General features: G+C 55.4%; 54 protein-coding genes and 3 pseudogenes (2 of these 57 cut by a window edge). 30 read left to right on the top strand and 27 right to left on the bottom strand.

The window, feature by feature from the left end; translation table 11 throughout:
* The 4 genes from FJD38_RS15905 to FJD38_RS15920 all read right to left on the bottom strand — a co-directional run.
* Positions 1–1,113, bottom strand: partial view of a M20/M25/M40 family metallo-hydrolase gene (locus FJD38_RS15905; protein ID WP_146386214.1) — the 5' portion only. It extends 123 nt beyond the left edge of the window; the window shows 1,113 of its 1,236 coding nt (coding positions 1–1,113); its start codon is at positions 1,111–1,113; the stop codon falls past the left edge of the window.
* Positions 1,114–1,322: 209 nt separating this feature from the next.
* Entirely contained in the window at positions 1,323–1,619 is a 297-nt protein-coding gene (locus FJD38_RS15910; protein ID WP_233609123.1) for an RcnB family protein, read from the bottom strand.
* A gap of 127 nt (positions 1,620–1,746) precedes the next feature.
* Positions 1,747–2,778: a DNA topoisomerase IB gene (locus FJD38_RS15915; RefSeq protein ID WP_146386218.1), complete on the bottom strand. Its 1,032-nt coding sequence runs from the start codon at positions 2,776–2,778 to the stop codon at positions 1,747–1,749.
* A gap of 162 nt (positions 2,779–2,940) precedes the next feature.
* Positions 2,941–3,897 carry an AraC family transcriptional regulator gene (locus tag FJD38_RS15920; protein WP_146386219.1) on the bottom strand — a complete coding sequence of 319 codons (957 nt, stop codon included), beginning with the start codon at positions 3,895–3,897 and terminating at the stop codon, positions 2,941–2,943.
* Between the two features lie 190 nt (positions 3,898–4,087).
* Between FJD38_RS15920 and FJD38_RS15925 the strand changes: the two genes are divergently transcribed.
* Positions 4,088–5,422, top strand: a complete 1,335-nt coding sequence (locus tag FJD38_RS15925; RefSeq protein ID WP_146386221.1) for an amidohydrolase — start codon at positions 4,088–4,090, stop codon at positions 5,420–5,422.
* A gap of 245 nt (positions 5,423–5,667) precedes the next feature.
* On the opposite strand, the gene FJD38_RS15930 is transcribed toward FJD38_RS15925, so the two are convergent.
* From FJD38_RS15930 to FJD38_RS15945, 4 genes are all read right to left on the bottom strand, one after another.
* A complete protein-coding gene (locus FJD38_RS15930; RefSeq protein WP_146386223.1) occupies positions 5,668–7,446 on the bottom strand; it encodes a putative bifunctional diguanylate cyclase/phosphodiesterase in 1,779 nt (592 codons plus the stop codon).
* 190 nt (positions 7,447–7,636) lie between these two features.
* Positions 7,637–7,819, bottom strand: coding sequence for a hypothetical protein (locus FJD38_RS15935; protein ID WP_146386225.1), 183 nt, complete (start codon positions 7,817–7,819; stop codon positions 7,637–7,639).
* A gap of 102 nt (positions 7,820–7,921) precedes the next feature.
* The gene (umuC, locus tag FJD38_RS15940) at positions 7,922–9,196 is read right to left on the bottom strand and encodes a translesion error-prone DNA polymerase V subunit UmuC (protein ID WP_146386227.1); all 1,275 of its coding nucleotides are present in this window, start codon (positions 9,194–9,196) and stop codon (positions 7,922–7,924) included.
* Entirely contained in the window at positions 9,186–9,614 is a 429-nt protein-coding gene (locus FJD38_RS15945; protein ID WP_122782673.1) for a LexA family protein, read from the bottom strand. Before FJD38_RS15945 ends, umuC begins: the two co-directional genes overlap by 11 nt.
* Before the next feature lie 245 nt (positions 9,615–9,859).
* Between FJD38_RS15945 and FJD38_RS15950 the strand changes: the two genes are divergently transcribed.
* The 5 genes from FJD38_RS15950 (at position 9,860) to FJD38_RS15970 (ending at position 15,065) form a co-directional block, all read left to right on the top strand.
* On the top strand, positions 9,860–11,275 hold the full coding sequence (locus FJD38_RS15950; RefSeq protein ID WP_167654277.1) for a mannose-1-phosphate guanylyltransferase/mannose-6-phosphate isomerase: 1,416 nt from the start codon (positions 9,860–9,862) through the stop codon (positions 11,273–11,275).
* A gap of 284 nt (positions 11,276–11,559) precedes the next feature.
* On the top strand, positions 11,560–12,123 hold the full coding sequence (locus FJD38_RS15955) for a winged helix-turn-helix domain-containing protein (protein WP_158637865.1): 564 nt from the start codon (positions 11,560–11,562) through the stop codon (positions 12,121–12,123).
* A 77-nt stretch (positions 12,124–12,200) separates the two neighbouring features.
* On the top strand, positions 12,201–12,590 hold the full coding sequence (locus tag FJD38_RS15960; protein WP_146386229.1) for a winged helix-turn-helix domain-containing protein: 390 nt from the start codon (positions 12,201–12,203) through the stop codon (positions 12,588–12,590).
* Positions 12,591–12,687: 97 nt separating this feature from the next.
* On the top strand, positions 12,688–14,259 hold the full coding sequence (locus tag FJD38_RS15965; protein WP_146386231.1) for a gamma-glutamyltransferase family protein: 1,572 nt from the start codon (positions 12,688–12,690) through the stop codon (positions 14,257–14,259).
* Positions 14,260–14,372: 113 nt separating this feature from the next.
* Positions 14,373–15,065: a GntR family transcriptional regulator gene (locus tag FJD38_RS15970; protein WP_146386233.1), complete on the top strand. Its 693-nt coding sequence runs from the start codon at positions 14,373–14,375 to the stop codon at positions 15,063–15,065.
* On the opposite strand, the gene FJD38_RS15975 is transcribed toward FJD38_RS15970, so the two are convergent.
* From FJD38_RS15975 to FJD38_RS15990, 4 genes are read right to left on the bottom strand one after another with little or no spacing between them, the layout of a single operon-like run.
* The gene (locus FJD38_RS15975) at positions 15,062–16,297 is read right to left on the bottom strand and encodes an amidohydrolase family protein (protein WP_146386235.1); all 1,236 of its coding nucleotides are present in this window, start codon (positions 16,295–16,297) and stop codon (positions 15,062–15,064) included. The genes FJD38_RS15970 and FJD38_RS15975 overlap by 4 nt on opposite strands.
* Positions 16,294–18,786, bottom strand: a complete 2,493-nt coding sequence (locus tag FJD38_RS15980; RefSeq protein WP_146386237.1) for a branched-chain amino acid ABC transporter ATP-binding protein/permease — start codon at positions 18,784–18,786, stop codon at positions 16,294–16,296. Before FJD38_RS15980 ends, FJD38_RS15975 begins: the two co-directional genes overlap by 4 nt.
* Positions 18,783–19,652: a branched-chain amino acid ABC transporter permease gene (locus FJD38_RS15985; protein ID WP_146386239.1), complete on the bottom strand. Its 870-nt coding sequence runs from the start codon at positions 19,650–19,652 to the stop codon at positions 18,783–18,785. The genes FJD38_RS15980 and FJD38_RS15985 overlap by 4 nt, the downstream gene beginning before the upstream one ends.
* A 3-nt stretch (positions 19,653–19,655) precedes the next feature.
* Positions 19,656–20,849: an ABC transporter substrate-binding protein gene (locus FJD38_RS15990; protein ID WP_122782665.1), complete on the bottom strand. Its 1,194-nt coding sequence runs from the start codon at positions 20,847–20,849 to the stop codon at positions 19,656–19,658.
* 186 nt (positions 20,850–21,035) lie between these two features.
* On the opposite strand from FJD38_RS15990, the gene FJD38_RS15995 reads away from it, so the two are divergent.
* Both FJD38_RS15995 and FJD38_RS16000 read left to right on the top strand, forming a co-directional pair.
* Positions 21,036–21,434, top strand: a complete 399-nt coding sequence (locus FJD38_RS15995) for a nuclear transport factor 2 family protein (RefSeq protein ID WP_122782664.1) — start codon at positions 21,036–21,038, stop codon at positions 21,432–21,434.
* 265 nt (positions 21,435–21,699) lie between these two features.
* Positions 21,700–21,909: a hypothetical protein gene (locus FJD38_RS16000; RefSeq protein WP_122782758.1), complete on the top strand. Its 210-nt coding sequence runs from the start codon at positions 21,700–21,702 to the stop codon at positions 21,907–21,909.
* Positions 21,910–21,956: 47 nt separating this feature from the next.
* Here the strand turns inward: FJD38_RS16000 and FJD38_RS16005 are convergent, their stop codons facing one another.
* Positions 21,957–22,520, bottom strand: a complete 564-nt coding sequence (locus FJD38_RS16005) for an RrF2 family transcriptional regulator (protein WP_122782663.1) — start codon at positions 22,518–22,520, stop codon at positions 21,957–21,959.
* Positions 22,521–22,819: 299 nt separating this feature from the next.
* Between FJD38_RS16005 and FJD38_RS16010 the strand changes: the two genes are divergently transcribed.
* From FJD38_RS16010 to FJD38_RS16035, 5 genes are all read left to right on the top strand, one after another.
* A complete protein-coding gene (locus FJD38_RS16010) occupies positions 22,820–24,025 on the top strand; it encodes an NAD(P)/FAD-dependent oxidoreductase (protein WP_146386241.1) in 1,206 nt (401 codons plus the stop codon).
* 178 nt (positions 24,026–24,203) lie between these two features.
* A complete protein-coding gene (locus FJD38_RS16015) occupies positions 24,204–25,037 on the top strand; it encodes a hypothetical protein (protein WP_233609185.1) in 834 nt (277 codons plus the stop codon).
* 22 nt (positions 25,038–25,059) lie between these two features.
* Complete coding sequence (locus FJD38_RS16020; RefSeq protein ID WP_146386243.1) at positions 25,060–26,115, top strand: linear amide C-N hydrolase; 1,056 nt, start codon at positions 25,060–25,062, stop codon at positions 26,113–26,115.
* Positions 26,116–26,639: 524 nt separating this feature from the next.
* Positions 26,640–27,473, top strand: a complete 834-nt coding sequence (locus FJD38_RS16030) for an oxidoreductase (protein WP_146386245.1) — start codon at positions 26,640–26,642, stop codon at positions 27,471–27,473.
* Positions 27,474–27,496: 23 nt separating this feature from the next.
* Positions 27,497–28,435 carry an AraC family transcriptional regulator gene (locus tag FJD38_RS16035; RefSeq protein WP_146386247.1) on the top strand — a complete coding sequence of 313 codons (939 nt, stop codon included), beginning with the start codon at positions 27,497–27,499 and terminating at the stop codon, positions 28,433–28,435.
* A 76-nt stretch (positions 28,436–28,511) separates the two neighbouring features.
* On the opposite strand, the pseudogene FJD38_RS16040 reads toward FJD38_RS16035, so the two are convergent.
* Positions 28,512–28,673 (bottom strand): annotated as a pseudogene (locus tag FJD38_RS16040) (transposase domain-containing protein); the annotation flags it as partial.
* On the opposite strand from FJD38_RS16040, the gene FJD38_RS24790 reads away from it, so the two are divergent.
* Positions 28,615–28,911, top strand: coding sequence for a hypothetical protein (locus tag FJD38_RS24790; protein ID WP_244302744.1), 297 nt, complete (start codon positions 28,615–28,617; stop codon positions 28,909–28,911). The pseudogene FJD38_RS16040 and the gene FJD38_RS24790 sit on opposite strands and share 59 nt — an antisense overlap.
* A 238-nt stretch (positions 28,912–29,149) precedes the next feature.
* Here the strand turns inward: FJD38_RS24790 and FJD38_RS16050 are convergent, their stop codons facing one another.
* A complete protein-coding gene (locus FJD38_RS16050; protein WP_146386249.1) occupies positions 29,150–29,425 on the bottom strand; it encodes a hypothetical protein in 276 nt (91 codons plus the stop codon).
* A 1,484-nt stretch (positions 29,426–30,909) separates the two neighbouring features.
* Between FJD38_RS16050 and FJD38_RS16055 the strand changes: the two genes are divergently transcribed.
* A complete protein-coding gene (locus tag FJD38_RS16055) occupies positions 30,910–31,647 on the top strand; it encodes a hypothetical protein (RefSeq protein WP_208727523.1) in 738 nt (245 codons plus the stop codon).
* A gap of 144 nt (positions 31,648–31,791) precedes the next feature.
* Here FJD38_RS16055 and FJD38_RS16060 read toward each other — a convergent pair whose 3' ends face one another.
* The 5 genes from FJD38_RS16060 to FJD38_RS16080 all read right to left on the bottom strand — a co-directional run bounded on the left by FJD38_RS16060 (position 31,792) and on the right by FJD38_RS16080 (position 37,706).
* Entirely contained in the window at positions 31,792–32,562 is a 771-nt protein-coding gene (locus tag FJD38_RS16060; protein WP_122782656.1) for an IclR family transcriptional regulator, read from the bottom strand.
* Between the two features lie 83 nt (positions 32,563–32,645).
* Positions 32,646–34,094 (bottom strand): amidase, encoded by a 1,449-nt coding sequence (locus FJD38_RS16065; protein ID WP_280116030.1) that lies wholly within the window; start codon positions 34,092–34,094, stop codon positions 32,646–32,648.
* The gene (locus tag FJD38_RS16070) at positions 34,091–35,401 is read right to left on the bottom strand and encodes a citrate-proton symporter (RefSeq protein WP_146386251.1); all 1,311 of its coding nucleotides are present in this window, start codon (positions 35,399–35,401) and stop codon (positions 34,091–34,093) included. Before FJD38_RS16070 ends, FJD38_RS16065 begins: the two co-directional genes overlap by 4 nt.
* A gap of 79 nt (positions 35,402–35,480) precedes the next feature.
* Positions 35,481–36,656, bottom strand: a complete 1,176-nt coding sequence (locus FJD38_RS16075; RefSeq protein WP_122782654.1) for a M20 aminoacylase family protein — start codon at positions 36,654–36,656, stop codon at positions 35,481–35,483.
* 558 nt (positions 36,657–37,214) lie between these two features.
* A complete protein-coding gene (locus FJD38_RS16080) occupies positions 37,215–37,706 on the bottom strand; it encodes a GNAT family N-acetyltransferase (protein ID WP_146386253.1) in 492 nt (163 codons plus the stop codon).
* A gap of 551 nt (positions 37,707–38,257) precedes the next feature.
* Here FJD38_RS16080 and FJD38_RS16085 point away from each other — a divergent pair.
* Positions 38,258–38,884, top strand: coding sequence for a substrate-binding domain-containing protein (locus FJD38_RS16085; RefSeq protein ID WP_146386255.1), 627 nt, complete (start codon positions 38,258–38,260; stop codon positions 38,882–38,884).
* 170 nt (positions 38,885–39,054) lie between these two features.
* On the opposite strand, the gene FJD38_RS16090 is transcribed toward FJD38_RS16085, so the two are convergent.
* A complete protein-coding gene (locus FJD38_RS16090) occupies positions 39,055–39,609 on the bottom strand; it encodes a class-II aminoacyl-tRNA synthetase family protein (RefSeq protein WP_122782651.1) in 555 nt (184 codons plus the stop codon).
* Between the two features lie 725 nt (positions 39,610–40,334).
* On the opposite strand from FJD38_RS16090, the gene FJD38_RS16095 reads away from it, so the two are divergent.
* From FJD38_RS16095 to FJD38_RS16135, 9 genes are all read left to right on the top strand, one after another.
* A complete protein-coding gene (locus FJD38_RS16095) occupies positions 40,335–40,544 on the top strand; it encodes a DUF2790 domain-containing protein (protein WP_233609122.1) in 210 nt (69 codons plus the stop codon).
* Positions 40,545–41,168: 624 nt separating this feature from the next.
* Entirely contained in the window at positions 41,169–42,065 is an 897-nt protein-coding gene (dapF, locus tag FJD38_RS16100; protein WP_199750938.1) for a diaminopimelate epimerase, read from the top strand.
* Positions 42,066–42,093: 28 nt separating this feature from the next.
* Positions 42,094–42,846, top strand: a complete 753-nt coding sequence (locus tag FJD38_RS16105; RefSeq protein WP_158636752.1) for an amino acid ABC transporter ATP-binding protein — start codon at positions 42,094–42,096, stop codon at positions 42,844–42,846.
* Positions 42,847–42,950: 104 nt separating this feature from the next.
* Positions 42,951–43,748 carry a transporter substrate-binding domain-containing protein gene (locus tag FJD38_RS16110; RefSeq protein WP_146386257.1) on the top strand — a complete coding sequence of 266 codons (798 nt, stop codon included), beginning with the start codon at positions 42,951–42,953 and terminating at the stop codon, positions 43,746–43,748.
* A gap of 104 nt (positions 43,749–43,852) precedes the next feature.
* Positions 43,853–44,554 (top strand): amino acid ABC transporter permease, encoded by a 702-nt coding sequence (locus tag FJD38_RS16115; RefSeq protein ID WP_146386258.1) that lies wholly within the window; start codon positions 43,853–43,855, stop codon positions 44,552–44,554.
* A gap of 14 nt (positions 44,555–44,568) precedes the next feature.
* Positions 44,569–45,240, top strand: coding sequence for an amino acid ABC transporter permease (locus tag FJD38_RS16120; RefSeq protein ID WP_199750942.1), 672 nt, complete (start codon positions 44,569–44,571; stop codon positions 45,238–45,240).
* Positions 45,241–45,328: 88 nt separating this feature from the next.
* Positions 45,329–46,570 (top strand): diaminopimelate decarboxylase, encoded by a 1,242-nt coding sequence (gene lysA / locus FJD38_RS16125; RefSeq protein ID WP_146386260.1) that lies wholly within the window; start codon positions 45,329–45,331, stop codon positions 46,568–46,570.
* 178 nt (positions 46,571–46,748) lie between these two features.
* Positions 46,749–47,711 carry a LysR family transcriptional regulator gene (locus FJD38_RS16130; RefSeq protein ID WP_122782646.1) on the top strand — a complete coding sequence of 321 codons (963 nt, stop codon included), beginning with the start codon at positions 46,749–46,751 and terminating at the stop codon, positions 47,709–47,711.
* A gap of 378 nt (positions 47,712–48,089) precedes the next feature.
* Positions 48,090–48,812 (top strand): L,D-transpeptidase family protein, encoded by a 723-nt coding sequence (locus FJD38_RS16135; RefSeq protein WP_122782645.1) that lies wholly within the window; start codon positions 48,090–48,092, stop codon positions 48,810–48,812.
* A 259-nt stretch (positions 48,813–49,071) separates the two neighbouring features.
* Here the strand turns inward: FJD38_RS16135 and FJD38_RS16140 are convergent, their stop codons facing one another.
* The 3 genes from FJD38_RS16140 to FJD38_RS16150 all read right to left on the bottom strand — a co-directional run bounded on the left by FJD38_RS16140 (position 49,072) and on the right by FJD38_RS16150 (position 52,435).
* Positions 49,072–50,232 (bottom strand): MFS transporter, encoded by a 1,161-nt coding sequence (locus FJD38_RS16140; RefSeq protein ID WP_146386385.1) that lies wholly within the window; start codon positions 50,230–50,232, stop codon positions 49,072–49,074.
* Between the two features lie 185 nt (positions 50,233–50,417).
* Positions 50,418–51,278: an SDR family NAD(P)-dependent oxidoreductase gene (locus FJD38_RS16145; RefSeq protein WP_146386262.1), complete on the bottom strand. Its 861-nt coding sequence runs from the start codon at positions 51,276–51,278 to the stop codon at positions 50,418–50,420.
* Positions 51,275–52,435 (bottom strand): metallophosphoesterase, encoded by a 1,161-nt coding sequence (locus FJD38_RS16150; RefSeq protein WP_146386264.1) that lies wholly within the window; start codon positions 52,433–52,435, stop codon positions 51,275–51,277. Before FJD38_RS16150 ends, FJD38_RS16145 begins: the two co-directional genes overlap by 4 nt.
* Before the next feature lie 128 nt (positions 52,436–52,563).
* On the opposite strand from FJD38_RS16150, the gene FJD38_RS16155 reads away from it, so the two are divergent.
* From FJD38_RS16155 to FJD38_RS16160, 3 genes and pseudogenes are all read left to right on the top strand, one after another.
* Positions 52,564–53,484 carry a LysR family transcriptional regulator gene (locus FJD38_RS16155; protein ID WP_122782642.1) on the top strand — a complete coding sequence of 307 codons (921 nt, stop codon included), beginning with the start codon at positions 52,564–52,566 and terminating at the stop codon, positions 53,482–53,484.
* A gap of 57 nt (positions 53,485–53,541) precedes the next feature.
* Positions 53,542–53,676, top strand: a complete 135-nt coding sequence (locus FJD38_RS24990) for a hypothetical protein (RefSeq protein ID WP_280116031.1) — start codon at positions 53,542–53,544, stop codon at positions 53,674–53,676.
* A pseudogene (locus FJD38_RS16160) lies at positions 53,669–53,767 on the top strand (zinc-binding dehydrogenase); the annotation flags it as partial. The gene FJD38_RS24990 and the pseudogene FJD38_RS16160, both read left to right, overlap by 8 nt.
* Before the next feature lie 217 nt (positions 53,768–53,984).
* Here FJD38_RS16160 and FJD38_RS16165 read toward each other — a convergent pair.
* Together FJD38_RS16165 and FJD38_RS16170 are read right to left on the bottom strand one after the other, a co-directional pair.
* The gene (locus FJD38_RS16165; RefSeq protein WP_146386387.1) at positions 53,985–54,431 is read right to left on the bottom strand and encodes a GNAT family N-acetyltransferase; all 447 of its coding nucleotides are present in this window, start codon (positions 54,429–54,431) and stop codon (positions 53,985–53,987) included.
* A gap of 88 nt (positions 54,432–54,519) precedes the next feature.
* Positions 54,520–55,155 (bottom strand): LysE family translocator, encoded by a 636-nt coding sequence (locus FJD38_RS16170; protein WP_146386266.1) that lies wholly within the window; start codon positions 55,153–55,155, stop codon positions 54,520–54,522.
* Positions 55,156–55,448: 293 nt separating this feature from the next.
* On the opposite strand from FJD38_RS16170, the pseudogene FJD38_RS16175 reads away from it, so the two are divergent.
* A pseudogene (locus FJD38_RS16175) lies at positions 55,449–56,528 on the top strand (IS1182 family transposase); the annotation flags it as partial.
* Between the two features lie 232 nt (positions 56,529–56,760).
* On the top strand, positions 56,761–57,285 hold the full coding sequence (locus FJD38_RS16180; RefSeq protein WP_122782639.1) for a GNAT family N-acetyltransferase: 525 nt from the start codon (positions 56,761–56,763) through the stop codon (positions 57,283–57,285).
* Between the two features lie 114 nt (positions 57,286–57,399).
* On the opposite strand, the gene FJD38_RS16185 is transcribed toward FJD38_RS16180, so the two are convergent.
* Positions 57,400–57,671: the end of a hypothetical protein gene (locus FJD38_RS16185; RefSeq protein ID WP_146386268.1), read on the bottom strand. It continues 373 nt past the right edge of the window; 272 of the gene's 645 nt are visible here — the last part of the coding sequence; its start codon lies beyond the right edge, outside the window — the gene reads right to left on this strand; its stop codon occupies positions 57,400–57,402.

Raw genomic sequence — 57,671 nt, forward strand, 5'->3', positions numbered from 1 at the left:
CGCCGGTTTGGCACTGCCCGGTACGTAGGCGTAGCCGGCGTCCGTGCCAAAACGCATGGCGATAGGCTCAATGGTTTTATCGATCTGGCCATAAAGCTGCCGGGCGGTTTTAGCCAAACTTTCGGAACCCTCATTTTTCGCCAGCGGCGGCCGGCCTTTATTCAAGGTGAGGGTGATCTGTGTGTCCGGGATCAGACTGTTTTTGGAAATACGCTCGGCGTCGGCCATCACCCGGGCATTCTCGCTGACGTCCGAGTAGCGCATATCCGCCTCAGCGGTGGCCAGATCTGGAATGATGTTGGCTTTCTCACCTGCTTTGGCCAGGGTCCAGTTGACGGTGGTGCCTTTAGCCGGGTCACCCAGGTCCTTGAGTTGGATAATCTGATGGCTCAACTCAGTGAGGGCATTGCGGCCGTTCTCGGGTGCGGAACCGGCATGTGAGGAGCGGCCCTTGACCTCCAGTTTGACCTGATTGATCCCGTTGGTGGCCACAGTGACTGCGTCTGTATCGGGTGGCTCGTAAGAAAAGACGTAATCATGTTTGCGCGCCAGCTCGGCGATGATGCTTTTCGATCCGGCCGAGCCCATTTCTTCGTCCGGGTTGAAGAGCACGGTTAGCGCACCGTAGCCTTTGAACTGTTGGTCCTGAAGCAGCTTGATCGCGTGCAGGATCATCGCAACTCCGCCCTTGGCATCGGCAACACCGGGGCCGTATGCACGGTCGCCCTCTGTGCGGAACGGTCGTTTAGCCACGGTGCCAGGACCAAAAACGGTGTCGTAGTGCACCATCAGCAAGAAGTCTTTAGTGCCTGTACCTTTAAAGGTGCCGATGATGTTATTGCCCGCCGAAGGCGTGGCCGGGCGGGTTTCAACCTTGGCCCCCAGATCGGTAAGGCGCTTGACCAGCAGTGCGCTGATTTGCTCAAGCCCCTCTTGGGTGCCTGTACCGGTATCGACCGACACCAGCGTTTTCAAGGTTTGCAGATAAGCCGGTTGCTCGGCTTGTGCTTGGGAGAGCAGTTGTTGGGGAGCACTTTCAGCGGCGTGAGTGGTTGCACTGGCACATAGCCCCAGCAGAGTGGCTGTGGCGATGCTTATGTGTGACAACTGCATAAGGGAGAGGCCTCGGTCCATGACAGGGAAGTAGCGTCTACCACGCTCGTACAATTGAACAGGTAGAGCCCCAGACTAGTCCGGTCTCATGTCGCTGTGGGTAACCGATTGCCAAAACCGCGACAGGTCTCACAAAACGATCCCTGCAGCGTTTGAGTTGCCTTGCCAGGCAAAGCGGATCGTATGGGGGCGATCCGCCGAGCCTCAGTTTACTCGCTGACTACTTTTCCATTCTTGGCGCGGATTTCCTTGATCACATTATTGACCCCGTTGACCAATACGTAATGGTTGTCTATTTGCACCCATTGTTCGTCTTTAACCGGTTCGGTCAGATTTTTGGATTTCCAGTCTTTTATCGCTGCTTTATCACGAATAAATTGATCCGGAGCCTTGTCACCGACCCCGTAGCAACTGAATTTGTCCATCGACTTCACCAGTATCTGATCGGCTTTGCAGTCGCTGGGGGCTTCATTGGCGGCTTGAGCTGCAAAGGGTGCGGCGCACATTAAACACGCCATTATTGATGCAGAAATAACATTGCGCATAATCACCTCGTCTTGGTTACCGGCCACGAGGCCGGCGATTTACTACAGACACAATGGACAATTCAGGTAGCCGGATCGTTCCATTTCTTTAAGCAGACCCAGAAGGTTGGTCGGCAGCGATCATTTGCTCAAGAAACATGGCCAGCGCCACTTCCTCAGCCTTCAACCCCTTGCGAACACGCGGTCGTGGCAGCTTGGCCAAGTGCCCCGCCACAAAACCGTCCAATACGGCCGGATGGATATAGCACTTGCGGCAAACCGCCGGCGTATTGCCTAACTGTTTAGCGACGCTTTTAACCATGTCGACCACATGCCGCTTGGCATCGGATTCGGGTTGCCAGTGCAACTCGCGCAGCACTGACAAGGCCAGCGCACTGCCGGCCCAAGTGCGGTAATCCTTGGCAGTGAAGTCGGCACCTGTCAGCTCATGCAGGTAGGCATTCACATCAGAAGAACTGATTGAGTGGCGCACGCCTTCTTCGTCCAGATACTGAAACAGGCTCTGACCGGGAATTTCCAGGCAGCGTTTGATGACTCGCGCCATCCGGCGATCCTTGACCGAAATACAGTGTTCTACTCCGCTTTTGCCACGAAACTGAAATTTGATAGTCGTACCACTGACCGCAACATGGCGACTGCGCAGAGTGGTCAGGCCATACGAGCGGTTATCGCGTGCGTATTGACTGTTCCCTACGCGGATCAACGTGGCATCCAGCAAGGTGATTACCGTGGCCATCACTTTGTCGCGGCTCATGCCCGGCGTTGCCATCAGCCCGTCCAGGTGTTTGCGCAGTTTAGGCAATGCCAGGCCGAAATCTCTCAACCGCGAGTATTTGGTGGCGTCACGCACCTCACGCCAGCGCGCGTGATAGCGGTATTGCTTGCGGCCCTTGGCATCACGCCCGGTGGCTTGCAAATGGCCACGGGGGTCCGGGCAAATCCACACATCGGTATAAGCCGGTGGTACGGCCAACGCGTTGATGCGCTTGACCTGATCCGAATCGGTTATGCGGTTTCCCGAAGGATCAAAGTAGCTGAAACCCTTGCGAAGTTTCTTGCGGGTAATGCCGGGCTGCGAGTCATCAACATAATGCAGATCGGCAGGCAGCACATCGCTCATGGCGAGCCTCCTTAAAGGGCAATCATGTGCCCATAACACCATTGACCGCGCGGTGTACAAGAGGTGCCCTGTGATCCATCAGCCGTGGCGTACTGTACTTTCAGCAACGAGCGCGCATGCACTGGCCAACGTATTTTGCCCGGCCCAGTCCGCACAATTCCGTCAATGCCGTCGTTTAAGCGTGCTGGAGGGCAACTCGCCAAACTGCACACGATAACTTTCAGAGAAACGCCCCAAATGTAAAAAACCATAATCAAGCGCCAGTTCAGTCAGGCTGCGAACCGTACAGCTGGGATCGCTCAGGCAGGCGTGAATTCGTTCCAGCTTGCGTTGGCGTATGTAATGCAGCGGCGTCACGCCAAGTTGGCGCTCGAACAGCGTATACAACGAACGCTGACTCATGCGGGCTTGCACCGCAAGGTCTTGAGCATTGAGCTCGTGCTTGAGATTACGCTCTATGTAATCGAGGATGCGCTCCAGGCTAACGCTCGCCGAGGCCAGGTTCTCTCGGCTGATGTTGGTCTGCATCAGGGTCAGCAATTTACTGCCGATAATCTGCGTGTAATGCTCCTGCACTTTGAGTACAGGGTCGCGGGCCTCAGACTCTTGGCACACCATGCCCAGCAGACCAAGAAAGCCTTCCAGCTCGTCCAGTCGATAGTGGTTGCGCATAAAGCGCACGCCCCCATCCGGCCGCCGCCAACGCTGTTCGTCACAGACGGCTTCGAGCAGTTTGACTGGCAGTTTGAGGATGAATTTTTCACAATCCTGCGAGTACGTCAGGTCGACCGGATCATCCGGGTTAATGACTAAAAGCTCTCCTGGCAACAAATGGTGCTCACGGGTGGGCCCGCGCCACAGGCAATTCCCGTTAAGCAGGACTTGCAAATGGAAAATGCTCTCAAGCGCAGGAGAGGTCACGCGCACGCTGCCGCCATAGCTGATGCGGCACAAATCCAGTTCGGCAAATTTACGGTGGCTCAGACTGGCCTGCGGACGGGTCGTGCGAGTCAGGCCAATACAATGTTGCCCGACATGCTGGTTCACATAGTCGGACACGGCATGGGGATCTGCGTGTCGGAACACGCTACTGCGTTCACTCAGCAGGTGGCTTTCCATCGGCAAGGCACTCAATCGATATTTTAATTATTGTGGTTGTCACGTCAGCAAGAGTACCCATGTAGCCGTTGCCATATCAATTAGCCACGCGTCCAGTGCCCGATAACCGAACACTATTATGCTGCCCACCCTTTGTCGTCGCAGCGCACCGACTTACCCTGCCACATCCAAACAACTCTAAGAGCCGCTCATGTCCAAGCGCTTTCGTGCCACGCCCCTGTCTATTGCCCTATTCGCAGCCCTGACTGCCAACCTCGCCCACGCGGCAAACTTGAACTGGGTCGACCCCGCTGTAGCCCAAGTCAATCAAGAAGTCATCAATTGGCGCCACACCCTTCATCAAAACCCGGAGTTGGGCAATATGGAGGTTAAAACAGCGGCATTGGTCGCCGACCAACTCAAGGCCTTAGGCATTGAGGTGCGCACTCAGGTGGGCAAAACCGGAGTTGTGGGCGTGCTTAAAGGCGGCCTGCCCGGCCCGGTAGTCGCCCTGCGGGCTGATATGGATGCGCTTCCTGTCAAAGAAATGACCGGCCTGCCCTACGCCAGCAACGCCACCGGTGTACGCCTGGGCAAAACCGTACCGGTGATGCACGCCTGTGGGCATGACACTCACACGGCCATGCTGCTGGGTGCAGCCAAGGTGCTGGCCCAACATCGCGATCAAGTGGCCGGCACCGTGGTCTTCCTGTTTCAACCCGCCGAAGAAGGTGCGGCAGACGTTGACGACTTCCAGACTGACACCCTGATCGGCGCACAGGCCATGATCCGTGACGGTGCGCTGGATACACCCAAGGTCGAGGCCATTTTCGGCGTGCACGTAATGGCGGGTTACCCCACGGGGCATCTGTATTACAAAGCTGGCACCGTGCTCAACAGCAGTGACGGCTTTCGCATCACCCTCAAGGGCAGGCAGACCCACGGTTCGGCCCCCTGGAGCGGCGTTGACCCGATTGTAGCCAGTGCCGCTGTGGTTAACGGCCTGCAAACGCTGGTCAGTCGTCGCGCCGATTTAACTCAAGGTATGGGCGTGATCAGTGTCGGGACCATCAACGGTGGCGCGGCCAGCAATATCATCCCCGAGACGGTGGAAATGACCGGGACCATTCGCAGCAACAGCCCGGCCATCCGCGACACCTTGCTGAAAAAAATGCCGCCACTGGTGCAAGGTATTTCTACGGCCTACGAGACCGAAGCCAATGTGCTGGTGGTCAACCATGCCCCCGTCACCACCAATGACCCTGACCTGACCCGCTCAATGGTTAAAGCACTGGAGCTGGCTGCACCGGGCAAGGTGGAGGAGTTGCCGGCGTCGCTGTCGCCCAGCGAAGATTTCTCGTACTACGCGCAAAAAGTCCCGGGGCTGTTCGTCTTTCTCGGCGCTACCCCCGCCGATCAAGACATGAGCAAAGCGCCAAACAATCACAGCCCCTACTTCACTGCCGATGACGCAACGCTGGCAACCGGCGTGAAAGCTCACGTGCAGTTTGTACTTAACTACCCGCAACGCGATGCCACACGTTGACGTGTAGCCACTGCCGAAGGCTGCGATCGAGCGCGAAGCGTTCGCAAAATGGGACGCCTCGGTGCGTCAGCGCCCCCCATTACCGGGCTTGAGCGTTCTGCGACGATTGCATCGTAGAACGTAGTCTCGCACTACTCGTCAACTGCTACGGCGGGCAAAACCCCTGTAGCCGCTGACGAGCTCCGCGAGGCTGCGATCGGCGGCATCGCAGCCCTCGTTCCTCGTCAGCGGTTACACACACCACGTCAGATAAAACTGCGAGGTTCACGCAGCAGCCTTTCCAGCTCCTTAGCCGGCAACGGGCGGCAGAACAGAAATCCTTGCACTTGATCGCAGCCGTTGTCGGTCAAAAACTCCAGCTGTTCGCGGGTCTCCACCCCTTCGGCAATCACTTGCAAATCAAGACTGTGCGCCAGCTCGATGATGGTTCGGGCAATGGCGGCGTCCTGAGGGTTGTGGGTCACCATTTTGATAAACGCGATGTCGATTTTCAGTTTGTCGATCGGAAAACGGCTCAGATACGCGAGGCTCGAATAGCCCGTGCCGAAGTCATCAATCGAGATCTTGACCCCGATGTCTTTCAACGCCAGCAAACTGGCAATGGTATGCGGGGTACTCACCATCAACGAGCTTTCCGTCAGCTCCAGCTCAAGCCATTGAGCTTGCACCTGATGCTCTTTAAGCGAGCGCTCAATCTCCTGGCTCAGATCGTCTTGCGCGAGTTGCAGTGCCGAGACATTGACCGCCACCTGCACCAGCCCCAAGCCTGAACGTTGCCAATCAGCGATTTGGCGGCAGGCCGTGTCGATGACCCAACGGCCTACTTTTGAAATAAGCCCCAGGCTTTCCAGAACCGGCACGAATAGCGCCGGGGAAATCGGCGCCAACCCTGGCCGGTTCCAACGCAACAACGCCTCAACGCCGCATATCTGGCCGTCACTCAGGCCAATCTTGGGCTGATAGAACAACTCGAACGCTTGTTTGTATACCGCAGCACGCAGCATGTTTTCCAGCTCTTGGCGTGCCAACGCTTCGACGTTCATTTGCGGGGTATAAAAACGGTACGTGTCCCTGCCCACCTCCTTCGCCCGGCTCAGGGCAGTACTGGCCTGCTTGACCAGATGATGGGCATCGGCCCCGTCATTGGGGAACAAGGCAATACCCAGGCTGGCCGTCATGGGCACATCATGCCCAAGCACATCGAAGGGTTCGCGCAGCGCTTCACGGATTCGATCAACCATCTGCTGTGCGTCAGGCTGGCCTTCGCGCAGTATCAGGATCATGGCGAATTCGTCACCGTCCATGCGTCCCAGCGTGTCACTGACATTCAGGCAGTTGATCAGGCGATGACTCAACTCCACCAGCATCTGATCGACTTTGAGCGGCCCCCAATTCTCGTTGACCGGTTTGTATTCGTTGAGGCTGATCATGACCACGGCCAAGTGCCAACCCCGAAGCTCCGCCTGTGTCAGCCCCATGTGCAGGGTGGTGTAAAACAAGTTTCGATCAGGCAAGCCGGTCAGCGTGTCGTAACGAGCCATTTGCAGCCGCTGCTGCTCGGACTCCAGGGCCAAACGCGCCCGTTCCTGATCAACGCGTGGGGCGCCTGGCTGCAAAGTGTGATCGCTCTGATAATCACCAAAGGCTTTGAGCCTTAACAGGTTACGCACCCTCAGCCACAGTTCGTCACTGGCCACCGGCTTATTGAGGAAGTCTTCGGCACCGGCTTCAAGCCCCAGAATGCGGGCACCGGGGTCACCCAGCCCCGAAAGCATGATGATCGGAACAGGAGCGGTAGAGGAATTGCTTTTGAGCTGGCGGGCCACTTCGTAGCCGCTCAAGCCCGGCATCATGATATCGAGCAGGATCAAATCAGGCGTTTGCTGCGCGACCTTGACCAACGCTTCTTCGCCCGAGCGAGCTGTCACGGTCAGATAACCCTGGCTCTGCAAGGACGCTTCGAGCACTTGGAGAACATTCACATCATCATCAACGATCAACAGCGTGGCGGGCGTAGCGGACATGTAAAGCCCTCGTCTAAAAGGCTGCTGGCATAGGACGGTGGGTACTGAAACACGCGGTTTGAGTAAAGCACTCTTATAAGGATTGCACCATGCAAGCGAGCCACCGCTCTTGTCGACGCGGGCTTGCCTGCACGGTGCAATCCAGTGTTACCGGCCCATATGCTTTACAGCGTCCGCCGCAGAACCGCTATTAGCGTTGACCGCCATAGTGTCCGCCGCCGCCACCGCCGTAGTGCCCGCCACCACCGCCGCCATGGTCACCGCCGCCACCATGGCCATGACCACCACCGGGTGGCATAAACATCCAGCAGCCCGACAACGACGATACCGCCATCGCTACAACAAGGGCTTTCACCAAAGACTTCAACATCATTACTGCGCACTCACTTTCAACAGAAAAAACGTCGCCCTTATATCAACGCCTGCATTGCGACAGGCAAAGGTTTACCTAACTTTACAGTCCCTGAGGGGCCACTCACGAAACCCGCCATAGCTGGTCAAGCCGAGTGGTATAGCTTTGGCTCATCAATTCCCGGCGCATGCTCCATGCCGGGTTCACTGGCACACTGGCTGCTCTCAACGTGCCCCGCCCCCAGCGCCCATTAATTTCATCCAGCACTGCCATTACTCGCGAGGCCTCCGCTGGCTGGTTCACGGCAAACAGGTCATCCGAAAACTCGCCGGGCTGGCGCAGGTCGAGCAACATCACCTCAGCCTTGCTGTATTTGAAACCCGGCCGAAAGACGCTATCCACCGCATCCACCGCCACTTTCGTCAGCAACCGCACGTCATCCGTGGGGTATGGCAACGTCACCACGACACCCTGAGCATATTTGGCTTCGTCGGGGTTAAACATGCCGGTGCGGATACTGACCCTCACCTTGCGGCAATAAGACTGCTGCGCACGGAGTTTTTCCGAAGCGCGCATCATGTACGTCGCCACGGCCTCTTTAATGGGCGCCACCGTGGTCAAGCGTTTTCCAAACATGCGACTGCAACAGATCTCCTGCTTGGGCGGATCGGGTTCGTCCAGCTCCAGGCAAGGGGTGCCGGCCAACTCCCGGGCCGTTTTCTCAATGACGACGCTGAACTTCTTGCGCAACATCCACGGATCAGCGCTCGCCAGGTCCATCGCCGTACTGATGCCCATGCCTTGCAAGTGAACTGTCATGCGTCGCCCTATCCCCCACACCTCGCTCACCGCCGTATTGCGCAACACCCAATGGCGCTGAAACTCGGTGCACAGGTTGACCACGCCGCCGGTCTGCGACTGCAACCGCTTGGCCGTATGATTGGCCAGTTTGGCCAGGGTTTTGGTATGGGCAATTCCCACCCCTACCGGAATGCCCGTGCGTTGCACAAGGATGTGACGCAAGTGACGGCCCAGTGCATTGACATCATCAATGCCGGTCAAGTCAGCAAAGCATTCATCAATGCTGTAGACCTCCACGGCAGGCACAAGCGACTCGATCACGCTCATCACCCGCTCACTCATATCGCCATACAGCGCATAGTTCGAGGAAAACGCCACAATGCCCAGTTGCGCCAACCGGTCTTTGATTTGAAAGTACGGCTCGCCCATTTTGATATGGGGCTTGGCATCATAGCTGCGGGCAATCACACAACCGTCGTTATTGCTCAACACCACAATCGGGGTTTTGGCCAGATCGGGACGAAACACCCGCTCGCAACTGGCATAAAAACTGTTGCAGTCGATCAGGGCAAACACCGGCGATGCCTTAATGCCCATGGCTGCGCACGCTGTAGGTAATGACCCCCCAAATCGACAGGTCGTCGCCTTCCATCACATGGCGGTCCGGGTATCTGGGGTTCTCCGAGCATAATATGACGCTCTTGCCGCGCAGGCACAGGCGTTTGCACAGCGGATCATTATTGAGCAGCGCCACGACGACATGCCCATGTGCCGGCTCGATTGAGCGATCAACCACCGCCAGATCACCGGCAAAAATCCCCACCCCCTGCATGCTGTCACCATCGATGGTCACCAGATAGACATGCGGGGCTCGAACGTTCAGCACCTCATCCAGCGAGATCTGCTTCTCCATATGATCTGTCGCGGGCGATGGAAACCCGGCAGGAATCTTGAACGCACACAGCGGCAAGCGAATCCCCCCACTTGCAAGGGGACCCAAAAGAGTGAAGCCCATGATACGCGCCCTCCAGTTAACTGTATGAATATACAGTTAACTTTGTAGGACGCATCCGGTCAATTCTTCTGACAGATGTTTCTGACAGGCGGCCTTTCTATAGAAGGCGCTGTAAAAAAAAATGGATTTGAGTTCAACTGAGCGCCGCTGACTATCCGCCAGCCTGATGAGTGCTGTTGACTTCACTCAGACCAACGTATTCGTGGAAGAAAAGTCCTTAGATTTTTCCAGCTCAGGACGCTCTAATGATGACCCAAATTTTGCCTGTCATTCTGTCTGGAGGCTCAGGTTCCAGGCTCTGGCCCCTCTCGCGCCAACTCACTCCCAAGCAGTTTCTGCCCTTGACGGGTGAGCTGTCGATGCTGCAAGTCACCCTGGAGCGATTACGCGGGCTCAATACCGCGGTGCCGCAACTGATCTGCAACGAGCAACATCGCTTTATAGCGGCCGAGCAACTGCGCCAACTGGGTCTTGAGCAGGCCAATATTTTGCTGGAGCCGGTGGGCCGCAATACCGCGCCGGCCATTGCGCTGGCGGCCCTGCAGGCGTGCAGTGAACAAGCAGACCCCCTCTTGCTGGTACTGCCAGCTGACCACCTGATTAAAGATGTACCCGCCTTTGAGGCCAGCATTCACACAGCCCTGCCTTTGGCACAGGCGGGCAAACTGGTGACGTTCGGGATTGTTCCCAGCCATCCTGAAACCGGCTACGGCTATATCGAAAAAGGCGAAACCATTGGCGCGGGAGGTTTTCGCGTAAAGCGCTTTGTGGAAAAACCAGACCACGACACAGCACGCGAGTACCTGACCCAGGGCGGTTACTTGTGGAACAGCGGCCTGTTTATGTTTCGCGCCAAATGCTACCTGCAAGAGCTCGAACGTTATCGCCCGGACATTCTGGCCGCCTGCCGAACGGCATTGGCGGGTAGCACGCGCGATATGCATTTCACACGCGTCGATGAAGCCGCTTTTGCAGCCTGTCCGGAAGACTCGATTGATTATGCCGTGATGGAAAAAACCGCTAATGCGGTGGTCGTGCCGCTCAACGCTGGATGGAGCGACATTGGCTCGTGGACGGCGCTCTGGGAGGTCAGTGACAAGGACGACCACGGCAATGTGTTCAAGGGTGACGTACTGAATCGGCAGTCGCGCAACACCTATGTCCATGCCGACAGCAGACTCGTCGCGGCAGTGGGCCTTGAAGACCTGGTGATTGTTGAAACAACGGATGCGGTGCTGGTGGCGCATAAAAATAATGTGCAAGAGGTGAAGCACATCGTCGAGCAACTCAAAAGCAGCTCACGCACCGAGCACTTGAACCAGCGCACCGTGTACCGCCCTTGGGGAATCTATGAATGCGTGGCCAATGGGCATCACTATCAGGTCAAGCGCATTACCGTAAAACCGGGTGCCAAACTGTCTGTGCAAATGCACCGGCACCGGGCCGAACACTGGATCGTGGTCAGCGGTACAGCCCGAGTGACCAATGGCGAGCGAACCTATCTTATTGGCGAGAACCAATCGACCTATATACCGATTGGACAGGTGCATGCACTGGAAAACCCGGGCCTCAACCCTCTGGAACTCATTGAAGTTCAATCGGGTTCATACTTGGGTGAAGATGACATCGTCCGCTTAGAGGATAAATACGGGCGCTCATAACAACTATAAACACTGGGCCCGCACGACAAACAGCAACATCCCTGTTCAGTCATGAAATATGACATTACACTCTCGTCATTCATGAATTTAGCGCAGGCGGTAATGCCTAAAAAGGCCGCCCCTCGGTAGGTGAGGTGGGACGTATGCTTTTTTCAATATACCGAACTGACATATTCCCCCCCTCGGCGATCAGTTTCGTGCAAAACGAAGCGCTGCTGAATCACCTGAGAACAGTTATCAGCCCAGACACTATGCCGCTGGGCACGTTTAATAAAACAAAGGACATGGACTATGATTTGAACAGCGTCAAAGCTGTTTTTATCGAAGCGGGTATAGCCAGTCACCTGGACGACAGTCTTGAAATAATCAAACAGGTTCGCACAGTCAATCAACGGGCCTGCATCTTTGTTTTGGTGACGCATCCCGGTACGTTATCAAACGTTGACTATCATATTGCCGGCGCCGATTACTGCATAAAGTTACCGGGTAATGAACAGGATAAAACACGCTTATTAGTGCGCGCACTTAACGAGTCTCGCTGGAACTACGCCCCTGTTCAGCTAAGGCTTGACCGCACGAAGTTACGCTTGTGCAGCGCCACCCGCACACTCGAACTCACACACACCGAGATGATGATTCTCGACACCTTGCTGCGCGCACCGCATCAGGTCATGAGTTATGAACACCTCGTAAAAGCGCTGGCCGCGACCATTGTCTTTTACGACCCTAGAGCCCTGGAGAAAGCCATCAGTCGACTCCGGACAAAGATAAAAAACGCGCATCAGCTCAAACTGATCTCCAGTGTTCGCAGTTTTGGCTATCGACTGCGCCGCTCAAGCGTGTACTGACACTAAGCACACCTGATGCCGTCATTCACGGTACAGGTCTTCACCCAATAACTCTTCACGCAGGGAAGCGCTGAAATATGGACACCGCATTAAGCACACGACCTGAACATTGGGTATTCGATTTTACCGCCCGAGAACTGCGTACAACGCACATCTGCATTCACCTGACCTCGACCGAATCCCTGCTGATCAAAACGCTGATGCACAGCCACTCAAGAATTTGCAGTAAACAGGAGCTCATTCTGGGTATCGACAAAGACATACACCGTTATAGCGGCCTGGAGATGTGCTTGAGCCGCCTGCAACATAAATTCAAAGATGCCTTTGGCGAACGCCTATTCAGGTCCGTGCGCAACTGTGGTTACTGCCTGGTGCAAGATCTGCAAACCCCTCTCCCGAATGGCAAGGCGCTCGGCCAGTTGCACAGACATCAAGGTGCAGGCTCCTCACCTGTTTCTCAGGTATAGCAATTCCTCTGCCTAAGACTGCAACACCTGAAAGGCACACATCTTGCTCTGCTAACAATCAACATACCGATAGCTAGCAAAGAGTGAGTCTTTAACCATGATCGCTACCTCCAGTCGTGCCGTGATCTGTACCCCCCATGCCGATGCAAGCGCCGCAGGCATGCGAATTCTCGACGCGGGCGGAACAGCTATCGACGCGATGCTGGCAGCCAGCGCCATGCTTGCAGCGGTTTTCCCGCACATGACCGGCTTGGGCGGCGATGCCCTATGGATGATCCACGACAGCAAGGTGCGCACCATCGTGGGGATTGGTCAGGCCGGGCAGTGTTTGCCTGAGGGTGCAACCATCACCTTGCGCGGGCCAGCTTCGGTTGCCAGCACGGCGGGCGCAATGGCGAGCTGGAAGAGCGCAGCGAACATCAGTCGCCATGAGTGGGGCTCCAGACTGGGCTGGGCCGATCTGTTAACCGACGCCGCGTACGTGGCGCAGGCAGGCGCCAAGGTTTCGCAATCGCAGCTGTTCTGGCAAACCCTGCGCCAGCCACTGATCGAGCAATTACCGGACCTGCATCGTCTGTGCAAGACCGAAGGGCGCTGGCTGCGCGAAGGCGACACCCTGCGCCAGCCAGAGCTGGCCAATACCCTGCAGCATCTGGCGAAAAACGGCGTCGACGATTTTTACCACGGCGAACTGGCCCAGGCTTTTGGGGCCGCTTTTGATCGCCTCGGCTGTGGTTTGACCGCTGCTGATCTGGCCGCGACCCGCGCGCTCGAAGTCGCTCCCCTTTCGGTACGTTACCGCGAAGGCCGACTCTACAATGTCGCGCCACCCAGCCAGGGCTTATACACGTTGCAAGCCATGGCCGCGCTGCAACACAAACCGCTTGCGCACATCGACAACGGCAGCGCGCGCTACTATCACTCGCTGGTCGAAGCCATCAAGCAAGGGCTGCTGCGGCGCAATGCTCAGTTGTGCGATCCGCTGAGCAGGCCCTGGGATTTTGCGGCCACTCTGGAGAACCCGCAGACTCAAGCCTATGCCGACGCCATCAATGACCAGCAGGCTGCACCGTGGAACGAGCCGGGCCGCCCCGCCGATACGGTGTGGATGGCTGCGACGGATGCCCAGGGCCGCACGGCCTGCCTGATCCAAAGTCTTTTTCATGACTTTGGATCAGGCTGCATTCTCGGTGACACCGGCGTGCTGTGGCAGAACCGCGCAGCCGGGTTCAACCCCAACCCGGAGCACGTTAACGCCTGGGCACCGGGCAAGCGTCCGGCCCATACCCTCAACCCGTCCTGCTACCTGGCAGATGATGGCCGACGCTGGTTCTTCGGCACCCAAGGGGGCGATGGTCAACCGCAAACCCAGATGGTGCTGGCGACCCAGTTGATCGACTACCAGCAACCCATTGATCGGGCCCTGCAAACCCCGCGTTTTCTGCTGGGCCGCAGCTTTTTCGACAGCACTGACAATCTGAAACTGGAAAGGGACATGGGCGCCTCGACCATTGAAGGCCTTGCAACGCTGGGCCATGAGGTGGAAATCATCCCTGCCCTCAGCCCGATGACCGGCCACGCCGGGATCATCGCCATTGATGCCAATAACCAACGCAGCGCCATGCATGACCCGCGGGGTGAAGGCACAGCCCTCGCTCAGCCACACTGATCGCTGGAAGCAGGCATTTGCCGGGCTCTGGCTGCTGGCGGATAATGCCGCCGATCGTCCACCCTCCACAGGTTTGTGGTGCGGCATGAGGCGTCTGGACAACAGAGGAAAGGATGGGCTTGAACACTGTCACCGCCAAACAGCTTGAGGTGCAACGTATCGTCGATGCGCTATTCAAGGCGATCGCCCAGCATCGCCTGCCGCCTGGCACACGGTTGATCGAAGCGCAGATTGTCGAGACCCTGCACGCCAACCGCAATCACGTGCAAGTAGCGTTACAGCGTCTGGCGATGCAAAAAGTGGTCACCATCGAAGCCAATCGCGGCGCCATGGTGGCCCAACCGACGGCAAAGGAAGCACGCGATATTTTCAGCGCCCGCCGAGCGATTGAGCGGGCAATCGTCGAGGCCATCACCCCTGCAGCCATGCGTAAACATCGCCAGCGCATCGCCAGTCACATGAACAACGAACGCAAAGCCACGAGTGACACAGATCGACGTGCCATCGTCCGTGAACTGAGCGAGTTTCACCTGCTGCTGGGCGAGATCAGTGGGAATGCCGTGCTCAGTGACATCCTGGCCAATCTGATGGTTCGCAGTTCATTGATCGTGGCGCTGTATCAACGTAATGATGTGCCCTCCTGTGCTTCAGATGAGCATCAGGAGATCATTACCGCACTGGAGAACGGCTATCACGCAAAAGCCGTAGCGGTCATGCTCGAACACCTTGAGGAACTTGAAAGCCAGTTAGCACTGGAAGAAAGTGCGCCTGAAGAGTTCAACCTCAAGCAGGCGCTGACTGATTAACCTGCTGGAGTCGGTTTCATCAGTTGCCCCGCCGGGCGACTGAACGTCTGCCTACCGCCTTTGAAGCCCATCAACGGTGCGCTTATTTCGGCAATGACCGCCGCGGGCGAAGGCGCGTCGAACACGATGAAATCGGCGCGACAGCCGGGCAGCAGGCCGTAATCGGCCAACCGCAGCATACGGGCGGCCTCGCTTGACACCCACGCCAGACATTGCAGCAACTGCGCCGGCGTACCCATTTGACTGACGTTGGCGAACAGATTGGCCTGACGGACCAATGAAGCATCGCCATAGGGCGTAAACGGGTTGCCAATGTTGTTGGTGGAGACCGAACAGGTCACACCGCACGCGCTCAAGTGTGCCAGTGGCGCCAGCCCTCTGGGTTTGTTGTGGAACGCCTCACGACCCATCAAGAACAAATCGGTACTGGGCAGGCAGGTCACCTGCACGCCCACTTTCGCCAGGTGCAGGCCCAGCGCCGTCAGTGGCTCTATGGGCAAGGCCGACAACTTGGTCGCGTGGCCGATGGTGACGCGCGATCCCCAGCCGTACTCCTGCGTACAGCGAGCCACTTCCATGACGGTCATGCCTTCGGGGTTGAGGTCGAAATCCAGATGAAAATCCAGGTCACAGTCATAGCGCACAGCCAGCTCGAACAGGCGCTGGATCTGCCCGTTCGGGTCACTGTCCATATAGGGGCATCCACCGAGTACGGTTGCGCCACTGTCCAGTGCCTGGCACAACAGCGCCTCAGTACCCGGATTATTCAGCAACCCCTCTTGGGGAAATACACAGATTTCCAGGCTGATGGCCCAGGCATAATCGGCTTGCAAACGGCGCACGGCATTGAAGCCGGTCATGCCAACCTGCGGGTCCAACTCAACATGGGTACGCATGTGCGTGGTGCCTTGAACGATTGCTTTGTCGAGGACTTGAGCACCGCGCCGGTACACATCGTCCTCGGTAAACTCGGCTTTCGCTGCTCGGGTTTGAGCCACCGCTTCGGCCAACGTGCCTTCATGCAGATGACAGCGATGCATGATGCAGGCCTTGTCCAGATGAATGTGGGTTTCGACCAGGCCCGGCATCAAGAGCTGGCCACGCAAGTCCAGGGTTTGCCAATGGTTTACGTGGGCACTGAAGCGGGCAACGAAGTGACCGTTCTCGACATACAGCTCAGTCTCGCGGTTATCGCTTCCCAACCGTGCATTAATGATTTTCAACGCGTTCATGCAATGGCCCCTTCACCCAGATAAGCAGCAGCCAGCGCTTTATCATCGCGCAGCGCGGCACAGCTGGCGGCTTTGACAATAGTGCCGGTTTCCAGCACATACGCACGGTCCGCCACTTGAAGTGCCAGGTTGGCCATTTGGTCCACCAGCAGTATGGTCACACCTTCGTCACGCAGTACGGCCAGTGCGTCATACAGCTCACCGATCATGGCAGGCGACAAGCCCAGAGAGGGTTCATCCAGTAACAGGATTTTTGGCTTGGCCATCAGGCCGCGGCCCACCGCAACCATCTGTTGCTCACCTCCGGAAAGCAGCCCGGCCGGGTTGTTGATACGATCGCGCAGCCGCGGGAAGCGCTTGAGGATGGCCTCGATTTCAGCGTCGGCATCAAAGATTTCGCGCCGTGAATACCCGCCGAGCAACAAGTTATCGCGCACGCTCAGATACGGGAATACCTGACGACCTTCCGGGACCAGCGCCAGACCTTTGGCCGCTACTGTGCTGGCGTCGGCCTGCTCGATGTTTTCGTTGTCCAGCAGGATGCTGCCGCTGCTGGCGCGATGCAGGCCTGCCAGACACTGCAGGATGCTCGATTTACCCGCGCCGTTTGCGCCGAGAATGGCCACCAGTTCGCCGGGATTGACCAGCAGGTTGACCTTGTCCACCACCGCCGCCGCACCATAGTCGATGACCAGATCCTTAACGTACAGACGCGCATCGCGGCTGCCATCCCACAGCTGCTCACGAGGCGTGGCCTGATACTCGGTACCGCCCAGATACGCCGCGATGACCTGCGGATTTTGACGAATTGCTGCAGGCGGACCCGACGCAATAGGCTTGCCGGCGTCGAGTACCAACAAAGACTCAGACACCGACATCACCAGCGCCATGTCGTGCTCGACCAAAATCACCGTCAGACCAAAGCCCGCCAATTTGCGCAGCAGCACGGCCAGCGCATCGGTATCGCGACGGCTCAGCCCCGCAGCCGGTTCGTCGAGTAGCAAAACGGCTGGGGCCGTGGCCAATGCGCGGGCAATTTCCACCAGCCGGCGATCCACATGGGGCAAATCCTCAGCCGCAATATTGACTTCGCCGCGATACCCCACCAATGCCAGCAAATCCAGCGCCAGACTTCGCTGCTCATCCGTCGCAAGACTGAACGGCAGGCCCAGACGCCCCTTCTGCATCGCAACCAGAAGGTTATCCAGGACCGTCATCTCACCGAACAGCAAGGTGGTCTGATACGTACGGGCGATGCCAGCTCGGGCACTTTTCCAGGACGACAAACCCGCCAGCGGCTGTTGCAGTTCAATCTGGCCGCTGTCCGGGGCATAAAAACCGCTGATCATATTGAGAACCGTGGTTTTACCCGCACCGTTCGGGCCAATGATGCTGGTAATGCTACCGGCAGGCGCAAACAGACTGACGTGTTGCGCAGCCTGCACACCGCCGAAGCGAATGCCTATGTCAGTGACCCGCAAGCCTGAGGACACGCCGCGACTACGCAAGTGAGCGGCGATGCGCTCCTGATTGATGTGTGTGGGCGCCAGCAACCGGGTCGGTTTGATCCAGCGTCGAGCGACGGCACCCAGCAGGCCGTTGGGTGCGCCCCAAAGCACTAATAGCAAAAGCACGGAAAACATCAGCAGGCGGTATTCGGCAAAATCCGACAGCAGTTCCGGTACCAGCACAATCAGCAATGCGCCAATGAGCGGCCCGAACAGCATGCCGCTGCCTCCCACGATCACCGCCAGCACAAACAAAATGGACTGAGAGAAAGGAAACGACTCAGGATTGATGAACATCAGCAAGGGCGCGAGCAAGCCGCCCGCCAACCCGGTCAATGCGGCAGACAAGGCAAACGCCAGGGTTTTACTGATCACCGGATTGAAACCCAGTGAACGGGCAGCAATTTCCGAGGCTTTAACGGCCCGCATCGCCTTGCCCCAACTGCTGCGGCACAGGCGCTGATAAAACAGCAGCGCACCGATCATCAGCGCCGTAGCCAGCAGTGCCAGCAACACGGCGGGATCAAGACCGGCAACTTCCGGCAGCGGGATGCCCATCAGACCGTTGGAGCCACCTGTCACGTCCCGCCACTCAATCAAACCGTGATGAACCACAAAGGCAAAGGCAATGGTGATCATCGCCAGGTACGGGCCGCTGACCCGAAGGGCGGGAATCGCCAGCAGCGCACCAACCAGCCCTGCAACCGCACCCGCAATTGGCAGGGCTAACCACAGCGGCCAGCCCGCCAGGGTCAGTAAGGCCGTGATATAGGCCCCAATCGCGTAAAAAGCGATATGACCGAAGGAAATCTGGCCACTCAAGCCAATCAAGACATTGAGACCCACACCGACCACCGTCACCAGAGCGCACAGGGTGAAAACCAGCAGTGAGTAGCTGTCCAGCGTGAACGCCATCACGCAACAGGCAACGGTAAGCAGTGCAAGAAAGACAGGAGCCGCCAGGGTGTTGAGCTTTTTCATACTTTCACCACTGCTTGACTGCCGAACAGACCATTGGGACGAATAGCCAGCACAAGGATGACCAATGAAAACGTCAATATCTGAGTGAATGCGGATCCGAAATACAACGTAATGAGCGCTTCAGTCAGACCAAACAACAGCCCTGCGGCGAACACACCGCCCGCGCTGCTGATGCCACCCAGAATGGCCACTGCAAACGCTTTGAGGCCGAACAGCATGCCCATTTCTGCGTTCACGCTGAACAACGGCGCAATCAGCAAACCCGCCACCCCGGCGAATACGGTGGAGACCGCAAAGGCAATGGCGACTACACGGTTGACGTTGATCCCCATCAACATCGCCGCGCGGGGGTTTTGCACGCAGGCTTCAAGCACTTTGCCCAGCCGTGTGTAGCGCCTGACCAGATACAACGCCAGGGCAATCGCGGCACCGACCAAGGGAATCAGTACTTGCAGTGCGCCAACGCTGCTGCCAAACACATCGACATTCAGGTTGAGCAGGCTGCTTTCAAATTGGCGTGGCTCCTTGCCGAAGGTAAAGAGCGCCAGGTTATCCACCAAAATGCCGCCCGCCACCGTTGCCATCAGCCACGCCTGCGACCCACGACTATGAAAGGGTCGAACCAGCCAGCGTTCAATCACCAAGCCATACAAGGCACAGAGCAACAGGGTCAGCGGCAAGGCCAACCACAATGACCAGCCCCACGTTATGCAAAAGGTGTAACCCAGCACGGCGCCGACCATCATGGCACTGCCCTGGGCAAAGTTGACGGTGCGCGAAACGACGTAAGTCAGGTGAAACCCCAACGCCAGCAACGCGTACATGCTGCCCAGGCCAAGGCCTGTAACAATGGCGGCGGTGAGCATGGCTTACTCCTCAGGCTTGAGCGGCACTATCTGGTCGTTGACCACGTGAGTGAACTGATAGTCATCAGGCCCCAGCGCGTCATGGACGGATGCGCTAAACGGTTGCTTGTAGTGTTTGATCAAACCGTCGTACTCGTTGATCGCGTAATACCCGTCGCGTATGGCCTTACCGTCAGTACTGCCGGCTTTTTCTATGGCTTGAGCCGTGAGATGCAGGGCGTCATACGCATTGGCAATGCCCACAGCCGGCGTGACATCCGCCAGCGTCTTGATCTGTGGGTAGGCCGTTTTCAGCGCGGCCAGCAGAGCATCGCCCTTGGCACCGTTGTGCTCGGTGAAGACGTAGGTTTGAATGAAATGCACGCGAGAGGCGTTCGGCCCCGCCAGCTCGCCAAAACGACCGCCGGCCGGCCCCCAGTGCGAGACCACGGGTACATCCCAGCCCATTCGGTCCAGTGATTTGACGACTTGGGCCGAAGGCCCGACGTTACCGACCATCAGCAAGGTATCGGCCCCGGCGTTTTTCAACCGGGTCAATTGCGGTACCACATCAAGGTCGCTGTCCTGGATCCGCTCGACACCGGCATTGCTCAGGCCACGTTTGTCCAGTGCGCGCTTGAAGCCCGCCTCGTTGGACTCGCCCCAAGGGTTATTGATCAGAATCATCCCCGGCTTCTTCATGCCGTTATCGACGCCGTATTTCACCAGCGCCTCATCCACCCGCTCATCTACAGCTGAAACCCGGAACACGTAATTATCGGCAGCTCCGTTCTCGGTAATTTTCGTACCCGCAGCCCAAATGCCCATGAACGGCACTTTCATCTGATTAGCCAGCGGCACGATGGCCAGCGAAACCGGCGTATCAAGGCCACCGAACAGAACCGCGACTTTTTCGCGCTGGATCAGTTCGCGTGCAGCGAGCATGCCTTTGGACGGGTTACTTTCGTCATCGCGGCGCACCAGTTCCAACGGACGTCCGAGCACCCCGCCACTGGCGTTGACCTCATTGATGGCCATGGTCAAACCCCGTGTCAGGGCCTCACCGGATTTGGCCGACTGACCGGACAGTGCTGCCACCAGACCGACTTTGATCGGCGGCTCAGCCGCTTGCGCGCCACTGAACATCGCCAGGTTGAGCGTGACTGCCGCAGCCACGGGAAACAGCAGACGCTGCAGGTTTAAAAGCCGGATTGCCATGGTTAATCCTCATGATTGCTAGCAGTTGCATAATTATTGCTAGCAAGTAGGATGCCAGTCACCGCCAGGCTTTAAACAACAGTGTTTGCGGCAATTTCTGTCTTTTTACGCGCCATTTGAAGGCAGACCGCACTATACCGAGGCATTTTCATGAAGGCCTCCCCTACCCCATCAGGAGTAATAGCCATGCCAGAAATCAATAAAGATGTAGAAATTGTTAGCAACTTTCTTGAGGCTTCCATGGCCCCGGATCCCGTTCGAGCAGCGACCTTCATGAGTGACAACGTGAAAATCACGTTCACCGGCGGACGATCCATGCCCGACCCTCAGGCCATCACTGCGTTCAATGGCTCACGCTACGCCTGGGTCAAAAAAGCCTTGGGGAATTTCGACTGGATGGACCGCGGCGACCACACTGTGGTGTATTCCAACGGAACGCTGTACGGCGAGTGGTCGGATGGCCGTAGCTTCTCTGGCAACCGCTATCTGGATCGCTTTGAAGTGCGTGAAGGCAAAATCACCCACATGGACGTCTGGAATGACAGTGCTGAATGGTTGCTGACGCCGGAAATAGCCAAGGCTTGAGATTAGCCTTCTGAGGCTGGGCCTTCAGGCGCTGAACGTCCCTGCTGGGCCGGCCCAGACCAGTCGCCTTGGGGGCACCCGTTTTTTGCGAGCCCCCTGGTGACCCATCGAGTCACTCTGGCACTCAATATTCAATGCCTGCAGGCATCAACACGAAAAACCCCAAGAGCATCTGCGCCCACTGCGATAGCATGTGGCCAATAATCAATGAGTGCCGTGTAACGCGGTGGCGACTTATGAACATCTCGGACAAGACGTTTTGACCATGCCGAAACAACCACCTGAAAAGTCTGGTCCCGCGACAGCTGCGGATATAGAACGATCAATCCAGGCCTTGAACACGATGGCAGAGCGTCTGTGGGGGGATGGCAGAGAAGCTGAGGCCAAAGCGTTGCTCGACGCCCTGGATGCGTTGAATCGAGCACTGGATAGAATCAGGATTGGCGAACATCGTCGGGTGAAAACACTCCACTGATGCGCTCTGCCCGCCAAGCAAAAGAAAAAATCCCTGTCCGCAAAGGCTCAGTCCGTGACATCGCATAGCGGGATATGTCGGCCGCTGGAAGCCTGAGCGCTGACTTTCTTCTCTCGGCGCTGGCTAATCCACTGATCCACTTGAGCTGGAAAATCAGAGGGTGATTTGCGCCCAACCTTTCTGGCCAGATCCAGAATCGTTTGTTGGGCCAAGGCTTCTTCCATGCGTTTTTGCGCGGTCAACATGGCCGCGTGAACCGAGCAATGCCCCTCTAGCGCCCAATCAGGCGCAGCCCCCTCGAACAGTGCACAACGACCGCGAATTTCCTTGCAGTCAAAAATCATCTTCTGCCCGTCGATGGCATTGACGATGTCCAACAAGCTGATTTCGTCGGCAGGCCGGGCCAATTTAAATCCCCCGCGAACACCTTCAGTGGCAACGACGAGCGTGGACTTGGCCAGCTTTGTGAATATCTTCGCCAGATAATCCAGCGGCACCCCTTGCAACTCAGCAAGGTCTCGCACGCTTGCCTCTCGACTCTCGCCCCGATCCCCTACCAGAAATATCAGGCAGTGAATTCCGTACTCAACCCCAGCGCTGTAAAAGGACATGGGTATCTCCGACTAATTTAGTCGCAAATACTAGCTGCGATTCGTAAAAGGATCAAATTTTCCATCAGCGCCTCAAGGCCATTTGGCCGCGCACTTGCGCCTTATCAGGTGCGAATTTCGTGGCGCCCTACCTCAGCAGCACAGGAAAACGCTTGCGCCGAACAACTACGACCAATATAGTCGCCGTTCATTGGCGTGAAGGACAAATGCTTTTCACCACTGCCTTGCGCCAGCAACTCGTGCGTCCTCCCCATGCGAGGCGCCCTCACACATCCACGGGTTACGGCCTGGAGTAACACATGAAAAAGCAGATTTTGATTCTTGGTGCGGGCTTTGGCGGATTGTGGGCGGCGTTAAGCGCCACTCGGTTACTCAGCCTTCATGACTGTCACGATGTCGAAGTGAGTGTGCTGGCGCCACAGCCGGAGCTGCGCATACGACCCCGTTTTTATGAGCCGAATGCACATCAATTGTTTGCGCCTATTGGCGAGCTATTGAATGCAGTGGGCGTCAACTTCATCACAGGCACAGCTGAACGCATTGATGTTGAGCATAAAACGGTCGCTTACCATGATGCTTTGGGGGCCATGAAGACGCTTGCCTACGACAAGCTGGTACTGGCGACTGGCAGTCGGCTCGCGCTGCCCAATGCGCCGGGTGTTACGCAATACGCCTTTGACGTGGACCAGATTGAGCAAGCCATGCGACTGGAGCAACACCTCCTGCGCCTGGTTGATTTGCCAGAGAGCAAAGCCCGCAATACCGTCGTGGTGGCGGGTGGTGGATTCACCGGGATTGAAACCGCGACCGAAATGCCAGCTCGCCTGCGTGCAGTTTTGGGTGAAAACGCCGAAGTCGAAGTCATAATTGTCGACCGTGGATCGAAAGTTGGCGCCTCGTTAGGCACTGAAATCGCTCAGTCGATTGCTCAGGCCTGCGAAGCGCTGGGCGTAAAATGGCGCTTACAGACAACCGTGGTGGCCGTTGATGAGCACGGCGTGACACTCAGTGACGGCCAGCGCATTGAAGCCAATACCGTAATCTGGACAACCGGAGTACGGGCCAGCTCATTAACTGGCCAAATCCCTGGCGAGCGCGACTCCCTTGGCCGCTTACATGTGGACGGCAACCTTCAAGTAATGGGTCAGCCGGATATTTTTGCGACTGGCGATGTTGCTTATGCCGCCACCGATGACCTTGGCAACCACGCATTGATGACTTGTCAGCATGCCATCGTTTTGGGCCGCCACGCAGGCCATAACGTCGCCGCACACATGTTGGGTGAAGAACCGATTATGTACCGTCAGCCCAAGTACGTTACTTGTCTGGATCTGGGCGGCTGGGGAGCAGTGTATACCGAGGGCTGGGATCGCCAGGTCGTATTGACTGGCCCAGAAGCCAAGGCGCTCAAAACGCAGATCAACACAGTTTGGATATACCCGCCAGCGGCCAGTCGCGAAGCGGCGTGGGCAGCAGCGGACCCGCTGATTCCTATCGTGGCTTGAGTGCGAGCCAACAGCCGGCGCACGAATGGGTAAAAACCCCCTGAGCATTACTCCGGCTAATGCAAATCCTGTGACGGGTTCGCCAATAAATCGCAATGGAGCATGAACCCGTTGACGCTATCGTCTAGGCTAAATCGAGTTTGTTATTTATCGCGTATTGGTCAGGATGACTTCATCAATGTCAGCACCCTCAACCGCTATAGCGTCATTGGTTAAAGTAATGGCGTCAGCGTTCACCTTGTTAAGTGTTTTGCAAACGGCTAATGCCAGTGAAAAGTCACTTGATTCAAACCCTGAAAATAGCCAGTGGTTAGTGTTGGTGAGTCCATTTGCGTGGGGGCCATCGATGAAGGGGAACGTAGAACTCGGTGGGGTGCATACCCAGGCAGACCTCAGTGCAAACGAGATCCTTCATAATCTGGACTCTGTTTTCATGGGCAATGTTGAAGTCACCAATCGTACAGTCGGTTTTTTCATCGATGGGGTTTACGCCAAGACCAGCCAGTCCGATAGAGTCTTAGGCCGCAAAGTTGGCCTCGAAATCACGCAAACAACTTTCGCGGCGGGCGCTTACTACCGTGCCTACCAGTACGAATTGGGGGGGACCACCGTTTTTAATGAACCTCGAACGTGGCGCGTGGAACCCATGCTCGGGGTACGCTGGACAAAACTGACCACCACGGTCGATGTGGACTCTCTGGGTTTCAGCACCCATAAAAAAACCCATTGGACTGACCCTTTTGTGGGACTGCGCAGCCAAGTTGATTTAAATGATAGATGGACCTTGTCTGGCGCTGTCGACACGGGAGGGTTCGATACGTCCTCCAAAAAAACTTATAACGGGCAGGCTTATCTCGGGTACAGGCTATATCTGATGGAGCATCCGACATTAATTCGTCTGGGTTATCGAGTGTTGGCGCAAGACTATCGAACTAAGGATTTTACAGGCAAGACGTTCAAATACGATGTCACTCAGCGCGGGCCTGTACTGGGTGTGTCCATACGTTTTTAACGCCTGATAAAGGAGCAAGGGAATGAAAAAAAAGCATCTGAAAGTTATGACGTTGGCTTTGGCAGGCCTACTGACTTCTGCACAGCTGGCACATGCCTGCACACGGTTGGTTTACCTGGGTGACAATCAGAATGTGATCACCGCCCGGTCCATGGACTGGAAATCTGATGTGGGGACCAACCTGTGGGTTTTCCCTCAGGGTATGCAACGCAATGGAGAAGTGGGCGCAAACTCCGTTAAATGGACGTCCAAATACGGCAGCGTCATTGCCACCGGTTACGATATCTCAACAACAGACGGCGTAAACGAAGCAGGGCTTTCTGCGAATTTACTGTGGCTCGTTGAGTCAGAATACCCACCCCTCACAAAGGGCAAGCCCGGCTTGAGTATTGCGGCGTGGGCTCAGTATGTACTTGATAATTTCAGCACGGTGGCTGAAGCCGTAGAGGTTCTGAAAACTGAACCTTTTAATGTCGTGACTGCAGCGGTGCCGGGCGAGAGTCGTCTCGCCACACTGCATCTATCAATGTCGGATGCCTCTGGCGATAGCGCTATCATTGAATACATTGATGGCAAGCAAGTCATTCACCACAACCGCACTTACCAAGTGATGACAAACTCCCCTGCTTTCGCGGACCAGCTGGCGATGAACGCCTACTGGCAATCCATTGGCGGAACAGTCATGTTGCCTGGCACCAATCGTTCGGCTGATCGATTCGCTCGTGCATCCTTCTACGTGAACGCTGTTCCTCAATCACAGGATCAACGCCTGTCATTAGCCAGTGTGTTCAGTGTTATTCGCAACGTGTCTGTACCCTATGGCATCACAACACCAGGGGAGCCAAATATATCTTCAACGCGCTGGCGCTCGGTGATTGATCACAAGCAGGGTCTCTACTTTTTTGAATCGGCTATAACGCCCAACACTTTTTGGGTGGATCTCAAAAAACTGGATTTTTCAAAAACCACAGGAGTGGTCAAGAAGCTGGATCTAGGCCCCAATCAAAGCACGATTTATTCAGGGGAAGTATCGAGTCAATTCAAAACAGCACCCGCCTTCAAGTTCGAAGGTGCTTAGACCTAATAATTAAGCGCTTATTAATTATCGCCACCGCTTTGTAATGCTCACAGCTCGTTGAGCAAGCGCATTACAAAGGGGTACGGATGATGGTGTATGACGGCTTCAGGCAAGCTTAGCGCTTAGGCCTGCGTAAGCGTCTGGCCAAGGCCCCTTGTCGTTGATGCAACCAGATCAACCAATCACATGAACAGGATCGCAGGCCCAGTCGGTTAACACGGTGTAAGTGACAGAATTAGGCCCTCTCAGGCGCCAGTGGGGACACTCATCCCTCCATCCTCCATGACGACGGCGCCTGCCTGTCTTGAAAGCGATGATTTCGCCGTTGTCGAGATCAAGTATCGGTGAGAGGTAAAGCTTCTGCCCGCCGACCCGAAACTCCGTCACATCCGTAACCCATTACTGATGTGGTCGCTTGGCATTTAACTTCTGATAGGAATAGGCAATGCTCTAAGACAAACCGGCATAGGTGACCGAGTTTTCGATAGATACCATGGCCTCGTCCCTACTTATTGGAAGTCGCCATGAACAGCAGGAAAACTATATTCATCACGGGGGTGAGCAGTGGCTTCGGCAACGCGCTGGCGCAAGAAGCTCTTGCAGCGGGCCACCGTGTCATAGGTACCGTGCGTAGTGAAGCCGCCTTGCGCGCCTTTCAGGCGCTCTCCGTGGATCATGCACATGGGGTGATTCTGGATATCACTGACTTCGCCCGGATCGACAGCGTAGTAGCTGCTATTGAAGCAACCCACGGCCCAGTCGACGTGTTGGTCAACAACGCCGGCTACGGTCATGAGGGTATCTTTGAAGAGTCGCCGCTGGAGGAAATGCGTCGCCAATTCGACGTCAACGTGTTCGGCGCGGTAGCGGTGACCAAGGCTTTCGTGCCTTACTTTCGCAAGCGTCGCACGGGTCATATTCTTAATATCACTTCTATGGGCGGCACCATCACGATGCCGGGCATCGCGTACTACTGCGGGAGCAAGTTTGCTCTCGAAGGTATCTCCGATACGCTGAGCAAAGAACTGCTACCTTTCAACATCTTCGTGACCGCCGTGGCACCTGGCTCGTTTCGCACTGACTGGGCCGGTCGTTCGATGCAGCGCACCCCACGAAGCATTGCTGACTATGACGCCAGTTTCGACCCGGTACGTAAGGGCCGCGAAGAAAAGAGCGGCAAACAGCTTGGCGACCCGCGAAAAGCGGCGCAAGCGATGCTGCAGGTTATTGCCAGCCCGATACCACCGGCACACTTATTATTGGGCAGTGACGCGCTGGGGCTGGTACGTGACAAGCTGAATCGCACGGCCAGGGAGATTGATCAATGGGAAGCGCTGACCCTTACCACCGACGGTTGAGCGGCCAGCAGAGGGGGACATCAATGAATCGGGCCGACTCACGCACCTCGCGCATGGTGCATTTGATGGAAACCCTCGCGCCGGTCGAGGGCTACAACCTCAGCGCGCTAGAGGATATCCGCTTTTTGCGTTCGAATCGGCCACTGACTCGCACTCCGGTACTGTATGACCCGGGTATCGTGATCCTGTGCCAAGGGCGCAAACGTGGCTATCTGGGCGATGACGTATACGTTTATGACGCCCAGCACTATCTAGTGGTGTCCGTCCCAGTTCCTTTCACCATGGAGACCGATGCCAGCGAGGCGCAGCCAATGCTGGCGGTCTACATGCGCCTCGACTTACAAATGGCCAGCGATTTGATACTGCAAATGGATGAAGCTCTCGGGCCAAGTGATGCCCAGCCCAAGGGCATGTATGCCTCGCCAATGGACGATTTGCTGCGCGCCTCGACGCTACGCTTTCTTGAGGCGATGAGCAGTCCGGGCGAAGCGCAAATACTTGGGCCGTCGCTGGTGCGGGAGATCTACTACCGCATCCTAGCCGGCGAGCAAGGGGGCTCGATGCGCGCCGCGCTCAATCGCCAGGGTCACTTTGGTAAGGTCACTCGTGCGATCCGCAAGATCCATAGTTGCTACCAGGAGCGCCTGGATGTGGTGTCCCTTGCCAAAGAAGCGAGCATGAGCGTGCCCAATTTTCATCTGCACTTTCGCAGCGTGACGGACTCGTCGCCGATGCAATACCTGAAGTCGACGCGCTTGCACCAGGCGCGATTACTGATGCTACGCAACGCTATGACCGCATCGACGGCGGCGTTCAATGTAGGCTACGAAAGCGCCTCGCAATTCAGCCGCGAATTCAAACGTTTCTTTGGGCGCACGCCCCAGGCAGAGATCGAATGGATGAAGGCGACTTACGCACTGCCTGCGCCGTCCACACCATCTATGTACGTCTCGTCACATTAGCGATGAGCCGACCCGCTGCTCCGGCACCCCCGGTACCAGCGCTGTCCGCACCTGCCCAACATACTGTGGGCGGTTGAACGGGCGCCCATTTATGCGGCAGCAACTCGGTAATCTCACTTGCCCGCTGCATCGGCAGCCGCGTCAGCACATCTTTGAGATAAGCATACGGATCATGCCCGTTGAGCCGCGCCGACTGGATCAAGCTCATGATCGCCGCCGCCCGTTTGCCGCTGCGCAGGAACCGGTGCCTGGATCAGCGTTTAGCAGTCATCGCAGACCCATTTGCCACGCACATGCCGCTCAACCGTAAACACGCCGGGCGTGTAGTGCAGCTATACAGCCTGGATGCCACAGTCCGTGCGGGAAAAGCACTCAGATACAGCATCATCCGTCCCTCGGATAGCACGACAGCTGTGCCCGTCATCGGGGCTCTTGCAAAAGACGTTGGACGTAGCGGTGATATGATCGCCAGTTAACTTGCCCTGAGCAATTCACGATACTCTGCCAGAATCAGCACCGAAAGTACTTAGCCAGTACAACGTCATTTTTACTTATGAATCTCTCTTTGCCCGCCCCCAAGACAAGGCAGTCACAACGATTGATTCCAATTGAAAACAAGAAAGAAAAAAACACAACACACAACAAAACACACCGGTTTGAAATTATTTTTTTTAATGTTCTTGCTCACACATCCACCTTGCACCCACTAAAAAATTAAACCAAAAAGAAAGCCACCTGGCGATACAGGGCAATGACACCCTCAAGATAATCAGCCGCTTCATTACCCTCAAGCAGTCCAGCATCATACAACGCCTCGATATAACCTGACGCCCTACCATAAAGTTCATCGAGTTTAAGCCTGTCACTGGCAGCACTTATTTCAGCCTTCAACCCTTTTAGCATTTCAATCAGCGAAGACTCAATTGATCCATCACACTCACACGTCCCATAAAGTTCACACTTTGACGCTCTAGCCTTACAGCAATGCATACACCTTCCTTAATGAAACCAGTCACTTAAAGCACTGTATCTTTAACGCAAAAGCCGATCCAAAACCACGTTAGACATTAAAATCAGCAACGAAAAAAAACAGGTTCAACCCAGGCAAATGATAATCGCCACCATTTCCAAGTATTTACCTAATATTTTTCAGACCTTCCACTTACTAACTATCTACCCACTTCAACCAGAAAAACCACTCATGCGACAGTCATCGCCAACCTGCCAGTACACTGCGTTCACAAACGCGTTCAGTTTTCCTTGCTTCTGCACACCCACACTTTATGACCTGAGCACATACCCAGGTGAACATGAATGTTTGATAGGCACGTGATATACGGCTTAACGTTTGCAACGGCCTCCAAGTGTAAATGACTTTCATTTAGTGCGGTTATTATTGATTAAATTGACCTTAAATAAAATGAGGGAGATCTGTCAAGACTATTGCGGCCCTGGATGTAGCTGAACACCCTTTGGAATGGCCTATGAACGAGCTCTCCAAAGGCGGCAGAATCATTGAACAACAGGGGCGGGACGACATGATTGGCGCTCGCTGGAACAAGGATCAGAGCCTTGTGATGGCGATGATTGCTTGATTACCACAGCTGTCTCTGCCAACCCATTTACGTCGTCATTGATGGGTCGAGTGATGGTTTCAAACTTGCCTTCACAAGCAAAATGGGCACAGTTTTTTTCAGACAAAAAACACCCAAACTCAGCTGAGCCCTGAGTTGAACGTAGAACCGCTCGCTGTTTGTATTTCCCGATCGACGGAACCTCAACCTGTCATTTCTCTCAGTTGTGATTCAGCTCAAGTCATCTCACGATAAACACTCAGGCATAAGATAACTTGAGGTATAAAAAATGCCCACAGGAACTGTAAAAGTTATTAAAAACGGCGTTTGCTTTATTTTACCCGACGACAGCGACGGAACATTGATTGCTGGCCCGGTCGCTGATAACGCACTCTCCCCCGAACAGCGAGTTTCGTATACAGTCAGCCCAAACCCTAACAAGCTTATCGATCAACCTACTGCTACAAGTATCAAGTTAGTTCAGTGAACACGGCATGACAGACACTGAGCATAACTCACTGGGATGCCGCAATTAAACGATTGCGGCCTGCCCGCTCTTTTTGCAGCGTACGGATACCTTTCTGCGCCCTCAATGCCCGCTGAACCCAAGGTTGCGCCGATGCCGCAAGCCGCGACGAGCAATACAGATTTACGCCCTAGGCAGCGTCCTGCAGACTGAAAATTCAAGCGCTTAACGCTATATTTTGATCTGTCAGGAGAGTCAACAGCTGACTACAAACCTTCAATCCCCGTCTGGTTTATTGTGCTTTAGTCATTTGCTGCTAACGTTCGTACATCCTTGGAGCTCTTTGCTCGAAAAGTAGTATCGGACGAGAATCCTTAAATATGGAAATAATTTCTTTTCGTAATACTCTGACAGTGGCTCTGTCTCTTGCGTTTATGCAAACCAGCGTTGCAGACAATGCGGACACCGCCAATAAAAGTAATAACCCCTTGAACCTAGCTCCCGGTCTTAATATCCAGGACTATTACACGCCCCAGCTATACGACACTAATATCCATACCAATGACACGTTACTGCGTGGGACGTTGCCAGTTGCCCCGAACGATTTTATTGGAGTACCGCAACTACTGAGAGCCACGTTGCCTATCAGTACACGCCCGGATCCTCACGGCGGATACTCCACTGGCATAGGCGACTTGAATCTGTTCGATATCTTCCTGTTGAAAACAGAGGGCGTGCAATTGGGTATCGGGCCACAAATTACAGCGCCCACAGCTGCTCACGATGAATTGGGTACGGGCAAATGGCAGGCTGGCCTTGCAGCAGTTGCAATAGATTCATCACCCAGAGGTCTTCTGGGTGCCTTGGTTCAATATCAAAGCTCCTTTGCAGGTGACAGCGACCGTCAGCATGTGGAGAGCGCAACGTTCCAGCCCTTCATCATTCACAACCTTCCCAAAGGCTGGTACCTGCGCTCCACAGGCACCTGGACGTTCGATCTAAAAAACAACACCCATTACATTCCCATCGGATTCGGCGTTGGCAAGGCGTGGAAATCCGGGAGCAATATTCTTAACGCTTTTGTGGAGCCCCAATGGACCGTGGACCGAAAAGGTGAGGGCCTTGCGCAATTCACCCTCTTCGCCGGGATCAATGTCACCTTCGGTAAATAAATTCACCCTTATCCCACGCGCGACCAAGCGAGCAAAACCAAACTGCTTTCTCCTGCTGGCAAGCCTTGGGAGCGCTGCATCAGATAATCCAGAAGGAACCCGTGAACGAAAGAGATCGCCTCTACAGGGTGTTCTGAACAGCTTTCAGGCCATCGCCTGCTGCACATCGCCAATAGTCGCGGCCAGGCTGTTGAAGTGCAGGCTCAGCACCCGCTCTACCGGCGCCTCATCCATCGGCCATTGCAGTGCCATACTGCCGACCAGTCGGCCATCGGCATGGATCGGCAAAGCTACCGCGCGAATCAGGAACGGCAGGCGCACCGGGTATTCCCAATAGCCTTCGGTACGCTGACCAAAGCCTTGGTGCAACACCTGCTCAGTGGCGTTGAAGAGTGTTTCGTCGGTCAGTTGTTCACGGCCAGCCAGGCGCTCCACTTCATGACTCTCCAGCTCGCCGAGGCAAGCCCGACCCATGGCCGAATGAAACAGGCTGGCGTGCTGGCCGACGATCTGCCAGTTGTTCGGATAACGCTTGCGCAACACCGTGGGGATCGCGCTTTCCAGGACCTCCACTCGCTCGCCGTCAAAGCACGACAGGTCGGCCACCAGCCCGGTGCGCTCGCTCAACGCCTGCAGCAACGGCGCCGTATTTTCGACCAGACGCCGCTTGAAGCGTTGCTGACTGTCGCCAAACAGGCGCCTGGCGCACAAGCGGTAACGCCGGTCGCTCAAGCCGCGATAGATCCAACCCTGCTCCTGCAAGGTCAACAACATGCGCGACACCGTGGCCTTGGGCAGGCTCGTCAGGTAGTGCAACTCTTCCAGGCCCAGAGCCTGATGCTCACCCAGCAACTCGACGATCGCCAGGGCGCGCGCGACGGAACGTACGCTGCCGGTTTCTGTCTTGCTATCCATGTGTACGACCTCCCTAAACCCGAATCGAATAACCCGGATGGATGATCGCTTTATGCAGCAAGATTCAGGCCTGTGCGCCGTGCTCACGCGTCTTGCAGACAACCCGGCGGCCGACGCTTGACCCATTGCGTCAGCTGTTCATGGGCATACGCCAGTTGCAGCACCGCGCGGTCGGCCTGGGCCGGGCCAATGATTTGCAGGCCCATCGGCAAACCGGCCGGGTTGAAGCCTACGGGTACGCTCATGCTCGGCAAACCGGCCAGGGTCGGCCCGATGACCACTTCCATCCAGCGGTGGTAGGTGTCCATGCCCTGCCCGCCAACGACGCGCGGCCAAGGGGTTTGTGCATCAAAAGGAAACACTTGGGCAGTGGGCAACAGCAGAAAATCGTAACGCTCGAACAATTCGTTCATGGCCCTATACCACTCGCTGCGGCTGACTGAAGCCTGATAAACATCCGCCGCCGTCAGGTGCAGCCCACCTTCGACTTCCCATTGAGCTTCGGGTTTGAGCTGCTCGCGTTTCTGCGGATCGGCATACAGCCCACCCAGGCTGCCTTGCACCAACCAGTGGCGATGCACCAGCCAGGTCTGCCACAGACGCTCCATGGAAAAATCCGGCTGGCAGGCTTCGACCTTGCAACCCAGTGTCGCAAAGTCCTGCAACGCCGATTCGCACAGGTTCATTACGCCTGGGTCCATCGGCAGGTAGCCGTTGTAGTCGCCCAGCCAGCCCAGACGGACATCGCTGAAATCCCGTTGCAGCGACTGGTGGAAAACCTCCGAATTTTGCGTCAGTGACAACGGCGCACGCGGGTCATAACCGGCCTGGGTTCCGAGCAAGCGGGCGACATCCGTGACGGTGCGGCCCATCGGCCCTTCGGTGGCCAGTTGCTGGACGAATACCTCCGGCCCCGGGCCAAACGGCACGCGGCCCCGGGACGGGCGAAACCCGAAGACGTTGTTGAAAGCCGCCGGGTTGCGCAGCGAACCCATCATGTCGCTGCCATCAGCCACCGGCAACATGCGCAATGCCAGCGCCACCGCCGCCCCGCCGCTGCTGCCTCCAGCAATCAGCGACGGGTCGTAGGCGTTGGTAGTGGTGCCGAACACGCGGTTGTAGGTCTGGGAACCGAGGCCGAACTCCGGCACGTTGGTCTTGCCGATGATGATCGCCCCGCAGTCGCGAACCCGCGCCACGCTGAAAGCGTCGTGTTGCGGGACTTGCCCGGCGAACAGTGGCGACCCCATGGTGGTGGGCAAACCGGCGGTGGCCGCGAGGTCCTTGATCGCTTGCGGCATACCGTGCATCCAGCCACGGGACTGACCCTGGTGCAGTTGTCGGTCGCAGGTGTCGGCTTCAGCCAGCAGTTCCTCGGCCGGGCGCAGGGACACCAGCGCATTGACCTGAGGATTGAAGCGCTCGATCTGCGCCAGATAGACCTGCATCACTTCTCGGCACGACACCTGCCGCGCATGAATGGCACAAGACAACGCATTGGCATCCATTTCAACAATCGAATTGACACTCAAAGCTTCACCCCCAGGTTAAGTTCGACGGGTCTCTTGGCCCGGGGGGCTTCCTGCATGCAGTAAGTACCCAGCAGCGTCAGCACGCACGCGAACAACACGTAGAACGAGGGCGCCACCGGTGTTGCCAGCACATTGCTCAGCCAAGTGACGATCAGCGGGGCGAAACCGCCGAACACCATGACGGCAACGTTGTACGCCACCGAAACCCCGGTGGAACGCACTTCGATTGGAAACTGCTCAGCCAGCGCGGTCGGTGCCGGGCCGAAAAAACCGCCGATGGCACTGCATAGCAACAACTGCATCACCAGCAGGCGCTCAATCGACGGCGCCGCAGCAATCCATACATACAGCGGATACACCATCAGGAAAAACGCCAGGGTGAAGGCCATCAACACGGGGCGTCGGCCAAGGCGATCCGACAGCGCGCCGGACAGCGGAATGACCACGGTCATCAGCGCCACAGCAAGCATCTGCACCAGCAGCACCTGATCCAGGGGCAGGCCGAGATTCTTGTGGGCGAAGGTCGGCATATTCACCAGCACTACATAAAACGACACGGTCGCACCACAGGCCAGGCCCATCGACACCAGAATGCTGCGCCGATGTTCGCGGATCACTTGCAGCAGGCTCGGGCTCGCGCCTTTGGCATGTTTGCGCGCTTCGAGAAACTCTTCCGGTTCTTCCATGTGCTTGCGAATCCACAACCCGACCGGGCCGATCAACAAACCGAGCACAAACGGAATCCGCCAGCCCCAGCTGTCCAGCGCCTCAGGGGAAAGCAGGTGCGTGATCAACGCCACCATCGCTGCCCCGCAGAATACCGCCAGGCATTGCCCGACCAGTTGCCAGGAACCATACAAACCCTTCCTGTGCGCCGGTGCACTTTCCACCAGGAATGCCGTGGCGCTGGCGTATTCGCCACCGGTGGCGAAACCTTGGAGCATCCGCGCAACCACGATCAACAGCGGCGCGCCCATGCCGATGGCGGCGTAATTTGGCGCGAACGCGATCAGTGCAATGGACACGGTCATCAGGCGGATGATCATCTGCATCGCCGCCTTGCGACCTTTTCGATCCGAGTACATGCCCAACAAAATGCCACCCACCGGGCGCATGAAAAACCCGACACCGAAGGTCGCCAGGGCCATCAGCAAGGATGCGTATTCGTCCTCGGACGGGAAAAATTGCCGGGCGATGATGCTCGCCAGAAAGCCGTACACGATGAAGTCATACCATTCCAACGCGTTACCGATGACGGCGGCAACCACCTGCCGGGTACGCGAAACGCCAGTGCTCGAAGTCTGCATGGGGAACTCTCCGGAAACCTGTTGGGCGACGGCGGGCACGATAGCGCGCCCGGTTCAGCGGCAGTTGAAAGCGAGAAAATCAGGCCGGCTTGAGCCAGCTCTCGGTCAGTGCGCCCCAGTACGCCGCACCGGTCAGCAGAATGTCGTCGTTGAAGTCGTAAGCGGGGTTGTGCACCATCGGCCGCGACACGCCGTTGCCGATGAACAGGTAGGCGCCTGGGCAGCGTTGCAGCATCCAGGCGAAGTCTTCGCTCCCCATGAGTTTGGGTGTATTGCCATCCACCGCCTCCTCACCCAGCAAGTCAACGCCGACCTGGCGAGCGAACTCGGTTTCGGCAGCGTGATTGACCAGCACTGGATACGCCGGACGATGTTCGATGCGTGCGGTACAACCGAAACTCTGGGCCTGGGTTTCGATGATCGAGCGAACACGCTCGAGGGTCAGCTGGCGCACCTCAGCGTTCAAGGCCCGCAGGCTCAGGCGCAGGATGGACTGCTGCGGAATAACGTTGGCCGCCTCCCCGGCGTGCAGCGCGCCGACTGTTACCACCGCTGCCTGCTGCGCATCGATGTTGCGCGCGACCACGGTTTGCAGGGCCATGACCACACTGGCCGCAGTGACCAGTGGATCCACCGCCAGATGCGGCATCGAGCCGTGGCCACCGACGCCTTCAATGGTGACCGTGAGCAGATCCTGCGAGGCCATCATTGGCCCTTCGCGAAACCCCAAGTGCCCTGCCGGCAAGCCCGGCATGTTGTGCATGCCGAACAGCGCATCACACGGAAAACGCTCCAGCAGACCATCCGCGAGCATCGCTTCGGCGCCGCCCTGGCCTTCTTCGGCGGGTTGGAAAATCAGAGTCAGGGTGCCGTCGAACTGACGGGTTGCCGCCAAATAACGCGCCGCGCCCAACAACATTGCCGTGTGGCCGTCATGCCCACAGGCGTGCATGCAACCCTGATGCTGGCTGCTATAGGCAACGCCGGTATTCTCGATGATCGGCAGCGCGTCCATGTCTGCTCGCAGCCCGAGCTTGCGCGTGCTGCTGCCGTTGCGCAGAACACCGACCACGCCGGTCTTGCCGATTCCGGTGTGCACCTCGTACCCCCACTGCGCAAGTGAACTGGCCACCAGCGCCGAGGTACGGTTTTCCTCGAAGCCGAGTTCCGGATGGGCGTGAATGTCCTGGCGGGTGGCGTGCAGATCGCTGGCCACATCGCTAAGCCAGGCAAAAATGTGCTGATGTCGAGTCATGACGATTTCCTTGGGTCGGGTGAATTCCCGTTCTATTTATTCGCAGTAATTTCGCGGCACATCAAAGGCAGGTCGCGCTCACCGCCAGATAACCGCGAGTCGCGCACGAGGGCAATCGAATATGGTTCCACTCTGCGGAACCTTAGGTTTGTCAGAGCTGCAAGCCACAGCAATGACGGGCGTTGACCCCACGATGCCCAACGCCTAGCCGAGCCCACAGCGCGCACCACCAAGCAACCTCTAAATCCGCGCGACGACATTCAATTAGCGCTCGCCTCCTCGGGCTGTGGCTTGACCAAATCAGGCAGCGCAATCGTTGGCACACCACATGCCTGCTGGCCGCCGAATTGGAGAGAAAGCAACGCGGATCATGCCATTTCAGCGTCGTGATATCAGGGCAACTACCGTGTCGTAAATTGCAGATATTTAAGAGGCGAGCGCACTTCTTAGGCACTCAAATAGAAGGGATTACGGAACGGGTTTTCCGACGTGTCGGCGCCATCGCACAGCCCACAAAATGAATAAGTGATGGAACACCTTTGCCGCCCGACTCTGGCGCTAGAGCGCCATGACCATCTCATGCCAGGACATTCCACCGTGGTTAGAAGGCGAGGGCTGAACGTAGCGATAGCCCATTCGCTCATACAGCCCCACATGGTGCTCCTTACACATCAGGTGGATGGTCTTCTTATCCAGCGCTTTCATGCCTCGGACAAACTCGCGCATCAACAGTGTTGAGTAACCCTTACCCTGCTTCGCAGGATCAATCACCACTGACATGATCACCACGTTCGGCGCCTCGGCCGAATGACCCACCAGTTCCTTGAAGGCCTCATCGGACATCACCACCTCGTGGGCGCAGCCGCTATTGATAAAACCGACGACCTCACCAGCATCTTCCATAATCAAAAAGCCATGCGGATACTGAGCAATGCGTGTCGTGATCTTCTCCTGAGTAGCGGCTTCGTCGCCTTCGTATGCACAAGACTCGATTTGGTAGCAGCGGGCAGCGTCTGACAGTGCGGCATTACGAAAGCTGAGCGTGGACATTTCAGTTCCTGATGTTGAGTGGCTTGAGGGAGACGAGAGACACTATGTTAGAGAAAGCGCAGAATGCAGGTACTGCAATTTACTCAGGTTGTAATGAAGTTCATGCATTCCATTCTCCGCCGCCTTGATCTGAATCTTCTGCTTGTTTTCGACGCGATTTAGCGGTGCAACTGCCCAGTGTATTGGCTGCTCCATACATAGTCGCCAGTACAGACTTCCTTTTCACCCTGCCCCGCCGGGCAGTCATTCCATTCAGCCGTGCTGCTTCGTTGGTAGTTCTTCCCGCACCGTTCGAAGCTCCGCGCTACACGCTTGGCTTGTTATCCAATAAGCAGCATTCAAGCTCCGCCGCGCACCTATGGGTGCGCAAGCAAATGCTAGCGACCTTGAGTACGTTGTGACGCGAACTGAGTGGCCAGAAGCTACCTTTTCACCTGCCCGCAGAAAGACGCTCAACGTATCCTGCTGAAATAGAACAATGAAAAGGGATACTTCTTGGCTTCACACCTTGATCTTGTGCCGGGACGCGTAGAGGCAAACCATCCCAAGGCATGGCCGATACCTTGCTGGGCGAATTGTCCATCGGTTTATCGGAAGCACTGGATTCACATGTGCTTGAGCGGGTAGCCAATGCCATCGGCAACTTTCGCAAGCGCCGGCAAGCGGTCCAGATAGAGTTGATCAGCGCCATGCCGGCCGAGCTGGAGAGACGCCTGCTTCAAGACCAGTTGCATCTGGCGATCGGCTATTTTTCGGGGCATCAACAAGCCTTGAATTACCAACCCCTGTTCGATGAGCAGCAACGCCTTTACTGCGCCAACGGACACCCGTTATTTGGCGTGAAAAGCCCAGACCAGTCTCAATTGGAGGCATGCGACGGAGTCCATCACCCTTACCGCTTCAGTGTCCCGGCCGAACCTTTTCTCCCGCGTCAAAGCACTGCGCGTACGGAACAAATCGAAGGCACCTTGACCTTTATTCTCTCGGGCGCCCACATCGGATACCTGCCCCGCCACATTGCCGAGCCCTGGCAAGCACGCGGTTTTGTGCAACCGCTTGGTACGGAAACTTTGGGGTTCAATGTGCAATTTCATTTAGCCAACCATCGCGGGCGCAATCCTACTGAGGCGCAGCTCGCCCTAATGGAAGATTTGAAGCTGGCGTTTGCACAAACCTGATTCAAGCTCACACCTGCGGATAAGACAGGCAGGTCGACACTTGAAGTCTTGCATTGCTCAATTGGCCGCCAGCTTCTGGCCTGCTTGGTTCGCCTTTTTGCTCAGTTTCGCCCCGGGCGATTTCAGCCTGTTTTGTTTGAAAGCGCTCCCTGCCGCAAGCGCCTTGAATATCACAGGCTCCGAGCCATCTCAGAGGCAAGCACCAGTCGCTCAAGCCCGATACCAAAACCAGCACCTTCGCGATAAGCTCCGCCGCCGACAACTTGCTGCTGTGCCCCCAGCACAGGGCAACGCACCTCAAAACCATTCCCCTCAAGGTAATAACTCAGGCCACGCTTCACTGCGAGATTGAGTTCATATTCCAGCCCCAGCAAGTCAAGAAAGCCGGTGCAAATTGCTTGGCTACGCTGCAATGCCTGCGCGGGTGTGGAACTAAGAATTTCAAGTCCCAGCTGAGTGAATTCGCGATACCGACCGGCTTGAGGTCGCTCATACCGATAACATCGCGCCACGTAGAAAAACATCGCTTCGTCTCGTGACCCGAGAAGTGCGTTGTTGCGCTCCTGAAAAAGCGCGGTTGCTTCTGGGATGAGACAACAAGGACGCCCGGCCTTGTCATCAAATGCCCACATTTGTCCAATGACTTCACTTCCACCGGCTTTCTCAATAAACGTGTCTTGGCCCCACAATGCAGGAATTATGGCCTCCTCAGCCCCGGCATCGATGAAGGTAGCTCCGAAATCTGCCTTCTATCTCACGCATGGTTGCAGCTTCTTTCCCTGTCACTATTCGAGTTCCGCGAAGCATGGTCATTTATAGATCTCCATTTTACAGGCAATAAAAAAGGCGCCATTGGCGCCTTGGTTTGATTCATTGATTGGTCAGAATGAATGTTTAAAATTCTGAGCATTCGATGAGCGTGAGCAACCGCGGCACTCTAAGTGAGGTCCGTGGTGATGACGGCGATTGCTTTCAATGAATTGATTCATAGCTGATCCTCGCACAATTCTGGGAGCGCTCACAAGCGGCTGTATCTGTTTAACCACCACAGACCAATGACGCGTGCCGATTCACCCGGACTTGAGCGTGACCTTGCCTCGTCTGGAGTCCGCCACGAGCCAGGGCCAAGTCATGGCCGGATTTACTATAAACGCCGTTATTCGCACTCAGCCACGCCAACAGCCAGCCGTATCGCCGCCACCGATTATTACTGTTCTTCCAACAATGCTTTCCAGTATTTGGGATTTATCAAAAACCCCAGAGGCATAAACTAAACACAGCTTCCAAACAAAGCCACGAAACGCAGAACCAGCAGGGTCCAAGCAAACCACCCTCCCACGTTTCGTAGAGCCTTCGGCCTTACAGATTGCGACTGAAGACATAAATCGTTTGCATCGTTGGGACATTTAAAATGAAACTGTTTAAAACGTTGATTGCCGCTTCTTTTATCATGGTAGGCAGTCAAATGGCTTTTGCCGATGAACCTGCTGTTGAGCAATACAGCTACAGCTCACACCTCGACATCGCCAAAGTGATTCACATGGACCCAGTCCCAGATGTCTGTGAAGTGGTTCCAGTACATATGACTTATTTGGACCATCAAGGTCAGCAACACGTTATGGAATACCGAGTAATGGGTAACGGTTGTTCAAACAACTAATACTGAGTCCCAACGAGGCCTGCTCGTTGCAGGCCAAGTTAAAACGCCCCTTGATGAGGGGCGTTTTTTTGGGCCGCTGTCAATTACCGTTAGACTTCTCAACGTTGCCCTACTGCACCACCAGAATTCACAAGACACTGCTTTGGGTGTCGTAGACCACTGGAAAATCACCAGTGCGATAACGTCACTATCCCCCAATGGGCCGGTTAAGGCCTTGCCCGTATTTATCGGATCATTCTGCCCAACCACATGTTCATTGATGAAATCAAGGATGCGGAACTGCGTCTTTGCCCTATCGGTGTAATCAATCGGCCTTACGCAAAGCCGTGCAGAAAATGCTGAATCAATAATTACTCAATTTAACTAGCCCGAATACGAGTATCAGATCTGCTGCGCAAGAAATAACTTAAGCCCCATAGCAGTGCGTAACCACGGTGATCATCAAATGCTTTTGCGTCGCGGCGTTAACCTGTTGAACTTGTTCGTGGTCACTAACGGTGCGCAGAACGCAACGAATCATGGCATATCAGAAATGAATAACCTCTGACAAAATAAGTATTTACCGGATGTTGCAGTGGCTGATAGCTTCATCTACATCAACTTTCCGTGAAATAAGATTTCTACATGATGACTGCAAATCTGCCCGTGGCGGTCTGGTCTGACATGTTCAAGCTCGGACGTCCATTTCTAAAAATGCACGGACTGAAGAACCATTTCATTATTGTCGATGGCCGTGAACGATCCTTTGCCCCACCGCCTGACGTCATTGCGCAAATCTGCAGCGTTGACGCAGGTGTTGGCGCGGATCAGTTGCTCGTTATTGAGCCTGCGACCTTAAGTGCTGCGACCTTGGGTGCGTATGCTCGCATGCGAATCTACAACGTCGATGGTAGCGAAGTGCAAACTTGCGGCAATGCCACGCGCTGTCTTGCTGATCTTCTTTTAAAGGAAAGTGAAGCAGACCAGGTTTTGATCGAAACAGGCGGTGGGAACCTGCGATGCTGGCGCAACGAAGCCTCAGGTCAGATAAGTGTTGCGATGGGAACAGTCAATCTGGAATGGCATTCCATCCCACTGGCACAAGCCACTGACACCCTGAATGTCAGAATGAATCACGGGCCGCTTCAACAGGCAGTTGCCTTGAATATCGGCAACCCGCATCTGGTGTTCTTTGTAGATGATTTACAAAGTATCGATATCCCACGCTATGCCGCCCAGGCCCAACAGGATCCACTCCTGCCAGAGTCCGCCAATATAGGCGTTGCTCAGATCATAGGCGAAACAGCCATGCGCCTGACCGTGTGGGAGCGGCCGGGCATTCTTACCCAGGCCTGTGGTAGCGGAGCATGTTGCGCCGTGGCCGCGGCCAGAGCGAAGGGGCTTATTCAGTCCAGTATTGTGACTGTGTATATGCCGGGGGGAGCCCTGACAATCGAACAAGACGATATGGGGCAACTCATTCTCACGGGGCCTACTGTCGTTGCGTTTGCTGGACATTTGCTGGAAACACACGAGGCTTAAAATGGCTGATGAACGCATGTCGTCATGCATTATAAAAATAGAATCGGTTTCGAAAGTCTTCAGCGGCATTAATGGTCGCCAGGAAGTGTTTGCACTTAGAAATGTGGACAATCACATCAACCGGGGTGAAGTGGTCGTCATCATCGGCCCGAGTGGTTCAGGGAAAAGTACCTTGCTGCGATCACTTAACGGGTTAAACACCATCAGTTCTGGGCAGATCTGGATTGATGGCGTCAGTTTGACCGATCGCAAAACAGACATTAATAAATTGCGCGCAGAAGTCGGCATGGTGTTCCAGAATTTCAACTTGTTCGCCCATAAAACAGCGCTTCAAAATATTGTCATCCCGCAAACAATCGTGCTGAAACGATCGAAAGAAGAAGCCGAAGGTATCGCACGCACGTTACTGCAAAAAGTAGGACTGCCGGATCGTGCCAATAACTACCCGCATCAACTTTCCGGGGGCCAGCAGCAGCGCATTGCAATTGCGCGTTCGTTGGCGATGAACCCGAAGGTCATGTTGTTCGACGAAGCCACATCAGCACTGGATCCAGAAACGGTGGGTGAAGTACTTCAACTGATGAAGGAACTCGCCGCCGAAGGGATGACCATGGTCGTGGTCACTCACGAAATGGGCTTTGCTCGCGACGTAGCGGACCGGGTGATTTTCATGGAGGCCGGACAGATTGTAGATGAGGCTCCGGCTGACAGGTTTTTCGCTGCCCCCAGTGATCGGGTTGCAAGTTTCCTGGGCCGGGTGTCAGCAGCACCGTGCATGTAAACCGCCGCAACGAAAACAAGACGCCGAGGAAGGCGCACTGAGATGAACGATAGCTCGCCCCAATAAACTGCCGATTAATCACAATTAAAGAAAGGCATATTGCGATGTACTTATTGAAAAGCTTTCTGGCAAATGTTCTTGTCGCTTCTGCATTAGCGACCGTGCCGATGTTGGCACAGGCCGACGCCATGGACGACATCAACAAAAATGGAACACTTACGATCGCCGTGCAAACCCAGGGCCCTCCCGTTAGTTTTATTGATAAAAACGGTGAGCGTGCTGGCCTGGCGATTGATATTGCCCGTATGTTCGCCGATGACATGGGCGTCAAACTGGTCATCCAGGACTATGACTGGAAAGGCCTCATTCCAGCACTGACGTCAGGTAAGGCCGATCTTATCGCCGCTGACATGACACCGTCTGCAAAGCGCAACATGCAGGTGCTTTTCACCAATCCCGTCTTCTATCTGGAGACAGTGGCATTCGCCAACAAAGACAAGCACTTCAAATCGTGGCAAGCCCTCAACAATCCTGAAATTACCGTGGGCGCGACCCAGGCTTCCAGCTATGCGGATGCGGCTAAAAAATTCCTGCCTCAAGCGCAGTTGAAGGAATTCGGCGGTGGCAACGCCCAGACGGTTCAGGCGGTTGTTTCCGGCCGTGCGGATGCTGGCATCTCGGACCGAGCGCAAATCGCAACCTTCGTTAACGCCACGCCTGAACTGGAAGTACTCGACGGAACCATGACGAAAGAGCCATTGAGCTTCGCCACCCGCCCAGACTCTGTGCACTTGCTGTTGGCACTCAATAACTATATTCGTCTGATCGAAATCGACGGACGATTGAAAGAGCGTACTGACTACTGGTGGAACTCTACGGCATGGGAAGCTGACCACAAGTAAACGTTAGAGCGCGGTGAAGCTGGCCGTCCTTTCAACCGGGCGGCCTGCTGCGTGCTGTTACCGCGCACAAAAGAGTTCGGCTTGCTGGATGAGGTTACGTCGTAATGAGTTTTGCACTGGATAGTTTCAACTTTGGCATCGTCTACAAATACCGGGATACATTCTTAAACGGCGTACTGACAACCATTGAAATAGCATCCGTCTGTTTATTGCTTTCGGTGTTTTTTGGCATATTTGTAGCACTCATGCGCATGTCCAAAAACGGTTTATTGTGGCGGCCGGCGGCGGCGTATATACAGTTTATCCGCGCCACACCGCTGTTGTTGCAGATCTACCTGGTTTACTACGGTCTTCCGGCTCTGTTTGCGTTCGGCAAACACATTAATGAACTACAGACTGGCCTTATCGCACTGACGATCCACACGACCCCCTACATGGCAGAGATTATTCGTGCCGGTATCGAATCGATCCCCCGCGGCCAGTTCGAAGGCGCGATGTCCGTCGGCATGACTCCATTTCAGCGGATGTTCCACGTTGTGCTGCCTCAGGCACTGGCGAACGTAACGCCCCCCCTATTAGGACAGACAGCCATCCTGATCAAGGATACGTCGCTGCTGAGTATCATCGCGGTAACCGAGTTAATGAGCGCTGGCCTGTACATGTTTTCGGACTCGGTAGTGGCGACCGAGAGTTACCTGACCACCGCCGCATGCTACCTGTTTATCTATGTACTGCTGCTACTGCTCTCTCACCTGGTGCGCCGAAAATGCGGCACCAACTGGCAAACTCGGCAGGGGATCAAATAATCATGGAGTGGATCATGACCAAAGCAACAGTGCTACAGGCGCTGTTGCCATTCATGCTCAAAGGGCTGTGGATGACCGTACAGATATCCCTGATCTCCATTGCACTCGGCGTATTGTTGGGGATCGTGTTAGGGGTCATCCGCTCACAGAGCAAGTTTTTCTTCAAAAATATCATTGGCCTGTACTTGCACCTGTTCAGGGGTACCCCATACCTGGTGCAGGTCTACATCATCTATTTTGTACTGCCTGCTACGGGGCTTGAGATATTCAAGTTCGATGCCTACACCGCCGCCATCGTATCGTTGACGCTCTACACGTCGAGCTATGCGACTGAAATAGTGGCCTCCGCGATTCTGACTGTACCCAATGGCCAGGTTGAAGCGGCGCGATCAGTCGGGATGAGCAAATTTCAGGCGCTGTTTCACGTCGTATTACCGCAGGCCATCCCGCTGACACTGCCGCCGCTGGGAAGCGTGTATGTAAATATCATCAAAAGCACCGCGATTTTATCCATCATCGGCATCACTGAACTCACGCGCCAGGGCGAAGTTTTAATTGTCCGCATGCCACAACACCTGATGTTCATTTACTGCGTGATCGCCCTGCTCTATTTCGCCTATTGCTACCCGCTTCTCTACCTTTCGAAGTTGGCAGAAAAGCGCTTTGGCGCCCTCGAACACCGATAAAACCAATCACCCGATACGCGCCAGTCTTATTTTCAGTCCGGATCGAAAAGCAGGATCTGAGACACACTATTTTTCTTGAGTTGGGCCTATGAAAACCGTACCCGTGAAGCGCCTTCAGTACCTGGCCGAAAAATTCGGCACGCCCTTGTGGGTTTATGATGCCCAGACCATTCGTGACCGCATCAATGATCTACGCCAGTTCGATACCATTCGTTTTGCACAAAAGGCCTGCTCCAATATCAACATCCTCAAGCTCATGCGCGAGCAAGGTGTCCAGGTAGATGCGGTTTCTCGAGGAGAAATCCTTAGAGCACTGGCCGCAGGATATTCGTGTCAGGACAACGAAGAAGCCATCGTTTTCACCGCAGACCTTATCGATGAAGCGACGTTAGCCACCGTGGTGGAGCATGCCATTCCAGTTAACGCCGGTTCGATCGATATGCTCGAGCAACTGGGCGCCATCGCACCTGGGCACAGAGTCTGGCTGAGAATCAACCCGGGCTTCGGCCATGGCCACAGCAAGAAGACCAACACAGGGGGCGAGCACAGCAAGCACGGCATCTGGCATACCGATCTGGGTGCGGCGCTATCGGTTGTCCGCAAGCACAACCTGCAATTAATCGGGTTGCACATGCACATAGGGTCCGGGGTGGATTATGAGCACCTGGCCAGCGTCAGCAAAGCCATGCTCGATCTCGTGCAGCAAGTCAAAGACGCAAAAGCAACCCTCTGCGCCTTGTCAGCAGGCGGCGGGTTGTCGGTCCCTTACACCGCGGATGAACCGGAACTCGATACCCGCCACTACTTCAGCCTGTGGGACGCTGCGCGCCAGAAAGCCGAGCACATTCTGGGTAATAAGCTGCGTCTGGAGATCGAGCCCGGACGGTATCTGGTGGCTCAGTCAGGTTGCCTCTTGAGTGAAGTACGCGCCACCAAGCAGGTCGGCAGCAATCACTTCGTACTTCTGGACGCAGGCTTCAACGAGCTTATGCGCCCGTCCATGTACGGCAGTTATCACGGTATCGAATTGCTGGATGCAAATGCATCCGGGCGCCCCCTGCAAGCCAGCGTGGTTGCAGGGCCGTTGTGTGAAGCAGGTGACGTCTTCACGCAAGCGGAGGACGGAACAGTACTCTCCCGACTGTTTCCCCAATGCAAAGTGGGCGATCTCATCGCCATTCGCGATACCGGCGCTTATGGTGCCTCGATGTCTTCGAACTACAACACCCGCCCATTGATCGCAGAGGTGCTGATCGAAGGGGCCGATGATGTACTGATCCGCCGTCGTCAGCGAGTGGAGGAGCTCTTGGCACTGGAAGAGAGAAATTAACCCCTATGAAAAGCAGTGACCACGGGACCACAACAGCAATAACCGAGTTCGGTCCCAGAAAAGTGATATTTGCGGAGCTATTTGCAGATATCAAAACTTTGGGGAGATGTAGTGAAAGGTTGGAATGTATCCTGCCTCTGAAGGTTACGAATGCATATCGCTGGTTTAGAGCGCTTTTATGATCAACTTGCGACATATCGAAGTTTTCCGCGCCATTATGACGGCGGGAAGTGTCACCAACGCCGCTCAAATGCTGCACACCAGCCAACCCACCGTCAGCCGGGAGTTGGCGCGCCTGGAGTACCTCGTAGGATTCGAACTGTTTGAACGCGGGCGTGGCCGCTTGCACGCAACGGCACGGGCAGTGGTTTTGTTCCAGGAGGTAGAGCTCGCGTTCATTGGCCTGGACCGCATCGTCTCGTTCGCAGAGAGCCTGAGTCGCTTTTCACAGGGCGCATTTTCTGTGGCCTGTATTCCCGCCTTTTCTCATGCGCTGCTCCCTCAGGTTTGTAAAAACCTGATAGCCAACCATCCGGGTGTCAGTGTCGAGATAGCGCCCCTGGAGTCGCCCTGGCTTGAGGAACAACTGACACTTCAGCGCCACGATGCCGGACTCACAGAGCATGATGAAGCCCCGCCCGGCACTGAGTTGCAACTTCTGATGAGCGTGGACGAAGTATGCATCTTGCCTGATGGCCACCCTTTGCTTGAGAAACATGTCCTGTCGCTGGAAGATATCAGGGATCAAACGTTCGTCAGTTTTAGCAAGGGGGATCGTTACAGGAGAGTGCTTGATGTCATGTTCAAGGACGCGGGAATCGATCGATTTATCCAAGTGGAAACCCACAGCGCCGTTTCAGTGTGCTCGATGGTACAAGCGGGGCTGGGTATTGCGATTCTCAATCCCCTGACCGCGATCATGTTTCAGGGGCAAGGTGTCAATATTCGTCCTCTTGCCTTTTCATTGCCCTTCCAGATCAGTCTGGTTAAACCGCTTTACCGCTCTCCAACTCCCTTCCAGCAACATTTCGCTGAATCCTTGCAATTAGAAATATCCCTGCTCGCCAAACAACTAGCCACTCTAGGCGTGAGCGTGACCCTTGAAAGCATGGATAACTTGCCAACAATAGCCCCCTTATAAAATCCGACGCGCATATAATATCGCCCCCTGACTTTAAATACATCTCGCAAGAACAGGGGGCACCCATTTAGTGCAGCCAAGTACTAAGCGATGGTTGTTCATGCCTTACCACACCGCCCCGCCGGGGGTTGCCAAGGTCAATTAAGGTGCGCGGCATGCGCCCTAATTGCAACATATCGAGAGTGAATGATCGCCTAATAAATAAGCATTTTCCGCCTTTCCCAGTGACTGATAATTTCATCCGAACACACTAAATAACGAAATAACCATTTTATATATATCGATCTAGTGCGCCGTATTAATCCGCGCACGTTTAAATTGATAACTACCAATACCCCCAGCAATGCTATTCCTCTTATCAGTCAAGGACCCATACTAATGAACCCACTCATCAAGAGTTGCTCATTGTTGCTACTGCTGTGTTCAAACTTGGCGTTGGCACAAATCCCCGAAACCAGTAGCCAACTGGTCGTGGTAACCACTTCCGACTGGGACGCCACTCAAGGCAAGGCACAGCGCTATGAGCGCAATGGCCAGGACTTTCAGAAAGTCGGTGACGCGTTCCCCATTGTGGTGGGTAAAACCGGGTTAGCCTGGGGCAGCGGCATCATGCCTATCGGCCTCGGCGAACAACCCGTAAAACGTGAAGGCGACGGTAAGGCGCCTGCAGGCATATTTACCTTCGGCAGCGCGTTCGGGTATGAACCTACGGCCAATACCCGGCTGCCCTACACCGTCAGCACCGACGCCCGAGAATGTGTGGATGACAGCCAATCGAGTCACTACAACACGTTGGTCGACAGCTCAGCCGTGAGCAAAGACTGGAACAGCTCAGAGCAAATGCACCGCAAGGACGAGTTATATCACCAAGGCATTGTCGTGGAACACAACACGTCAGCAGCAGCCAATAGCGGCTCATGCATTTTCATGCACATCTGGCAATCCAGCAGCACCCCAACTACTGGCTGCACCGCCATGGACCCGCAGAATATCCAGCTCTTGTTCACGTGGTTGAACCCTCAGAAAAACCCGCTGCTGGTACAAATGCCTGTGGCGCAATATGAGCTTTACAAGGATCGCTGGAAACTTCCGGAGCGTTGAAAATAGCGCAGCAGCGGGCACGATACAGAGAATCATCTAACCATCGCGCCACGCTTCCCTGCCTCGCGCCCGCATGCAGTTACTGAGCTGGCCTAAAGCGATACCGGCAGCGTTCAAAACCCTGCCGATATCAACTCCTGCGCGTCACCTTCACATACTGCGCCTGGTCAGCTCAGGCTTACCGTGAACCCATCTCCTGAATTTGAACCGTGCACGATGAGACGCTCTGAATTCACCGGGTCATGCCTCGCCCTCGCACTTACGAAATTGCAGCGCTGTTCGACATGGAACGCTTTTCAACACCGATGGATATAGCGAAAAAGATGATGCCGAGAATGGCCAGACCGGCGCCAACCCATCCCGTTGATGCCCACCCGAGCCCACCAGCGATGGCGAGTCCGCCTAGCGATGCACCGACGGCGTTAGATATATTGAATGCACTGTGATTGAGGGCAGCGGCCAGGGTTTGAGCTTCACCAGCGACATTCATCAGGCGCACCTGAAGGGCTGGCACCAATGCGAATCCGCAACCGATCAGAAACAGTACAGCCAACGTGCCAATTCCAGAGGATGCAAAGATAGAGAAGCCCGCCAGGAACACCGCATTCCAAATCATGATGTAGAAGATTGCAGGTACTAGAGCGCGGTCTGCCAACCACCCGCCTATCAGGTTGCCCACAATCATCCCGATTCCCCAGAGTGCCAGAACCATAGGTACTTGGCCGGATGAGAAGCCTGTGAGCTCGGTAAGCGTCGGCGTGATGTAGCTATACACAGAAAACATACCGCCGAAGCCGATTGAAGCGGCGGCCAGCGTTAACCAAAGCTGAGGCTTTTTGAGGCCACTGAGTTCAGATTCAGGACTCGCCGATTCGTCGCGAGGGATGGTTGGGATAAATATCCAAAACAGGATAATGGCAATGGCTCCTCCCGCAGCGAGAGCCGCGAACGCACCTCGCCATCCGAAAAGCTGACCAACCCACGTGGCAGCAGGTACACCGACGACATTGGCCGCTGCCAACCCCGCCATGACATAGCCGGCAGCTTGGGCTTTTCGGTTTTCAGCCACCATGGTCGCGGCCACTAGACAGGCGACGCCGTAATAGGCTCCATGCGGCAGACCGGCCAGGAAACGTGCTCCCAGCAATGTCGTGTAGTTCCAAGCCAATGCGCTGGCTCCGTATCCAACTGCAAATAGCGCAAGGAGCGCGATCAGCAGTGCCTTTCGCGGCCAACGTGCGGCGAGAATCGCAATGAGCGGTGCACCGACCACGACCCCAAGTGCGTAGGCAGTGATGTAACCGCCCGCAACGGGTACGGAGACGTCTGTGCTCGACGCCAAACCCGGAAGCAAACTCATGGACGCGAACTCACCCGTCCCGATGAATAAGCCTCCCAGGCCAAGCATCGTGATGGCCATACCTGTGCCATGCGGGACGTCGATGGCCGGCTGGGATTGCGAAATGTTTGTATCGATTCTGCATTGACTGGTCATCAACTATGCCTGCGATGAAGCGGTACCGAGGGCACCCTATAACAATGAAGATGAATGGCACCTACCTAATGGAGGTGCCAACAATGGGCTTATGCGCACGCTACCTGCGCCTACTTGTCGGCAATATCTGCAATGTAATCAGCGAACTTGTCCGAATACCCATCGTGCCAGCGGGACAGTGCTGGACGATTCTGGATCATGTCGTCTGCCGCCCATTGCATACGGCGTTGATCAAGCTCCCAGCTAGCTTCGTTGTCTTCACAGAAAATATAGAAATCCCCCTCCGCCATTCCCTTGACCAAACGATCCGCGACTTGATCAGCAGTCCAGGGGCTGTGCGGCTTTTGCGTATCACGAGTCATGCCAGGGAAGTTCATAGGAGTGAACGTGTACCCAGGTATCAGGAGGTGCGCAGAAATACGATCACCAACCTTCTCGCGCAACTCGTGCGCCAGTTGTTCAGTGAGGACTTTGACCGCCGCTTTAGAGAGCGCGTACGCCGCGTTTCCAGGGCGAGTAGTGATGCCTTCCTTCGAGCCAAGGTTGACGATGGCGGCAGCCCCACTTTGGGAAAACATCGTTTCCACGAAAAGCTGCTGAAGCGTCAACACACTCCAGAAGTTGATATCCATCAGCGTTCGCCATTTGGATATGCCGTCCCATGGGCCGGCGCCCTTGATGATGGCCGCGTTGTTCACCAACAGAGACACCTCACCAAACTCACATGATTTCTCATAGAGTTGGTGACGATCGCTTTCGCAGGTGACATCGCCCTCGATCGCCAGCAGCTTCATGTCAGGGAATTCGTTGAGTAGTGCATGGGTCGCAACGTCCAATGCAACGGCATCGCGATCAAAAAGAACGATGTTCATCCCCTCACGGGCAACGCGACGTGCAATGGCGTACCCAATACCAACGGCTGCCCCGGTAATGATCGCAACGGCACCTTTGCGAATGGCTGGATGATTCATAGGAATGTTCTCCTGGCTGTATGTTCGTTAAGAGTTGGACTGGCCCGCAGTACAAACTCCGTAATTTCGGCAGGGACACCGAGGCGGATCGGAAAACCATTCCACAATGCAGTGCCGTTGCTGACGTAGAGCTTCATTTTGCCGACGTCATAGCTGCCCGAAACAAAGCCCTGATTGGCGTACCCAGCTACCAAGTCCAAACCACTGATCATGCCGCCATGGGTGTGTCCCGAGAGCTGCAAACCAACCCCAGCAGCAGCCGACGCCGACGCACCCGCCGGGCGATGTTTCAACAGAATCGTCGCGGTACCCTTCGGCGCGCCATCAAGCGCCTGGACCAAGTCAGGGCCCTCATGGCCGTAAGCTGGAGCAACCTCATCTGTCACTCCTGCCACCACTAACTGATCTGCGCCTTTACGAAGAATGGCGTGCTCATTCACCAGAACGCGCATACCCAAACGCTGGAATTCCGCGATCCATCGGTGGGCATCGAAGTAATATTCGTGGTTTCCGGGAACAGCGAAGACACCCAAGGGAGCAGTCAGTTTGCTCAGCGGCGCCACGTCCTTCTTCCGGGCGTCGACGGTGCCGTCAATGAGATCTCCAGTGATAAAAATCACATCGGCGTTGAGTTCATTGGCACGCGACACAACACCCTCTACCCAGTCAGCCTGGAAAAGACGACTGATGTGCAGATCGGTGAGCTGCACTATGCGCAGTCCATCAAAAGATCGAGGCAGGTTCTCCACCGTCACATCAATGCGTCGGACCCCTGGCAACTGCACCGCTTGATAAACACCCACTGCCGACAGGACCAGCGCCGAAACTGCGATAGCGGTACGCAGTCGTCCACCAACAACATTTTTCCAAGGCACCTTGCGACAGGCAGCGACAATGCCACTGACCCCATCAGTTAACAGCGTGAGCACCAGCACCAGAACAAAAGCGCAGAAAAGCCAGCCATTAACCAAGACAATCGCTCGCGGCACCTCAGGCGAAAACATCGTTCCGTAAACTGCGATGAGAACGAGGTGATACTTTGAAATGATGAGCAGCACTGCCGCCAAAAGCACACGCCAACCGCGACCGATAGGCAGCGGAGCGACGAAGCGCCATAGGACGTACAGGTAGGCAACTGTCAGGTAGATATGGAACACAGTTAAAACACCACCCTGTGGGTTGACGCGGTAATCGTTGAGTGGAATTAATAGTAACCGAGATGAATCCCGCGATTGATTAGCGAGATTGCATCAGCCATTGAATTCAGCTCAACCATGGATGCGTCATGCCTGTACTGCCCACCACACGGCTATCTCGTGCAGACCTCGCCGATCTAAATTCCTTTCTCGCAGTTGAGAGGATGCGAAGTTTTACCCATGCGGCAGTCGAACTCGGTATCACGACCTCCGCGCTGAGTCATGCCATCCGCAATCTGGAAAGTCGGCTTGGGGTTCGGCTGTTGAATCGCACAAGCAGGACGGTATATCCAACCGATGCAGGAGCCGCTCTTGCCAAGCGATTGACCGTGGGTTTCACCGAGATAAGCGGCGCTCTGGCGGCGCTGGATCGTCACCGAGATAGGCCTTCGGGCAGACTCCGTCTCAACGTGTTGGCTGATGGCGCACGTTTACTGTTTACGAAGTTTCTTCCTCAATTTCTGGAGGCCTACCCTGAAGTCTCAGTCGAAGTCGCAGTTGACGACAGGATGGTAGATATTGTGTCTGCGGGCTTCGACGCAGGCATTCGTTTCGGCGACACGATCCCCGAGGATTACATTGCCGTTCGACTCAGCGAGGAGTTGCGTTGGGTGGCAGTAGCTTCCCCTAGATATCTAAATGCTAACGCTCGCATCCTGAGTCCTGAAGACTTGAAGAACCATAACTGCATTCAGATTCGAACGGGCAACGGAGTCATCTACCGCTGGGATTTTGAAAAAGAGGGTGATCACCAAACCATTGATGTCCCTGGACAGCTGTGCGTGAACGAAACGACCTTCGGAATTGAGATGGCGCTTGCAGATCGAGGGATCACGTACTGCCTCGAAGAACGCGTCAGTGGGCACTTGGCTCGCGGGGAGCTCCAAATTGTGCTCCCGGACTGGGCTCCCATCGAACCGGCGTTTTATATTTACTACCCTGGTCGTCGGCAAATGCCGCCTGGTCTTCGTGAGCTGGTGGATCTGTTTCGAGCCGGCCTACCCTCTTGATCCAATGATCAAAGCTGACGGCGTCGGTATCGTGCTGGTAGCAGTCGGGGGACTTCCTTGCCCGATCTCGACCAAATGACCGCCGAACAACTGAGCACACTGGCTGCGCAGCTGATGTCCAAGGTCGATACCCAGAGCCGAAAACTCGAAAGCTCTGAATGCCTGCTTTTGGTCGACTCTGTTGGTGATTGACCGCACCTTCCCGTTTGAATCAACGGCCGAGGCGTTAAAGTATGTCGAACAGGGACGAGCCAAAGGCAAGGTCGTTGTTACGATTAAATGAATACTCGACTATGGATGAGTAGACCGAAGTACCCGAGCAACTTTTAGTACACCGGTATTCTTCATCCTGACTTAGCGAGTTGACTCCACTTGAGTTGCCGTAACGGGTAGCGCAGCAAACAGACGCCTTGCCTGTTGCAGGCCGTGGCCGGAGTAAATACAGCGCCTCGCCGCCGACGCTGGAAAAGTAGCGCCAATCTGGGTCAAGCCGCACTTGGTCAGGTGAGGGTTTTTTCGAAGTAAACGCGCTTGAACCCGTCTTTCGTACGTTGTGCCACCTTCACATACCCAAGCTTGGGATAAATCGAGAGGTTGTCGGTCATCTTCTCATTGGTATAGAGATGTACGCCGTTCATGCCGCGCTGCCGAGCAGCATCTTCACAAAAGCTGATCAACGCCCTGCCTACACCGCGTCCGGCTGCGCTGGGCAGGACGGCCACGTTTTCCAGCAAGATATGCTCCTCTTCGGCATAGAACACAATGAACCCATGAAAGATGGCTTGGTCATCCGTCGCCACGTACACCATTCCTGCCGCTATCTGAGTGACGAAATCGGCGACCATCGGAGCTGGCTTGCGCCCGATCATTGGAACATAACGAGCATAGGCCTGTTCGGCACAATCTCTGATCTCGGGCTCATCGTCTGCTTCGGCTAGCCGGATCATATCGGTCGCTTGAGTTGGAGGAGATTCTATATTGTTCAACTCACGTCCCTGCCGCAACATCTAAGGCGTCTACCATGACCTTCACGATTTAGCGCCTCCATTCGACAGCCATGCGCACGGCCAAGCCCGCGAGAACCGTCCCCATCAGCCCGCGCTGCACGATCTGCCACGAGGGTCTGCTTGCAAGAAATATCGCGATAGAGCCAGCCATCACGGCAATCAGCGCGTTGACGCTCACGCTAATGACGATCTGCGTAAAGCCAAGCCCGATGGATTGCGCCAGGACGCTGCCGTGGCTGACGGGGCTAATGAACTGGGGCAACAGCGACAAATACATTACCGCGATTTTTGGATTCAGCAGGTTGGTTACAAAGCCCATCATGAACAATTTACGCGGGCTGTCCTTGGGAAGGTCGCGCACCTGAAACGGAGAACGGCCACCGGGCTTGACCGCCTGCCAGGCGAGGTAGAGCAGATAGAGCGCGCCGCCCAGGCGCAGGGCGTCATACGCATAGGGAACAGCCAGTACCAAGGCCGTGATGCCAAATGCGGCACAAAGCATATAGACGACGAAACCCAATGCCACGCCGCCTAAGGAAATCAGTCCAGCCATTCGTCCCTGGCAGATCGACCGCGAGATGAGATAGATCATGTTTGGGCCGGGAGTCAGCACCATGCCAAGTGAGATCAGGCCGAAGGCAAACAGGTTTGACAGTTCGGGCATGGCGTAACTCCTAGGAAGAAATAACGAATCGAATGCTTCGCTAAATCAGCATAAAACGGCTTTCGCCATCTCTGATGGTATGCACCTGGATGGAGCGGGTGATAGTAGTGAAGCCTAAGGGGCAGTGTTAGATACAGATTGACGAGCAAAACATCATACAGAAGTCGCTGTAGCTGGTATCCGCCCCCCAGAATACGTAGCGACTTCATATTGAGCGGTGGCTTGCTTCATAGCGCATCTAAAGCGCTCTGACATAGTCAACAACGGGCATTATGGATGACTGCTTTTGGCCGATTCGCGGCGTCTGCCGCCAGTTCGTTTTGCTCTGCCAGCAGTTGGGGTTGTTTAGCGAAAATTTGGTCGCTATCGACGGCAGCAAATTCAAGGCGATGAATAACCGCGACCGCAATTTCACTAGCGCCAAACTGAAGCGGCGCATGGAAGAGATTGAGACGAGCATCAACCGCTATTTGGCCGCGCTAGATGCGGCTGATCGGCAAATACCTAGCGCCTGCGCGCCAGACACTGCGAGCCTGGAAGATAAAATCGCCAAGCTCAAAGCGCAGATGAAAGAGCTTCAGGGGATTGAATCTCAGCTGAACGAATCGCCAAACAAACAGGTTTCACTGACCGCCCCGGATGCCCGCTCAATGATGACGCGCGGCAGCGGTATCGTCGGCTACAACGTGCAGACGGCGGTCGATACGCAGCACCATTTGATCGTTGCCCACGAGGTCACCAACAGCGGTTCCGACCGTGACCCACTCAGTTCAATGGCGAAGCAGGCTCGTGAAGCCATCGGCGCAGAAACGTTGTCGGTAGTCGCGGACCGAGGCTACTTCAAGGGTGAAGAAATCCTGGCATGTCACAACACAAACATCACCGCCTACGTGCCAAAGCCGATGACCTCAAGCGCCAAGGCTGAAGGTCGATTCAACAAAGATGCCTTCGTTTATGACGCAACGAAAAACGAATACACCTGCCCGGCTGGAGAGGCGTTGATCTGGCGTTTCTCCAGCGTCGAGAAAGGTATGAATATGCACTGCTATTGGAGTTCAAAATGCCAGAGTTGCACGCTGAAAATCCAGTGCACTCCAAGCACAAATCGTCGAGTAAGGCGCTGGGAACATGAAGCTGTGCTGGAGGAAGTGCAGGGCCGGTTGAACCGCGCGCCAGAGATGATGAAGGTTCGAAAAAGGACTGTTGAGCATCACTTCGGGACGCTCAAGCAATGGATGGGGGCAACGCACTTCCTGACTCGAAAACTTAACGGGGTGAGTGCGAAGATGAGCTTGAATGTGCTCGCCTACAACTTGAAACGCGTGATGAAAATCATCGGCACCGAAGGTTTGTTGAAGGCGATGGCGGCGTAAAAAGCCCAGCTTTTGCTGCTCTAAGAGGTGCCCAAGCGCTTCATAACCGCTCTGGCGCGTTACCGACGCTGATCATGGCAAATGCTCGAGAAACCGCCTAGCCCAGGAGCACTGGGGTGAGGAACCCAGGCTACGAAAGTGTTTTTACACACTCTGGGCCAATAGCGGTCATTGCGCTGTGGATGCCTGAAGCCAAATGCTTAATCTCGTTTAGATTTGTAATGAGCAGATGATGAATTTAATCGATTTCGAAACAAAGCACTTCCCGGTCCTTCGCAGTTGGCTCAGCAGCGAGCGCGATGTGGTGCAGTGGGGCGGACCTGAGCTGACTTATCCGCTCACCGACGATCAGCTTGAACAGATGATCATCGACGGGACAACGGCACCACCAAAGCGCCTATCTTGGATGGCTGTTAACGCCACTCAAGCTCTGGTAGGCCATATCCAACTTGCTGTGGACTGGAGAAATGGCGTTGCAAGGATTGGACGCGTCATGGTCGCGCCAACAATGCGGGGGCAAGGACTCGCTAAATCGTTGCTGGAAGCGGCATTGCAACAGGCATTCTCTCATCCGGAAATTGAAAGAACTGAGCTAAACGTATATAGCTGGAACAGTGCCGCTATCCGAACCTACAACAAAGTAGGCTTTTTTCACGAGGGAGTGAGGCGGTCGTCTGCCAAAGTTGGTGACGAGAGATGGGACACCGCAATCATGAGCATGCTCCGTTCGGAATGGGAAGCGGGACTACCTAAATGACCGGTTTGGTTCGAAAGCAGCCCCTTAAGGCCGGCAACTATCGACCCTGCGCTGCCACCTGCTCAAAGCTATGCTGCCAGTGCTGCTGTCATTGATTCAAGTGCGCAACCAATCTCAGTCAACGCCATCATCGAAATCGAAACCGCCTTCTGCAACGCTTAGGTGGTCTGACTCAGGATGGTCGAACAATTCACCGAGATAACTCATCAAAATACGAAGGTTTCCTGCTGAATCCAGGAGCCACTGTGAGGTTATTGATGCCAGGTGTGTCGGCTTGAGCTTGGGAAAGCTGTCTTTGTGGGTGACGTCGGGCTTACCAGGCCGCCACGGACCGCATATCTTTTCAGGTTTTCCATGTGCCAACTTGTCTCGAATTTTAAAAATAT

Source organism: Pseudomonas saxonica, from assembly GCF_007858365.1.
Lineage (GTDB): Bacteria > Pseudomonadota > Gammaproteobacteria > Pseudomonadales > Pseudomonadaceae > Aquipseudomonas > Aquipseudomonas saxonica.

Excerpts from the sequence above, each read along its gene's own strand:
- FJD38_RS16170 (WP_146386266.1), bottom strand. The coding sequence starts at position 55,155 with ATGCCCGAACTGTCAAACCTGTTTGCCTTCGGCCTGATCTCACTTGGC.
- FJD38_RS16145 (WP_146386262.1), bottom strand. The coding sequence starts at position 51,278 with ATGAATCATCCAGCCATTCGCAAAGGTGCCGTTGCGATCATTACCGGG.
- FJD38_RS16010 (WP_146386241.1), top strand. The coding sequence starts at position 22,820 with ATGAAAAAGCAGATTTTGATTCTTGGTGCGGGCTTTGGCGGATTGTGG.
- FJD38_RS16120 (WP_199750942.1), top strand. The coding sequence starts at position 44,569 with ATGACCAAAGCAACAGTGCTACAGGCGCTGTTGCCATTCATGCTCAAA.
- FJD38_RS15960 (WP_146386229.1), top strand. The coding sequence starts at position 12,201 with ATGGACACCGCATTAAGCACACGACCTGAACATTGGGTATTCGATTTT.
- FJD38_RS15935 (WP_146386225.1), bottom strand. The coding sequence starts at position 7,819 with ATGATGTTGAAGTCTTTGGTGAAAGCCCTTGTTGTAGCGATGGCGGTA.
- FJD38_RS16110 (WP_146386257.1), top strand. The coding sequence starts at position 42,951 with ATGTACTTATTGAAAAGCTTTCTGGCAAATGTTCTTGTCGCTTCTGCA.
- FJD38_RS16060 (WP_122782656.1), bottom strand. The coding sequence starts at position 32,562 with ATGGATAGCAAGACAGAAACCGGCAGCGTACGTTCCGTCGCGCGCGCC.
- FJD38_RS15970 (WP_146386233.1), top strand. The coding sequence starts at position 14,373 with ATGGGCTTGAACACTGTCACCGCCAAACAGCTTGAGGTGCAACGTATC.
- FJD38_RS15990 (WP_122782665.1), bottom strand. The coding sequence starts at position 20,849 with ATGGCAATCCGGCTTTTAAACCTGCAGCGTCTGCTGTTTCCCGTGGCT.
- FJD38_RS16000 (WP_122782758.1), top strand. The coding sequence starts at position 21,700 with ATGCCGAAACAACCACCTGAAAAGTCTGGTCCCGCGACAGCTGCGGAT.
- FJD38_RS15915 (WP_146386218.1), bottom strand. The coding sequence starts at position 2,778 with ATGAGCGATGTGCTGCCTGCCGATCTGCATTATGTTGATGACTCGCAG.
- FJD38_RS16140 (WP_146386385.1), bottom strand. The coding sequence starts at position 50,232 with ATGGCCATCACGATGCTTGGCCTGGGAGGCTTATTCATCGGGACGGGT.
- FJD38_RS16035 (WP_146386247.1), top strand. The coding sequence starts at position 27,497 with ATGAATCGGGCCGACTCACGCACCTCGCGCATGGTGCATTTGATGGAA.
- FJD38_RS16135 (WP_122782645.1), top strand. The coding sequence starts at position 48,090 with ATGAACCCACTCATCAAGAGTTGCTCATTGTTGCTACTGCTGTGTTCA.
- FJD38_RS16075 (WP_122782654.1), bottom strand. The coding sequence starts at position 36,656 with ATGACTCGACATCAGCACATTTTTGCCTGGCTTAGCGATGTGGCCAGC.
- FJD38_RS15995 (WP_122782664.1), top strand. The coding sequence starts at position 21,036 with ATGCCAGAAATCAATAAAGATGTAGAAATTGTTAGCAACTTTCTTGAG.
- FJD38_RS16130 (WP_122782646.1), top strand. The coding sequence starts at position 46,749 with ATGATCAACTTGCGACATATCGAAGTTTTCCGCGCCATTATGACGGCG.
- FJD38_RS15985 (WP_146386239.1), bottom strand. The coding sequence starts at position 19,652 with ATGCTCACCGCCGCCATTGTTACAGGCCTTGGCCTGGGCAGCATGTAC.
- dapF (WP_199750938.1), top strand. The coding sequence starts at position 41,169 with ATGATGACTGCAAATCTGCCCGTGGCGGTCTGGTCTGACATGTTCAAG.
- FJD38_RS16115 (WP_146386258.1), top strand. The coding sequence starts at position 43,853 with ATGAGTTTTGCACTGGATAGTTTCAACTTTGGCATCGTCTACAAATAC.
- FJD38_RS15920 (WP_146386219.1), bottom strand. The coding sequence starts at position 3,897 with ATGGAAAGCCACCTGCTGAGTGAACGCAGTAGCGTGTTCCGACACGCA.
- FJD38_RS16155 (WP_122782642.1), top strand. The coding sequence starts at position 52,564 with ATGCCTGTACTGCCCACCACACGGCTATCTCGTGCAGACCTCGCCGAT.
- FJD38_RS16015 (WP_233609185.1), top strand. The coding sequence starts at position 24,204 with ATGTCAGCACCCTCAACCGCTATAGCGTCATTGGTTAAAGTAATGGCG.
- FJD38_RS15965 (WP_146386231.1), top strand. The coding sequence starts at position 12,688 with ATGATCGCTACCTCCAGTCGTGCCGTGATCTGTACCCCCCATGCCGAT.
- FJD38_RS15950 (WP_167654277.1), top strand. The coding sequence starts at position 9,860 with ATGATGACCCAAATTTTGCCTGTCATTCTGTCTGGAGGCTCAGGTTCC.
- FJD38_RS16095 (WP_233609122.1), top strand. The coding sequence starts at position 40,335 with ATGGTAGGCAGTCAAATGGCTTTTGCCGATGAACCTGCTGTTGAGCAA.
- FJD38_RS16080 (WP_146386253.1), bottom strand. The coding sequence starts at position 37,706 with ATGTCCACGCTCAGCTTTCGTAATGCCGCACTGTCAGACGCTGCCCGC.
- FJD38_RS15945 (WP_122782673.1), bottom strand. The coding sequence starts at position 9,614 with ATGGGCTTCACTCTTTTGGGTCCCCTTGCAAGTGGGGGGATTCGCTTG.
- FJD38_RS15975 (WP_146386235.1), bottom strand. The coding sequence starts at position 16,297 with ATGAACGCGTTGAAAATCATTAATGCACGGTTGGGAAGCGATAACCGC.
- FJD38_RS16180 (WP_122782639.1), top strand. The coding sequence starts at position 56,761 with ATGAATTTAATCGATTTCGAAACAAAGCACTTCCCGGTCCTTCGCAGT.
- FJD38_RS16050 (WP_146386249.1), bottom strand. The coding sequence starts at position 29,425 with ATGCATTGCTGTAAGGCTAGAGCGTCAAAGTGTGAACTTTATGGGACG.
- FJD38_RS15955 (WP_158637865.1), top strand. The coding sequence starts at position 11,560 with ATGGACTATGATTTGAACAGCGTCAAAGCTGTTTTTATCGAAGCGGGT.
- FJD38_RS16030 (WP_146386245.1), top strand. The coding sequence starts at position 26,640 with ATGAACAGCAGGAAAACTATATTCATCACGGGGGTGAGCAGTGGCTTC.
- FJD38_RS16005 (WP_122782663.1), bottom strand. The coding sequence starts at position 22,520 with ATGTCCTTTTACAGCGCTGGGGTTGAGTACGGAATTCACTGCCTGATA.
- FJD38_RS15910 (WP_233609123.1), bottom strand. The coding sequence starts at position 1,619 with ATGTGCGCCGCACCCTTTGCAGCTCAAGCCGCCAATGAAGCCCCCAGC.
- FJD38_RS15930 (WP_146386223.1), bottom strand. The coding sequence starts at position 7,446 with ATGTCCGCTACGCCCGCCACGCTGTTGATCGTTGATGATGATGTGAAT.
- FJD38_RS16085 (WP_146386255.1), top strand. The coding sequence starts at position 38,258 with ATGGCCGATACCTTGCTGGGCGAATTGTCCATCGGTTTATCGGAAGCA.
- FJD38_RS16070 (WP_146386251.1), bottom strand. The coding sequence starts at position 35,401 with ATGCAGACTTCGAGCACTGGCGTTTCGCGTACCCGGCAGGTGGTTGCC.
- FJD38_RS16055 (WP_208727523.1), top strand. The coding sequence starts at position 30,910 with ATGCAAACCAGCGTTGCAGACAATGCGGACACCGCCAATAAAAGTAAT.
- FJD38_RS15925 (WP_146386221.1), top strand. The coding sequence starts at position 4,088 with ATGTCCAAGCGCTTTCGTGCCACGCCCCTGTCTATTGCCCTATTCGCA.
- FJD38_RS16165 (WP_146386387.1), bottom strand. The coding sequence starts at position 54,431 with ATGATCCGGCTAGCCGAAGCAGACGATGAGCCCGAGATCAGAGATTGT.
- umuC (WP_146386227.1), bottom strand. The coding sequence starts at position 9,196 with ATGGGCATTAAGGCATCGCCGGTGTTTGCCCTGATCGACTGCAACAGT.
- lysA (WP_146386260.1), top strand. The coding sequence starts at position 45,329 with ATGAAAACCGTACCCGTGAAGCGCCTTCAGTACCTGGCCGAAAAATTC.
- FJD38_RS15980 (WP_146386237.1), bottom strand. The coding sequence starts at position 18,786 with ATGAAAAAGCTCAACACCCTGGCGGCTCCTGTCTTTCTTGCACTGCTT.
- FJD38_RS16020 (WP_146386243.1), top strand. The coding sequence starts at position 25,060 with ATGAAAAAAAAGCATCTGAAAGTTATGACGTTGGCTTTGGCAGGCCTA.